The sequence below is a fragment of the Rhizobium sp. SJZ105 genome (genome assembly GCF_007828365.1).
Taxonomy (GTDB): Bacteria; Pseudomonadota; Alphaproteobacteria; order Rhizobiales; family Rhizobiaceae; genus Agrobacterium; species Agrobacterium tumefaciens.
Window position 1 is genome coordinate 224,358 of the sequence record NZ_VIUP01000001.1, and the last position, 57,535, is coordinate 281,892.

At 59.2% G+C, this 57,535-nt stretch carries 53 protein-coding genes and 1 tRNA gene (2 of these 54 only partly in view); 31 read left to right on the forward strand and 23 right to left on the reverse strand.

The window, feature by feature from the left end; genetic code table 11:
* From FB593_RS01190 to exoR, 4 genes are all read left to right on the forward strand, one after another.
* Positions 1-2,298: the 3' portion of a valine--tRNA ligase gene (locus FB593_RS01190; RefSeq protein ID WP_065687297.1), read on the forward strand. Its footprint begins 546 nt before the window's first position; the window shows 2,298 of its 2,844 coding nt (coding positions 547-2,844); its start codon lies beyond the left edge, outside the window; its stop codon occupies positions 2,296-2,298.
* Positions 2,299-2,747: 449 nt separating this feature from the next.
* Entirely contained in the window at positions 2,748-4,040 is a 1,293-nt protein-coding gene (locus FB593_RS01195; RefSeq protein ID WP_145166267.1) for an outer membrane protein transport protein, read from the forward strand.
* Between the two features lie 269 nt (positions 4,041-4,309).
* Complete coding sequence (locus tag FB593_RS01200) at positions 4,310-4,618, forward strand: hypothetical protein (RefSeq protein WP_233283652.1); 309 nt, start codon at positions 4,310-4,312, stop codon at positions 4,616-4,618.
* A complete protein-coding gene (exoR, locus tag FB593_RS01205) occupies positions 4,605-5,399 on the forward strand; it encodes an exopolysaccharide production regulator ExoR (protein ID WP_003515620.1) in 795 nt (264 codons plus the stop codon). Before FB593_RS01200 ends, exoR begins: the two co-directional genes overlap by 14 nt.
* Before the next feature lie 120 nt (positions 5,400-5,519).
* Here exoR and xth read toward each other — a convergent pair whose 3' ends face one another.
* Both xth and erpA read right to left on the reverse strand, forming a co-directional pair.
* Positions 5,520-6,317, reverse strand: a complete 798-nt coding sequence (xth, locus tag FB593_RS01210) for an exodeoxyribonuclease III (protein ID WP_003515617.1) — start codon at positions 6,315-6,317, stop codon at positions 5,520-5,522.
* A gap of 222 nt (positions 6,318-6,539) precedes the next feature.
* Positions 6,540-6,872, reverse strand: coding sequence for an iron-sulfur cluster insertion protein ErpA (gene erpA, locus FB593_RS01215; RefSeq protein ID WP_003515615.1), 333 nt, complete (start codon positions 6,870-6,872; stop codon positions 6,540-6,542).
* A 229-nt stretch (positions 6,873-7,101) separates the two neighbouring features.
* Here erpA and FB593_RS01220 point away from each other — a divergent pair, with 229 nt between their 5' ends.
* The 13 genes from FB593_RS01220 to FB593_RS01280 all read left to right on the forward strand — a co-directional run bounded on the left by FB593_RS01220 (position 7,102) and on the right by FB593_RS01280 (position 22,981).
* The gene (locus tag FB593_RS01220) at positions 7,102-8,319 is read left to right on the forward strand and encodes a deoxyguanosinetriphosphate triphosphohydrolase (RefSeq protein WP_003515612.1); all 1,218 of its coding nucleotides are present in this window, start codon (positions 7,102-7,104) and stop codon (positions 8,317-8,319) included.
* 76 nt (positions 8,320-8,395) lie between these two features.
* Complete coding sequence (argS, locus tag FB593_RS01225; protein WP_003515610.1) at positions 8,396-10,153, forward strand: arginine--tRNA ligase; 1,758 nt, start codon at positions 8,396-8,398, stop codon at positions 10,151-10,153.
* A gap of 66 nt (positions 10,154-10,219) precedes the next feature.
* Positions 10,220-13,228, forward strand: coding sequence for an SPOR domain-containing protein (locus FB593_RS01230; protein ID WP_145166268.1), 3,009 nt, complete (start codon positions 10,220-10,222; stop codon positions 13,226-13,228).
* Positions 13,229-13,470: 242 nt separating this feature from the next.
* Positions 13,471-14,487 carry a beta-N-acetylhexosaminidase gene (gene nagZ / locus FB593_RS01235; RefSeq protein ID WP_003515605.1) on the forward strand — a complete coding sequence of 339 codons (1,017 nt, stop codon included), beginning with the start codon at positions 13,471-13,473 and terminating at the stop codon, positions 14,485-14,487.
* A gap of 58 nt (positions 14,488-14,545) precedes the next feature.
* Entirely contained in the window at positions 14,546-15,394 is an 849-nt protein-coding gene (locus FB593_RS01240) for a segregation and condensation protein A (protein WP_025593638.1), read from the forward strand.
* Positions 15,384-16,130, forward strand: a complete 747-nt coding sequence (gene scpB / locus FB593_RS01245; protein ID WP_019566157.1) for an SMC-Scp complex subunit ScpB — start codon at positions 15,384-15,386, stop codon at positions 16,128-16,130. Before FB593_RS01240 ends, scpB begins: the two co-directional genes overlap by 11 nt.
* Positions 16,131-16,260: 130 nt before the next feature.
* Complete coding sequence (locus FB593_RS01250; RefSeq protein WP_003515599.1) at positions 16,261-16,467, forward strand: twin-arginine translocase TatA/TatE family subunit; 207 nt, start codon at positions 16,261-16,263, stop codon at positions 16,465-16,467.
* 54 nt (positions 16,468-16,521) lie between these two features.
* The gene (tatB, locus tag FB593_RS01255) at positions 16,522-17,250 is read left to right on the forward strand and encodes a Sec-independent protein translocase protein TatB (RefSeq protein ID WP_065687301.1); all 729 of its coding nucleotides are present in this window, start codon (positions 16,522-16,524) and stop codon (positions 17,248-17,250) included.
* Positions 17,247-18,050, forward strand: a complete 804-nt coding sequence (gene tatC, locus FB593_RS01260; RefSeq protein ID WP_003515595.1) for a twin-arginine translocase subunit TatC — start codon at positions 17,247-17,249, stop codon at positions 18,048-18,050. Before tatB ends, tatC begins: the two co-directional genes overlap by 4 nt.
* 104 nt (positions 18,051-18,154) lie before the next feature.
* Positions 18,155-19,438 carry a serine--tRNA ligase gene (serS, locus tag FB593_RS01265; protein WP_025593635.1) on the forward strand — a complete coding sequence of 428 codons (1,284 nt, stop codon included), beginning with the start codon at positions 18,155-18,157 and terminating at the stop codon, positions 19,436-19,438.
* Between the two features lie 211 nt (positions 19,439-19,649).
* Positions 19,650-20,420, forward strand: coding sequence for a 5'/3'-nucleotidase SurE (surE, locus tag FB593_RS01270; protein ID WP_013636276.1), 771 nt, complete (start codon positions 19,650-19,652; stop codon positions 20,418-20,420).
* Between the two features lie 8 nt (positions 20,421-20,428).
* The gene (locus tag FB593_RS01275; RefSeq protein ID WP_029658770.1) at positions 20,429-21,070 is read left to right on the forward strand and encodes a protein-L-isoaspartate(D-aspartate) O-methyltransferase; all 642 of its coding nucleotides are present in this window, start codon (positions 20,429-20,431) and stop codon (positions 21,068-21,070) included.
* Positions 21,071-21,415: 345 nt separating this feature from the next.
* On the forward strand, positions 21,416-22,981 hold the full coding sequence (locus FB593_RS01280) for a LysM peptidoglycan-binding domain-containing M23 family metallopeptidase (RefSeq protein ID WP_019566161.1): 1,566 nt from the start codon (positions 21,416-21,418) through the stop codon (positions 22,979-22,981).
* A gap of 189 nt (positions 22,982-23,170) precedes the next feature.
* Here the strand turns inward: FB593_RS01280 and mobB are convergent, their stop codons facing one another.
* The 5 genes from mobB to moaA form a co-directional block, all read right to left on the reverse strand.
* A complete protein-coding gene (mobB, locus tag FB593_RS01285) occupies positions 23,171-23,686 on the reverse strand; it encodes a molybdopterin-guanine dinucleotide biosynthesis protein B (protein ID WP_019566162.1) in 516 nt (171 codons plus the stop codon).
* On the reverse strand, positions 23,683-24,309 hold the full coding sequence (gene mobA, locus FB593_RS01290) for a molybdenum cofactor guanylyltransferase MobA (protein WP_145166269.1): 627 nt from the start codon (positions 24,307-24,309) through the stop codon (positions 23,683-23,685). The genes mobB and mobA overlap by 4 nt, the downstream gene beginning before the upstream one ends.
* Positions 24,306-25,505 (reverse strand): multidrug effflux MFS transporter, encoded by a 1,200-nt coding sequence (locus tag FB593_RS01295; protein WP_145166270.1) that lies wholly within the window; start codon positions 25,503-25,505, stop codon positions 24,306-24,308. The genes mobA and FB593_RS01295 overlap by 4 nt, the downstream gene beginning before the upstream one ends.
* A gap of 1 nt (position 25,506) precedes the next feature.
* Positions 25,507-26,475, reverse strand: coding sequence for a DMT family transporter (locus FB593_RS01300; RefSeq protein WP_111782470.1), 969 nt, complete (start codon positions 26,473-26,475; stop codon positions 25,507-25,509).
* Positions 26,476-26,628: 153 nt separating this feature from the next.
* Positions 26,629-27,726, reverse strand: coding sequence for a GTP 3',8-cyclase MoaA (gene moaA, locus FB593_RS01305; protein WP_162633747.1), 1,098 nt, complete (start codon positions 27,724-27,726; stop codon positions 26,629-26,631).
* Positions 27,727-27,811: 85 nt separating this feature from the next.
* Here moaA and FB593_RS01310 point away from each other — a divergent pair, with 85 nt between their 5' ends.
* The 3 genes from FB593_RS01310 (at position 27,812) to FB593_RS01320 (ending at position 30,874) form a co-directional block, all read left to right on the forward strand.
* Positions 27,812-28,180, forward strand: a complete 369-nt coding sequence (locus FB593_RS01310; protein ID WP_003515573.1) for a gamma-butyrobetaine hydroxylase-like domain-containing protein — start codon at positions 27,812-27,814, stop codon at positions 28,178-28,180.
* A 222-nt stretch (positions 28,181-28,402) separates the two neighbouring features.
* Positions 28,403-30,214 (forward strand): monovalent cation:proton antiporter-2 (CPA2) family protein, encoded by a 1,812-nt coding sequence (locus FB593_RS01315; RefSeq protein WP_145166271.1) that lies wholly within the window; start codon positions 28,403-28,405, stop codon positions 30,212-30,214.
* 51 nt (positions 30,215-30,265) lie between these two features.
* On the forward strand, positions 30,266-30,874 hold the full coding sequence (locus FB593_RS01320; RefSeq protein WP_003515570.1) for a pyridoxamine 5'-phosphate oxidase family protein: 609 nt from the start codon (positions 30,266-30,268) through the stop codon (positions 30,872-30,874).
* 96 nt (positions 30,875-30,970) lie between these two features.
* On the opposite strand, the gene FB593_RS01325 is transcribed toward FB593_RS01320, so the two are convergent.
* The 8 genes from FB593_RS01325 to FB593_RS01360 all read right to left on the reverse strand — a co-directional run bounded on the left by FB593_RS01325 (position 30,971) and on the right by FB593_RS01360 (position 38,663).
* Entirely contained in the window at positions 30,971-32,041 is a 1,071-nt protein-coding gene (locus tag FB593_RS01325) for a GGDEF domain-containing protein (protein ID WP_065660877.1), read from the reverse strand.
* 500 nt (positions 32,042-32,541) lie between these two features.
* Entirely contained in the window at positions 32,542-33,759 is a 1,218-nt protein-coding gene (gene glp, locus FB593_RS01330; RefSeq protein WP_145166272.1) for a gephyrin-like molybdotransferase Glp, read from the reverse strand.
* Positions 33,760-34,251 carry a cyclic pyranopterin monophosphate synthase MoaC gene (gene moaC / locus FB593_RS01335; RefSeq protein WP_145166273.1) on the reverse strand — a complete coding sequence of 164 codons (492 nt, stop codon included), beginning with the start codon at positions 34,249-34,251 and terminating at the stop codon, positions 33,760-33,762. It lies immediately after the preceding gene.
* A 7-nt stretch (positions 34,252-34,258) separates the two neighbouring features.
* Entirely contained in the window at positions 34,259-35,074 is an 816-nt protein-coding gene (gene trpC, locus FB593_RS01340) for an indole-3-glycerol phosphate synthase TrpC (RefSeq protein WP_003515561.1), read from the reverse strand.
* A 19-nt stretch (positions 35,075-35,093) separates the two neighbouring features.
* A complete protein-coding gene (trpD, locus tag FB593_RS01345) occupies positions 35,094-36,128 on the reverse strand; it encodes an anthranilate phosphoribosyltransferase (RefSeq protein WP_013636264.1) in 1,035 nt (344 codons plus the stop codon).
* Between the two features lie 16 nt (positions 36,129-36,144).
* The gene (locus tag FB593_RS01350; protein ID WP_113473121.1) at positions 36,145-38,037 is read right to left on the reverse strand and encodes a peptidylprolyl isomerase; all 1,893 of its coding nucleotides are present in this window, start codon (positions 38,035-38,037) and stop codon (positions 36,145-36,147) included.
* A 270-nt stretch (positions 38,038-38,307) separates the two neighbouring features.
* Positions 38,308-38,442: a hypothetical protein gene (locus FB593_RS27775; RefSeq protein ID WP_003515556.1), complete on the reverse strand. Its 135-nt coding sequence runs from the start codon at positions 38,440-38,442 to the stop codon at positions 38,308-38,310.
* A 41-nt stretch (positions 38,443-38,483) separates the two neighbouring features.
* Positions 38,484-38,663, reverse strand: coding sequence for a hypothetical protein (locus FB593_RS01360; protein WP_003515553.1), 180 nt, complete (start codon positions 38,661-38,663; stop codon positions 38,484-38,486).
* Between the two features lie 418 nt (positions 38,664-39,081).
* On the opposite strand from FB593_RS01360, the gene coaD reads away from it, so the two are divergent.
* The 6 genes from coaD to FB593_RS01395 all read left to right on the forward strand — a co-directional run bounded on the left by coaD (position 39,082) and on the right by FB593_RS01395 (position 44,322).
* Entirely contained in the window at positions 39,082-39,576 is a 495-nt protein-coding gene (gene coaD / locus FB593_RS01370; protein ID WP_003515552.1) for a pantetheine-phosphate adenylyltransferase, read from the forward strand.
* Positions 39,577-39,605: 29 nt separating this feature from the next.
* The gene (locus tag FB593_RS01375; RefSeq protein WP_019566173.1) at positions 39,606-40,175 is read left to right on the forward strand and encodes a peptidylprolyl isomerase; all 570 of its coding nucleotides are present in this window, start codon (positions 39,606-39,608) and stop codon (positions 40,173-40,175) included.
* 36 nt (positions 40,176-40,211) lie between these two features.
* Positions 40,212-40,721 carry a peptidylprolyl isomerase gene (locus FB593_RS01380; RefSeq protein WP_003515547.1) on the forward strand — a complete coding sequence of 170 codons (510 nt, stop codon included), beginning with the start codon at positions 40,212-40,214 and terminating at the stop codon, positions 40,719-40,721.
* A gap of 194 nt (positions 40,722-40,915) precedes the next feature.
* On the forward strand, positions 40,916-41,998 hold the full coding sequence (gene queA, locus FB593_RS01385) for a tRNA preQ1(34) S-adenosylmethionine ribosyltransferase-isomerase QueA (protein WP_065660882.1): 1,083 nt from the start codon (positions 40,916-40,918) through the stop codon (positions 41,996-41,998).
* Entirely contained in the window at positions 41,998-43,128 is a 1,131-nt protein-coding gene (gene tgt / locus FB593_RS01390; protein ID WP_141193760.1) for a tRNA guanosine(34) transglycosylase Tgt, read from the forward strand. Before queA ends, tgt begins: the two co-directional genes overlap by 1 nt.
* A gap of 36 nt (positions 43,129-43,164) precedes the next feature.
* Positions 43,165-44,322, forward strand: coding sequence for an aminodeoxychorismate synthase component I (locus FB593_RS01395; RefSeq protein ID WP_141193759.1), 1,158 nt, complete (start codon positions 43,165-43,167; stop codon positions 44,320-44,322).
* Positions 44,323-44,435: 113 nt separating this feature from the next.
* Here the strand turns inward: FB593_RS01395 and FB593_RS01400 are convergent, their stop codons facing one another.
* From FB593_RS01400 to FB593_RS01420, 5 genes are all read right to left on the reverse strand, one after another.
* Positions 44,436-45,713 (reverse strand): type III PLP-dependent enzyme, encoded by a 1,278-nt coding sequence (locus tag FB593_RS01400; RefSeq protein ID WP_181408677.1) that lies wholly within the window; start codon positions 45,711-45,713, stop codon positions 44,436-44,438.
* Positions 45,697-47,229 (reverse strand): AMP-binding protein, encoded by a 1,533-nt coding sequence (locus FB593_RS01405; protein WP_112292203.1) that lies wholly within the window; start codon positions 47,227-47,229, stop codon positions 45,697-45,699. The genes FB593_RS01400 and FB593_RS01405 overlap by 17 nt, the downstream gene beginning before the upstream one ends.
* Complete coding sequence (locus tag FB593_RS01410; RefSeq protein ID WP_003515534.1) at positions 47,226-47,489, reverse strand: acyl carrier protein; 264 nt, start codon at positions 47,487-47,489, stop codon at positions 47,226-47,228. Before FB593_RS01410 ends, FB593_RS01405 begins: the two co-directional genes overlap by 4 nt.
* Positions 47,490-47,577: 88 nt before the next feature.
* Entirely contained in the window at positions 47,578-48,336 is a 759-nt protein-coding gene (locus FB593_RS01415; protein ID WP_186447873.1) for a hypothetical protein, read from the reverse strand.
* A 276-nt stretch (positions 48,337-48,612) separates the two neighbouring features.
* Positions 48,613-49,740, reverse strand: coding sequence for an S-(hydroxymethyl)glutathione dehydrogenase/class III alcohol dehydrogenase (locus FB593_RS01420; RefSeq protein WP_013636254.1), 1,128 nt, complete (start codon positions 49,738-49,740; stop codon positions 48,613-48,615).
* 543 nt (positions 49,741-50,283) lie between these two features.
* On the opposite strand from FB593_RS01420, the gene FB593_RS01425 reads away from it, so the two are divergent.
* The 3 genes from FB593_RS01425 to FB593_RS01435 are packed head-to-tail and all read left to right on the forward strand — an operon-like array spanning position 50,284 to position 52,656.
* Complete coding sequence (locus FB593_RS01425; protein WP_321186256.1) at positions 50,284-51,561, forward strand: pilus assembly protein; 1,278 nt, start codon at positions 50,284-50,286, stop codon at positions 51,559-51,561.
* Positions 51,548-52,081, forward strand: coding sequence for a TadE/TadG family type IV pilus assembly protein (locus FB593_RS01430; protein ID WP_003515522.1), 534 nt, complete (start codon positions 51,548-51,550; stop codon positions 52,079-52,081). The genes FB593_RS01425 and FB593_RS01430 overlap by 14 nt, the downstream gene beginning before the upstream one ends.
* On the forward strand, positions 52,078-52,656 hold the full coding sequence (locus tag FB593_RS01435) for a TadE/TadG family type IV pilus assembly protein (protein ID WP_013636251.1): 579 nt from the start codon (positions 52,078-52,080) through the stop codon (positions 52,654-52,656). Before FB593_RS01430 ends, FB593_RS01435 begins: the two co-directional genes overlap by 4 nt.
* 43 nt (positions 52,657-52,699) lie before the next feature.
* On the opposite strand, the gene trmFO is transcribed toward FB593_RS01435, so the two are convergent.
* The 3 genes from trmFO to FB593_RS01450 all read right to left on the reverse strand — a co-directional run bounded on the left by trmFO (position 52,700) and on the right by FB593_RS01450 (position 55,221).
* Positions 52,700-54,157: a methylenetetrahydrofolate--tRNA-(uracil(54)-C(5))-methyltransferase (FADH(2)-oxidizing) TrmFO gene (trmFO, locus tag FB593_RS01440; protein WP_025593591.1), complete on the reverse strand. Its 1,458-nt coding sequence runs from the start codon at positions 54,155-54,157 to the stop codon at positions 52,700-52,702.
* A gap of 295 nt (positions 54,158-54,452) precedes the next feature.
* Positions 54,453-54,596 (reverse strand): DUF1127 domain-containing protein, encoded by a 144-nt coding sequence (locus FB593_RS01445; protein WP_003515516.1) that lies wholly within the window; start codon positions 54,594-54,596, stop codon positions 54,453-54,455.
* Positions 54,597-55,074: 478 nt separating this feature from the next.
* A complete protein-coding gene (locus tag FB593_RS01450; protein ID WP_003502992.1) occupies positions 55,075-55,221 on the reverse strand; it encodes a DUF1127 domain-containing protein in 147 nt (48 codons plus the stop codon).
* Between the two features lie 659 nt (positions 55,222-55,880).
* Between FB593_RS01450 and FB593_RS01460 the strand changes: the two genes are divergently transcribed.
* Both FB593_RS01460 and tig read left to right on the forward strand, forming a co-directional pair.
* Positions 55,881-55,963 (forward strand) — tRNA-Leu (locus tag FB593_RS01460).
* Positions 55,964-56,203: 240 nt separating this feature from the next.
* Positions 56,204-57,535, forward strand: the 5' portion of a protein-coding gene (gene tig, locus FB593_RS01465) for a trigger factor (RefSeq protein WP_112497619.1). The gene runs 147 nt beyond the window's last position; 1,332 of the gene's 1,479 nt are visible here — the first part of the coding sequence; its start codon is at positions 56,204-56,206; its stop codon lies beyond the right edge, outside the window.

The window sequence follows — 57,535 nt, forward strand, 5'->3', positions numbered from 1 at the left end:
CAGACCGCGATTTCCGACATGGAAGTCGAACAGCTGGAAGTGAAGGGCAACCTTTGGCACTTCCGTTATCCGCTGGAAAAGGGTGTGACCTATCAGCACCCGATCGCATTTGACGAGGAAGGCAAGCCTACCGAGTTCGAAACGCGCGATTACATCGTTGTTGCTACCACGCGGCCAGAAACCATGCTCGGCGATACCGGTGTTGCGGTGAACCCGGAAGACGAGCGCTACAAGGGCATCATTGGCAAGCATGTCATCCTGCCGATCGTTGGCCGCAAGATCCCGATCGTTGCCGATGACTATGCCGATCCGACGGCCGGAACGGGCGCCGTGAAGATCACGCCTGCGCACGACTTCAACGATTTCGAGGTCGGCAAGCGTTGCGGTCTGCGCGCCATCAACGTCATGAATATCGATGGGACGATCTCCATCAAGGAGAACGAGGATTTCCTCGAGGGCCTCAATCATCCGGCGGCGCTGCACGGCGCATGGGATCGTCTGGAAGGACAGGATCGTTTCTTCGCCCGCAAGGTCATCGTCGAAATCTTCGAGGAAGCCGGCCTGCTCGACAAGATCGAGCCGCACAAGCACGTCGTGCCGCATGGCGACCGTGGCGGCGTGCCGATCGAGCCGCGCCTCACCGACCAGTGGTGGGTGGACAACAAGACGCTGGCTCAGCCGGCCATTGCCTCGGTTCGCGAAGGCCGCACCAATTTCGTGCCTAAGAACTGGGAAAACACCTATTTTCAGTGGATGGAGAATATCCAGCCCTGGTGTATCTCGCGGCAATTGTGGTGGGGACACCAGATTCCGGCATGGTACGGCCCTGACGGGCAGGTCTTCGTTGAAAAGACCGAGGAAGAGGCGCTTCAGGCCGCTATCCAGCATTATATCGCCCATGAAGGTCCGTGGAAGGCCTGGGTCGAGGAGAAGCTTGAAAACTTCAAGCCGGGTGAAATTCTGACCCGTGACGAAGACGTTCTCGATACTTGGTTCTCATCGGCGCTGTGGCCGTTCTCGACGCTCGGCTGGCCGGAAAAGACACCGGAACTGGCGCGGTATTATCCAACCAATGTGCTTGTCACCGGTTTCGACATCATCCCGTTCTGGGTCGTCCGCATGATGCAGATGGGTCTGCATTTCATGAAGGACGATGCCGGCAATCCGGTCGAGCCGTTCAGCACCGTCTACATCCATGCGCTCGTTCGCGACAAGAACGGCCAGAAGATGTCCAAGTCCAAGGGCAACGTCATCGATCCCCTGGAACTGATCGACGAATACGGTGCGGATGCGCTGCGCTTCACGCTCGCCATCATGGCGGCGCAGGGTCGTGACGTGAAACTCGATCCGGCACGTATCGCCGGTTATCGCAACTTCGGCACGAAGCTATGGAACGCCACGCGTTTTGCCGAAATGAACGGTGTAAAGCGCGATCCACATTTCCTGGCCGAAACCGCATCGCTGACGATCAACCGGTGGATCCTTACCGAGCTTGCCAACACCGCGCGCGATGTGACGGCGGCTCTTGAGAACTTCCGGTTCAACGATGCATCCGGTATCCTCTACCGTTTCGTCTGGAACCAGTTCTGCGACTGGTACCTGGAACTGCTCAAGCCCGTGTTCGGTGGCGAGGATGAGGCGGCAAAGGCGGAATCGCAGGCCTGCGCGGCCTATGTTCTGGATGAGATCTACAAGCTCCTGCATCCCTTCATGCCTTTCATGACGGAAGAGCTGTGGGCGCATACGGCGGGCGAGGGCGAGGAGCGGGCTGATCTTCTCTGCCTTACCGACTGGCCGACTCCGGAATTCCGCGACGATGCCGCGGCTGCGGAAATCAACTGGCTGATCGATCTGGTTTCGGGCATCCGCTCTACGCGTGCCGAGATGAACGTGCCGCCGGGCGCCACCGCATCGCTGGTGGTGGTCGGTGCCAATACCTCGACAGAAGCGCGGCTGGACCGCCATGCCGCCGCCATCCGGCGCCTGGCGCGTGCCGATGAAATCCGTGGTGCCGATGTGGCGCCCAAGGGCTCCGCGCAGATCATCATCGGTGAGGCCACGGTCTGCCTGCCGCTCGGCAACCTCGTCGATCTCGCGGCCGAAAAGGCCCGTCTCGAAAAGGCGATCGGCAAGGTGGACGCGGAGATGGAACGCATCGACAAGAAGCTTTCGAACGAAAAATTCGTGGCCAATGCCGATCCGGAGGTTGTGGCCGCCGAGCGCGAGCGTAAGGCGGAACTGGAAGTTCAGCTGACAAGTCTTCGAACCGCCCTGCAGAGGGTCAGCGAAGCAGGATAAGGTTCCAGTTGTGTGTAAAATCAAAACGCCCCGTGAAAACGGGGCGTTTTGCGTTCTGTCAGGGCCGGCTCAATTCATTGCTGCGTTGCAACGGCGAATCATGCACTGCGTGACAGCGCGATTATTTCTGCCGCGAGGCGCACAAAACCGCGCGGGAAGACGAAAAAGATCAATAAAAACGGCCTGATAAGCGATTTTCTTCGGAAACGTCCAACTGTGGTTATTTGGCGACATTTCCGGTGCGGATTGGGAGTTTGTTTCGTTTTGTGTCGTTTTTTCTAATTGGATTAGAATAATAGCCTAAAATGATTATGTAAGATGCCAAACATCAAAAACTTACGTAAAAAAATGGCCATCCGGTGGCAACCGCGCCGCGCCACGGCAGATTGTCATTTGCCGCAAAGCATTTCACTCTCTCAATGATCACATTGCCTTGATTGGGGAGAGAGATGGCAAAAACTGCATTTTTTCGCGGCGCAGTATGTTTCGTAGCCAGCATCGCGGCGGTCACGCCTTCACTGGCGGGCGGCCTCGAGCGCGGTGGCTACAATATCGACCTGCTGTTCGACCCGTCCGACTATGTTCTCGACAGTTCCGCTACATTCGTTGCGCCACAGCGCAAGGTTGAGAATGCGCGTGACAATCCCAACAAGAGCCCGACCAGCGCCACCCCCATTCCTCTGCCATCTTCGTGGTCGAAGTCTGCTGACGATGGGGAAAATTACTGGTCGCCGCGTGTCGGAGCCAAGGCCGCTATCGGCGATTTTGGCGACTGCATGTTCGATTATTCGCAGCCGTGGGGGGCTGATCTTAATCCCGGCATCTGGCAGGGTTCCAGCTACAATATCGAAACCAAGGTCAAGTCGCACAACTACGCCACGACCTGCCGCGTGAAGTTCGATCTCGGCAAGGGTGATTTCTCGATCATCGGCGGTGGTTTCTATCAGGAACTCAGCGGTTATAAATATCGTCAGGTCGTCTCTCCGATTGCCCTGGCGGCAGGCGGTATCCCGACCTCGATCTATAATGGTATCGGCAAGCTGGACATGGAAGGCGATGGCTGGGGCTGGCGCGCCGGTGTGGCTTACGAAATTCCTGAAATCGCTTTCCGCACCAGCCTTGTTTACAACAGCGCGGTTGATGTCGATCTGACGGGTAACGTCAGCCTCACCAACCTGCCGGTGGGCCTGAACGCCATTTCCGGAAAGATCACGCCTGTCTACGGCGCCGTTTCAATGCCAGACAGCCTTGAATGGAAGGTGCAGTCCGGCATCGCTCCCGACTGGCTTGCCTTCGGTTCGGTGAAGTGGACCGATTGGAGCCAGATCCAGACAATTCCGTTCTGCGCCGTTGGTTCACCGACCTGCGTTGCGGGCACCGCCAGCGCCATCAACACGCTCGACCTTTTCTACCGTGACGGCTGGACGGTTTCCGGCGGCATCGGTCACAAGTTCAACGAACAGTGGAGCGGTGCGGTCAGCCTGACCTGGGATCGCGGCACATCGACGGTCATCGGTACGCAAACCGATACCTGGATGGTCGGTACACAGCTGATCTATTCGCCCAACAAGAACATCGAGTTCAAGATTGCCGGCGCGCTTGGCCTGCTGACATCGGGCAGTTCTTCCATCGGTGGCGCACCCTGCGGCCCCCTGGGCGCAAGATGCGGCGACGAAGCGGGCTACGACTTCGGCAACGATCTCGTGGCTGCGATCTCTACTGGCGTCAAGGTCAAGTTCTGACACCATTCGCCACACCTGAACGAAAAGAAAGGTCCGGTTTACCAACCGGACCTTTTTTCATTCCCGACTATGATTCCTGCTCGATAAAAATTTCTAGCCCGAAAGTTTTGTGACGATTTGGCAACACTTTTCTGCAAGCGTGGTGCCGCGTTGGAATGTGGGCATATCTGTCCATTTCCCGCCACAAACAAGGTGCTTGGCTTCTGTTTATGGACGCGGGGATGGAAGAACATGCAGGCGTTTGATGTGGGCCTGCGGAGTTGCGAAGAGTGAAAACGGGTTTGGATTCAGGGTTTAAGCAAGTAATACGGGAATTTGATCCGGGTTTCTTGTTTGGCGCTGACCGGCAGGCGGTCAAACGCCGTTATATTGCCGGAAATTATGCCTATATCTGTCTCACTGAAAATTTGGAGCAATTACCGCATATGACCACCGGCAGTGCGCTGGAAAGTGCTGCCGGAAAGACGCAGTGTGTTCGAAAAATCGCGACCCGGCGGGGTTCAGCTTTGCAGTATTCCGCAAGTATTGGCTATATGCCGGGAAGAGTGAGAGAAGTTCGCCTAAATGCTGAAATGTGAAGCACATGTTCTAAAGCCGCTCATCATGAGCCTTTTGCTTGCGTCGCTCGCAATGCCGGTGCTGGCTTTTGACATCAACGCAGGCGTTACCAAGGAATCCGGGCCCTTCGACCTGTTCAAGTTCGGCTTCAAGGCCTACAAGAACGGTAACAAGGACGAAGCCGTCGAGGCCTATCGCTATGCGGCCGAAAAGGGCCATACCGGCTCGCGCTGGGCGCTTGCCAATATGTATGCCTTCGGCGATGGCGTTGCCAAGAACGACTTCGAAGCTTTCAAGATTTACAGCGAAATTGCCAGCCAGGGCGTCGAGCCGGGCTCCGAGGATACCGGCTTCTTCGTCAACGCGCTGCTTTCTCTTGCCGATTATTACCGCCACGGCATTCCCGGCACTCCGGTAAAGATGGACCTGTCGCAGGCCCGCCAGCTCTATTTTCAGGTGGCTTCCACCTTTGGCGTGGCTGAGGCCCAGTTCCGTCTGGCGGAAATGATCCTTGCGGGTGAGGGCGGCCGGGCGGATGTGCAGCAGGCCAAGAAGTGGCTCAATCAGGCACGCAAGCACGGCCATGCCGGCGCCATGTCGATTTTCGGTAATCTGCTTTTCCAGGAAGGCCAGACGACGCAGGGGCTCGCCTTCATGACGGCCGCGCTCGACAAGTGCACGGCGGTGGATTGCACCTGGATACAGACCCTTCAGGAACAAGCTTTTTCGCTCGCGGGTGAAAACGATCGCCGCGCGGCCATCGCGCTGGCGCAGAACATGCAGATCGACGATCCGAACTGACAATCGTGGCTGAGGAGACTTAGAGCACGTCCTGTTTAAACGGAATCGTTTGACGTGCTCTAACTCTTTGTTTCGGCGCACTTTTACCGGAAATTCTCTAACTCGCCCGGCGAGCGCCGTTCAATTGATCGGCGTAAAATTGAAATAACCGCAGACCGGTACGTGGTCGGACGGTTTTTCCCAGGCCCGCACATGTTTTTCGATGCTCACCGATTCCAGCCTGTCGGCCGCTTCCGCCGACAGCATCAGGTGATCGATGCGGATGCCGTTATTCTTAGGCCATGCGCCAGCCTGATAATCCCAGAAGGAATAAAGTCCGGGTTCATCCGTCGTCGCGCGTGCGGCATCGGTAAAGCCGAGATTTTCCAGCCTGCGGAATGCCGAGCGCGTCTTGGGCAGGAACAGCGCATCGCCAGCCCAGACCCGCGGATCGTGGCAATCGAAGGGTTCGGGGATGACGTTGTAGTCACCCGCCAGAATAAGCGGCTCCTCAAGCGCAAGGCGATCTTCGGCAAAGCGGCGTAGCCGCTCCATCCATGCGAGCTTGTAGGGATATTTGACCGGATCGTCAGGCGGATTGCCGTTCGGCAGGTAGAGCGAGCAGACCCGGATCGCACCGCCATCAACGGAAAACACGCCCTCGATGAAGCGGGCCTGTTCATCGGCATCGTCGCCCGGCAGGCCGCGATTGATCTCGTCGGGCTTCATCTTCGACAGAAGGGCGACGCCGTTGAAGCCCTTCTGGCCATGGGTCTCGACGTGATAGCCGAGCGCTTCCAGCTCAAGGCGGGGAAAGCCTTCGTCAACCGACTTGATTTCCTGAAGGCAAACGATGTCGGGCGATGAATCCTTCAACCACTGGCAGAGGTTTTCGATACGCGCCTTGACGCCGTTGATGTTCCAGGTGGCAATCTTCATCGGAGTTTCCCTTTTGTGAGGTTACTTTTACCCGATGCAAAAGCGATTGCCACCGTTTTTGGAAACGGCGGGTGAGGATGTGGTGGATAGAAGCCGGGGCAGGGTAGATCAACAGCTATGGATGCACCGCAGCTCCCCAAACCCTCATTCCTGTGACGAGCACAGGAACGAGGGCGGAGAGAAAGGCGTGAATGATCTCAAGCTTGGCGCTTGATATCACCATCAAATAGAAAAGCTGGTGCCGCAGCCGCAGCTTGCGACCGCGTTCGGGTTCTTGATCTGGAAGGACTGGCCGAGCAGATTGTCGACGAAGTCGATTTCAGAGCCGGCCATATAGACAACCGACAGGCTGTCGATCAGCACCTTGGCGTCGCCACGCGCAATCACGATGTCGTCATCGGCGGGGTCTTCCGCCAGATCGAACTTGTAGGAGAAGCCCGAGCAGCCGCCGCCTTCCACCGAAACGCGCAGAGCCTGCTTGCCCGCATCCGCTGCGACGATCTGGGCGATTCGCTTCGCTGCGGCTTCCGAAAGTGTAATGTCGCTGTTTTCCATGTCGTTCCTCGTGCCGGGGTCAAGAACCGGAGAGCAATAGATTTGTCGCCACCATTATAAACCAGTCAAATAAACGGTCTATAGCGATGTCCGCAACGGCCTTTGCAGCCATGATGCTTTGCGCCGACCTTTGCGATAGGTATGAAGGGTGGATGAAAAGGTCAATGGTCAAAGGCCATGGACTTCGGGTCAAAGGAAGTCCCGGCCAGAGAACAGTACAGGTGGATGAATGATTATAGACCAGCGCGCATTGGGTTTCGGAAGTGGCGAGAGGGCGGTTTTCGCCTCTGATCCATGGACCACGCGCGGGCGTCTTTTTGCCGAGGAGGGTAGCCTGACGCGCTCGGAGTTCCAGCGCGACCGGGACCGCATCGTCCACACCACTGCCTTTCGCCGGCTTAAACACAAGACGCAGGTTTTCATCAGCCCTGACGGTGACCATTACCGCACGCGGCTCACCCACACGATTGAGGTTGCGCAGATTGCCCGCGCACTCGCACGTGCTTTAAAGCTGGACGAGGATCTGGCCGAGGGCGTGGCTCTGGTGCATGATTTCGGCCACACGCCGTTCGGCCATACTGGTGAGGATGCGCTGGATGCGGTGTTGTTGCCCTATGGCGGCTTCGATCACAACGCGCAGTCGCTGCGCATCGTCACCAAGCTGGAGCGCCGCTACGCCGAATATGACGGCATCAACCTGACATGGGAGACGCTGGAGGGGCTGGTGAAGCACAATGGCCCGCTGGTCAATGCCGAGGGCGAGGGCGTGAAGGGCCCGGTTCCGCTGCCCATCCTCGAATATTGCGAGCTGCAGGATCTGGAAATCGGCAGCTATGCCAGCCTTGAGGCACAGATGGCGGCTATTGCCGACGACATCGCCTACAATACCCATGATATCGATGACGGCCTGCGTGCCGGTTATCTGAGCTTCGAGATGCTGGAAGAGGTGCCTTTCCTCAGCAAGCTGATGGCCGAGGTACGTGCGAAATATCCCGTGCTCGACAAGGAACGCTTCGCCAACGAAATCATGCGCCGGCAGATCACCCATATGGTCGAGGATGTAATCGGGGTCGCGCAGCAGAATCTTTCCCGGCTGAAACCGAAGAGTGCGGCCGATATCCGCGCCGCTGATTTTACCGTCGCGACTTTCTCGCCGGAAATGGCTGAAACCGACAGGCAGATCAAGAAACTGCTGTTTGCCCATATCTACCGGCATCCGGAAATCATGCGCATCCGCGCCGGCGCTACGCAGATCGTTACCGACCTTTTCCACCGTTATATGGAAGTGCCGGCAGAGATGCAGAGTCACTACTGGGTGGACAGCATTTCCGGTATGAGCAAGGCCGCAAAAGCCCGCCATGTGGGGGATTATCTGGCTGGTATGACCGACAGTTATGCACTGCGCGCCCACCAGCGGCTGTTTGACCACACCCCCGATTTGCGATAGGGCAGCGGGCGATCGCGAAGCCAACCCGGTTATGATGGCCGGACATGAACAGAAGCCCTTCGCGCAGGTTGGAACGATGAACATTTTTGCCGATTTCGATACCAGGATCAAAAACGCGCTCGAGACTCTCGATCTCGTGAAAGAGAACCGCGAAAAGGTCGATTTCAGTCGAATTACGGTCGAATCCCCGCGCGATCTGAGCCATGGCGATGTCGCAACCAATGCCGCTATGGTGTTGGCGAAGCCGCTCGGCACCAATCCCCGGGCGCTGGCCGAACTCATCGTGCCAGCACTTCAGGCCGATGGCGATGTCGATAGCGTCAACGTCGCTGGTCCCGGCTTCATCAATCTCAAGGTCTCTGTCGGTTACTGGCAGCGTCTTCTTGCCGACATGATCGGGCAGGGCATCGATTTCGGCCGCTCGAAGATCGGCACGGGTCAGAAGATCAACGTCGAATATGTCTCCGCCAACCCCACCGGTCCGATGCATGTCGGCCATTGCCGTGGTGCTGTCGTGGGTGACACGCTGGCGAACCTGCTCGCCTTCGCCGGTTATGGCGTGACCAAGGAATATTACATCAACGACGCCGGCTCGCAGATCGACGTGCTCGCGCGTTCGGTCTTCCTGCGTTACCGCGAGGCGCTTGGCGAAGATATCGGCGCCATTCCGTCGGGCTTCTACCCCGGTGACTATCTCGTTCCAGTCGGCCAGGCGCTGGCGGATGAATATGGCATCAAGCTGCGCGCCATGCCCGAGGAAAAGTGGCTACCTATCGTCAAGGACAAGGCGATTGCCGCAATGATGGTGATGATCCGTGAGGATCTGGAGACGCTGAACGTCAAGCACGACGTGTTCTTCTCGGAGCGCACGCTGCATGAGGGCAATGGCGGACCCATTCTCTCGGCCATCAACGATCTCACCTTCAAGGGCCACGTCTACAAGGGCACCCTGCCGCCGCCGAAGGGCGAGTTGCCGGAAGACTGGGAAGACCGCGAGCAGACGCTGTTCCGGTCCACCGAGGTGGGCGACGACATGGACCGCGCGCTGATGAAGTCGGACGGTTCCTACACCTATTTCGCCGCCGACGTCGCCTATTTCAAGAACAAGTTCGATCGCGGTTTTTCCGAGATGATCTATGTGCTCGGCGCCGACCACGGCGGCTATGTGAAGCGGCTTGAAGCGGTTGCGCGCGCCGTCTCGGAAGGCAAGTCGAAGCTGACGGTTCTTCTGTGCCAGCTCGTGAAGCTGTATCGCGATGGCGAGCCGGTGAAGATGTCGAAACGCTCAGGCGATTTCGTCACGCTGCGCGATGTGGTGGACGAAGTAGGTCGCGATCCCGTGCGATTCATGATGCTCTATCGGAAGAATTCCGAGCCGCTGGACTTCGATTTTGCGAAAGTGACCGAACAATCGAAGGATAATCCGGTCTTTTACGTGCAATATGCGCATGCCCGTTGCATGTCCATCTTCCGCCAGGCGCAGGAAGCGTTTCCGGGTCTTGCGCTCTCGCAGGACGATATGTCGTCTTCCGTTGCTTTGATTAGCGATATCAACGAGTTGCAGCTGGTTGCAAAGCTTGCTGAGTACCCGCGCCTGATCGAATCCGCAGCCCTTGCGCACGAGCCGCACAGGCTTGCTTTTTACCTCTACGATCTCGCCAGTTCCTTCCATGGACACTGGAACAAAGGTAAAGACCATCAGGAATTACGTTTTATTAACGATAAAAACCGAGAATTGAGCATTGCCAGACTCGGGCTGGTGAATGCTGTCGCGAATGTTTTGAAGTCTGGTCTTACGCTTTTAGGAGCGGACGCGCCTGACGAGATGCGATAACATATCACCATTATTTGCTCACAATACGCTGGCAAGAGCTGCAATGCGTAGATGGTGGAACACGTAATGGTCGAAAAAAATGTCGCGTATAACCGGGACGCCCGGTCTGAAGGGTTCGCTGACAACGATCCTCTGGCAGAACTGGCGCGCATCGTCGGTTTCGATGAGCGTCCTTCGCATGCGGGTTCCGAAGCTGCGCCACGCGCCGGCTCTGCGGCAACCCGCCGCGAACCCGAATTCAATCTCGAAGACGAGTTGCTTCGAGAGTTCGAGGTTTACGATGCGCCGCATGCCGATCCGGTCGTTCTTGACCCGGCAAACGATGTGCGTGCGGGCATCCACCCCAGCGACTTCATGCAGCGCGTCGAATCGGTTTTCGCCCGGCGCGAGCCTGAGCTTGCGCCAGCGGACGAACCCGTGTTCGAGGCAAGCCCCGCACCCGAAGTGAGCCAGGAGCCGCTTCCCGAGGCCGATCAGGCCTACATTCACAATTACGTCGAGACGTCGACGCAGGACATCCGCGCGGATTTCCGTGATGATGCCGGTGCGGTTGCCGAGGTTTTCGATGTGCATTCGCGCCAGTCGCGCCCTGCCGAGCCGGTGGTTTACCAGCAGGCTGCATGGGAAGAGCCGCAGGCTGTCGAGCCGGCTCAAAGCACCTGGCACGCTATGCCTGAGCTTCCGGCCGATGTTTCGAGCAATATTGCGCATTCCGATCAGAGCCATGCGCCTGAGCCGCAGGCTTTCGATCTTGCCGATGAGGTAGAGATCGCCGTCGCCGAAGCGCCTGCACCGATTTCCGTGCGTCCGCCTTCGCATGGTGGCCGTTCTTCGCTGGAATTTTCCAGCCTGCGTCTGCCGCTTGCCAATTTCGGCGCGCGCCGCGATGTTGCGGCAGGTGATCCCAAGCGGATCGAGCCGAGGGCCGAAGCGCTGCCTGCAGCCCGGATCGAGCCACAGGCCGAACCAGTTCCGGTGCCTGAGCCCGTCTTCGTTCAGGCGGAAGAAACTGCACCCACCTTTGCTCCTTCGGTTGCAGAAAAGCCGGTTGAAACAAATCTTTCGCCGATGGACGAGCTGATCTACGGCGTTGCGAAATATTCCATTCCCGGACGCGGCGAAGAGCCTGTCGTTCAGGATGCCCCCATCGCACAGGCTGCGCCGATCGTTCCGGCTGCAAGAGTGGAGCCGCCTTTGGTTGCCACGGCGCCGGTTGCCGCAGCCCCTGTAAAGGCAGCCCCGGCCGTAACAGCGCCGCCCGTTCAGGAGCCGGACTTTGGGGATTTCGCAGGTTTCAACGACGATGATTTCGAGCTTGCGCTTGATGATCTCGATCTTGACCTCGACCTGTCCGAAATCGCTGCAGCGGAAGTCGCACCTGCGCCTGTGCCGCAGCCCGTTCGCCAGCAGCCGGTCGCTCCGGTAGCGGTTGCTGCCGCCGCGCCGCAGCCGGTGCGGGAACAGCCAGCACCTCAGCCGCGCCCGGCCCCGGTTGCTGCAATTCCGGTAGCCGCGCCTCCGGTTCAGCCGCGTCCGGTCGCAGCCGCACCGCAGCCGGTTGCACCACAAACGCTTGAAAGCCTGCCTTTCGATCCCTCGCAGATCGGTGAGACGGAAGAACATCCGGAAAATATTACCGAGATGGACGTGCCGGAACTGCCGGTCGGCGTTTTCGAACCCAAGCCTGTCGCCCGTCGTCACGAAGAAGACCTCGATATCGACACCGAGCTCGCAACGCTGTTTGCCCCGGCGGTTGCCGGTGGTCTCGACCGTCACAAACATGCGGAAAACCGGGCTGCTGCCCCGCAGGCGCGTCCTCAGGCACAGGGTCCGGAGGAGGTCGACGAATTTGAGCGGGCGCTGGAAGAAGATTTCCGCCGCTCCATGCAGGAGGCTGCTGCCTCGCGTGGCAATGCGCCGCGCGATGCCGAGAATACTTATGTCGACCATCAGCCGGCCTATCGCGAAGAAGAAGAACGCGGCGGTCGCCGCTGGATCATGCCGGTTGCCGCAGCAATCGGTCTGGTGCTTGTCGGTGGTGGTGTTTACGCGCTGATGTCGGGCGGTTCGTCCGGTGCGGGCTCCAATGGCGCGCCGGTCATCATTTCCGCCGATAACGACCCGATGAAGGTGGTGCCGGAAAATCCGGGTGGCCGCGTCGTGCCCAATCAGGACAAGGCGGTTTACGATCGCGTGGCCGGTGGTAGCGCTGCCGATCCGAAGCAACCGGCGCTGATCTCCAGCAACGAAAAGCCTGTCGATGTGGTCCAGCGTACGCTGATACCCGAACAGCTGCCGCTGGAAGGTGAAAACGACGCGGACATGGAAGCCACCGGAACGCCGGTTGGCGAGACTGAAGATCCGCGCCTGCTTTCTCCGGAAGAAAAGGCCAGCCAGAACGAAGGTGCCGGTGCGACGGGCGTTTCGCCGCGCAAGGTCCGCACCATGATCGTCAAGCCTGATGGTACGCTGGTTGCACAGGAAGTCGATGCGCCTGCTGCCCAGCCACCGAAGGCCGACAAGGTCGCGGAGCTTGCTGCACCGCAGGCAGCCAAACCGGGTGAGGGTGCTCCCGCCGTCATCGCCGCTTCGCGTGTTCCGGTTGCGCCTGAACATCCGCAGGCCAATACGCCAGCCGCTTCCTCCACACCGGCCTCGCAGTCGGCTGCGCCCGTTCCTTCGGCGCGTCCGTCCGCACAGCCTTCCAATGTGGTGGCAACGGTGACCAATCAGGGCAACGTCCGTCCTGCTGCAACTGCTCCGGCCCAGCCGCAGGCTGCACAGCAGCAGACAGCAGCCGCCATGCCCGCAGCAACGAGCGCGCCGTCTTCGGGTGGTTATTACATCCAGATTGCGTCCCTGCCGAGCCAGGCGGAGGCCCAGAAGTCCTACCAGAACATGTCGGCCAAGTTCGGTTCGGTCATTTCTGATCGGGGCGTCGACATCAAGGCCGCTGAGATCGCGGGCAAGGGCACGTTCTACCGCGTCCGCATCCCGGCGGGGGATAAGAACGAAGCCGTGGCGCTGTGCGAAAAGTTCCGCGCAGCTGGCGGCAGCTGCCTGGTGGCGCGCTGATAGCGGCTGATCCGGTTGAGTGAAGATTGGGGCTGCCGTCTAAGGCAGCCCTCGCAGTGGGGAAAGGCTTTCCTCACATTCGACGTCATCCTCGGCCCCGTGGCGAGGATCTGCCAAGGTTTCGCCAACCGGTCGGTTGCAGATGCTCGGGAAAGGCCCAAGCATGACGGCGGAGAGGTTGTCGACTTATCCCCGACGCCTTGCGGTATAAGGCCATTTCCCCATTCTGTGAGCGTGACATCATGACCGATTGCAAAGCTATGATCCTCGGATGCGGCGGGCTTACGCTTTCCGCTGACGAGATTGCCCTTTACCGCAATGAGCGGCCTTGGGGTTTCATCCTGTTCGGGCGCAATATCGGTGATGCGCAACAGATTACCGATCTCGTCGCCTCGATGCGCGATGCCGTCGCGCGGCCGGATGCCCCGGTTCTGATCGATCAGGAAGGCGGGCGCGTTCAGCGCATCAAGCCTCCGCTTTTGCAAGCCTATCCGAATGCCCGCATTCTTGGCGAGATATACGAGCGTGACCGGGAGGAAGGCCTGCGCGCGGCGTGGTTGATGTCGCGTCTGCATGCCTTCGATCTCATGAAATTCGGCATCAATATCGATTGCCTGCCGGTGCTCGACGTGCCGGTGGAAGGCGCCAGCAACGTCATTGGCAACCGGGCCTATGGCTACAGCCCGACCATGGTGGCGGAGATGGGGCAGGCGGCGGCTGACGGTCTCAAGGCGGGCGGCATGTTGCCTGTCATGAAACACATGCCGGGCCACGGTCGCGGCATGGTGGATTCGCACCATGAATTGCCTGTTGTCGATGTGCCGCTGGACGAGCTGGACGCCCATGATTTTGTGCCATTCCGCGCGCTGAACCGTGAATTGATGGCGATGAGCGCGCATCTGGTGTTCAACGCCGTCGATCGGGAGCGTCCGGCAACGACCTCGCCAAAGGTGATCGAGGAGATCATTCGTGGGCGAATCGGCTTTGACGGTCTGTTGATGTCCGACGACAGTTCCATGAATGCGCTGAAGGGCACGCTTGGCCAGCGTGCCGCGAATATTGTTGCGGGTGGCTGCGATATAGTCTTGCATTGCAACGGCGTGATGGGTGAAATGCTTGAGGTCGTGAAGGAGGTTCCCGTTCTTTCCGGCCGTTCGCTGGAGCGGGTGCGGGCCGTGGAAGCGGGTTTTCCCGCCACTGATGCCTCCGACGAAGCTGAACTGAGAGCCGAATTCAACGCCATGTGGGCCGTTTCCTGACAATCGGGCGGCGGCCCGGTACTCGGGACGACAGGCCGGACGCCCGGCGGATGGAACAATGGCAGCAGACAAGTCTCGTACTTCAACGCCTATGGACAAGCTCTGGCAGGATGTGACGCCGGAGCGGCTGACGGGCGAGGCCGGGCTGGTGATCGATGTCGCGGGTTTCGAAGGCCCGCTCGATCTGTTGCTACACCTTGCCCGCACGCAGAAGGTCGATCTGTCGCGCATTTCGGTGCTGGCGCTTGCCGAGCAATATCTGCAATTCGTGGAAACAGCCCGCCGCGTGCGCATCGAGCTTGCTGCCGACTATCTAGTGATGGCGGCCTGGCTTGCCTTCCTCAAGTCCAAGCTTCTCATTCCGCAGCAGGCGAAGGATGACGGCCCCTCCGGCGAAGAAATGGCCGCGACGCTGGCCTTCCGGCTGAAACGTCTGGAGGCGATGCGGGAGGCGGCCGAACGCCTCGTCAACCGCGCCCAGCTTGGCCGCGATATCTTCGCCCGTGGCGCGCCGGAGCATATTCCGCATATCAACCGCTCGGCTTACGAGGCGAACCTCTACGATCTCCTGAGCGCCTATGCCAATCTGCGGCAAAGGCAGGCCATCACCCAGGTCACGATTGAAAAGCGGCAGGTCTGGTCGCTTGTGGAAGCCCGGGAACTCCTGAACAGTCTGCTCGGGGATGTCGGCGAGTGGACGGTGCTCGACCAATATCTGCTGCAATATGTGCCTGACCCCGCGATGCGCGTGACGGCAATCGCCAGCGCTTTCGCCGCCTCGCTGGAGCTCGTGCGCGAGGGATCGCTGCAAATCCGGCAGGAGGGCGCGTTCCAGCCCATCTATATGCGCAGGAGCGAGCGAGATGACCGCGCGCCGAATGCGGAAAGGACTGATAATGACGCATGACGACGAGACCGGCGAAGCCGCCATCGTAGCAGATGGGGCGGCGGATGTGGTTGGGGCCGAACCTGCGGTATTTTCCGAGCGTCAGCTGAAGGAAGCCGAGCGCATTGCCGAGGCGCTGGTCTTTGCCTCGGCCGAACCGGTTTCAGTTGCCTTCATTGCCGAGCGGCTGCCGCGCGGCATGGATGTCGTTGCCATACTCCATGGGCTGAAGGCCGCTTATGGCGAGCGGGGCGTCAATCTGGTGCAGGTGGGGGGGCAATGGGCGTTCCGCACGGCCGGCGATCTCTCCTTCGTCGTCCATTCTGAGGAAAAGGAACCTAAGAAGCTTTCGCGTGCGGCGCTGGAGGTTCTGGCGATTGTGGCGTATCATCAGCCGGTGACACGCGCCGAAATCGAGGAAATCCGTGGCGTGCAAACCTCACGCGGTACCCTCGATGTGCTGATGGAAGCGGGTTGGGTGCGTTTCAGGGGCCGCAGGCGCACGCCGGGCAGGCCGGTGACGATCGGCACCACGGTGGAGTTTCTCGACCATTTCGGCCTTGAGGAATTGCGGGACTTGCCGGGCCTTGAGGAACTGAAGGGTGCGGGCCTGCTTTCGGGCCGTATTCCTTCCAATTTCGGCGTGCCTTTGCCGATGATGAGCGACGAATTGCGCGAAGACGAAGACCCGATCACGCAGCTCGATCTGGAAGAGTTGGGCCTGCTTGCACCTGGTGGCGGCGATGGTGACGATTGATATCGTCTTCATGCGGATGACAAGGCACGAAAACTTTATGCCCACAGCCTGTTGAAGCAACGATTTGTTGTTTGAAAAAGCCTTTCAAACGTCTTACATCGTCTGAAAGCGAAATTCAGGAGTTTCAGTTATGGGTTCTTTTAGTGTGTGGCATTGGCTGATCGTGCTGGTGATCGTTCTCGTTCTCTTCGGACGCGGAAAGATCCCGGAACTGATGGGCGATGTCGCCAAGGGCATCAAGAGCTTCAAGAAGGGCATGGCTGACGAAGATCAGACTCCGCCGCCGGCCGATGTCAACGCGAAGACTGTTGACCACAAGGCTGACGAGATCAAGTAAGCGGCTTGAACCTGCTTGTTTTGAGACTGGCGCTAGGGTCTCGGGAGCGTTTTGATGTTTGATATCGGTTGGAGCGAGCTTCTGGTGATCGCGGTCGTTTTGATCGTGGTCGTCGGTCCTAAGGACTTGCCGCCCATGATCCGCGCCTTCGGTAAGACGATGGCCGGCCTTCGCAAGATGGCGGGGGATTTCCGCACGCAGTTCGACGAGGCCTTGAAAGAGGCAGACATGGACGATGTGCGGCAGACGATCTCCGATGTGCGCAATCTCAACCCGACGAATTCCCTGCGCGATGCTATGAACCCGCTTCGCCAGCTCGGCAACGAAATCAAGTCTGATCTCCAGAAGGCGACAGCTGCTCCCGATGCGATGTCGTCGACAGCAGCACCTGCAACAAGTGAGCCGGTGGCTCCTCTTGTCAGCGTGCCGGAGCCCGAGATGAAGCTTCCGGATGTAGCGCCTGCGGTGGTTCCCACGCCTTCTGCATCTGGGCCGGTTACTGCGGTTGCTGCTGCGGAAGAAAAGCCGAAGCGTGCGCGTGCGAAATCTGTTGCGACCGTTGAAGCCGAAGCGGTTGCCGCCAAGCCGAAACGCACCACCCGCAGCAAGCCTGCCGCAGCGCCTGTTGAAGAAGCTGCTGTCTTGAAGCCGACCGTGAAGGCTGTCGCCAAAAAGGTTGCTGTCAGGAAAGCGGCAGCGGAGAAGGCGGTTGCCGTTGCGGATGCCAAACCGGCCAAACCGGCAAGAACCAAGGCTGCAAAGCCCAAAAAGGATGAAGCATGAGCGGGGACATCGAGGACAAGCCGCAGCCGCTTATCGAACATCTCATGGAGTTGCGCACGCGGCTGATCTGGTCGCTCGGCGCGTTCTTCGTCGCCTTCATCGCCTGTTTCGCCGTTGCCAAGCATCTCTTCAACCTGCTCGTCATTCCCTATAAGTGGGCGGTCATCTGGGCGGGGCTGGATGTGGCGAAATCATCGCTGATCTATACGGCGCCGCAGGAATTCTTCTTCACGCAGATCAAGGTTGCCATGTTCGGTGCCATGGTGATCTCCTTTCCGGTGATTGCCTCGCAGCTCTATAAATTCGTGGCGCCGGGCCTCTACAAGAACGAGCGCGCGGCCTTCCTGCCGTTCCTGATCGCATCGCCGATCCTTTTCCTCATCGGCGCGGCGCTCGTCTATTTCTTCTTCACGCCCATGGTCATGTGGTTCTTCCTCGCCATGCAGCAATTGCCAGTAGATGGCGAGGTGGCGATTTCCCTGATGCCGAAGGTGTCGGAATATCTCAGCCTCATCATGACGCTGGTTTTGTCCTTCGGCCTGGTATTCCAGCTGCCTGTCGTCACCACGCTTCTGGCGCGGGTCGGGATTCTGACCAGCGACTGGCTGCGGGAAAAGCGTAAGTTCGCCATTGTCATGGCCTTCGTGGTTGCGGCCGTGCTGACGCCGCCAGACCCCATGTCCCAGATCGGTCTTGCGCTACCTGCGATCATTCTCTACGAGATTTCCATCTACATGGCTCGACTCGTGGAGAGGAAACGTGCTGCGGAATCCAAAAGCACGGAGCTGGAAGAGACCTGACGCTTCGCCACGGTCTTCCTGCTCATCAAATCTCCTCGCGCCGGGCCTTTCGCCCGGCGTTTTGCTGATAAAACGCGAGCGACCAACAATAGTCTGGAACGACGATGCACGACATTAAATGGATACGCGAAAACCCCGAAGCCTTTGATGCAGCACTTGCACGGCGCGGCGCAGAGCCTGCCGCAAGCAGCCTGATCGCTCTCGACGAAAAGCGCCGGTCCGTCATCCAGTCCCTGCAGGACATGCAGTCGCGTCGCAATGCCGCTTCCAAGGACATCGGCGCCGCCATGGCGCAGAAGAACATGGAGCTGGCGGAAAAGCTGAAAGCGGAAGTCGCCGACATCAAGGAGAACATGCCGCGCGCCGAGGAGGAGGACCGCCAGGTCACCGCCGAGCTTAACGACGCCCTGTCGCGCCTGCCAAATATACCTTTCGACGATGTTCCTGACGGCAAGGACGAACACGACAATGTGGTGACCCGCGTGGTCGGCCAGAAGCCCGGCTGGAACCATGAAGCAAAGGAGCACTTCGAGATTGGCGAAGCGCTCGGCTACATGGATTTCGAGCGGGCGGCCAAGCTTTCCGGCTCGCGCTTCACCGTGCTGACCAGCCAGCTGGCGCGTCTGGAACGGGCGCTCGGCCAGTTCATGATCGACCTGCACACCTCGGAACATGGCTACACGGAAGTCTCTTCGCCGCTGATGGTGCGCGATGAGGCGATGTTCGGCACCGGCCAATTGCCGAAGTTTTCCGAGGATCTGTTCAAGACTACCGATGGCCGCTGGTTGATCCCGACGGCGGAAGTGACGCTGACCAACCTTGTCTCCGGCGAAATTCTCGAGCAGGAAAAGCTGCCGCTGCGCTTCACGGCACTTACGCCGTCCTTCCGTTCGGAAGCGGGCTCTGCTGGCCGCGACACACGCGGCATGCTGCGCCAGCACCAGTTCTGGAAATGCGAACTCGTCTCCATCACCGACGCGGAAAGTGCTGTTGCCGAGCATGAGCGCATGACGGCCTGCGCCGAAGAAGTGCTGAAGCGTCTTGGCCTGCATTTCCGCACCATGACGCTGTGCACCGGCGATATGGGTTTCAGCGCGCGCAAGACCTACGATCTGGAAGTTTGGTTGCCGGGCCAGAACACCTACCGCGAAATTTCGTCCTGCTCCGTCTGCGGCGATTTCCAGGCGCGGCGCATGAATGCGCGTTATCGCGGCAAGGACGACAAGGCGACGAAGTTCGTGCACACGCTGAACGGCTCCGGCACCGCCGTCGGCCGCTGCCTCATCGCGGTCCTCGAAAATTACCTGAACGACGACGGTTCCGTCACAATTCCAGACGTGCTGCTGCCCTATATGGGCGGTCTGACACGGATTGAGAAGGCGGCCTGAGGGAGAGCAGCGTCGTGCTATTGGAAGGAGAATCTTCCAATTACGCCGACGTCATCCTCGGGCCTGTCCCAGGATCTGCAACCTGTCGATTGATTTAGACGTGATTAGTTCCTCGGGACAGGCCCGAGGATGACGTTGAGAGAACTGCACACCTCACTGCCGGTGGGGAGGATGCTCCGTCCCGGAAGATATGAAAAGCGGAGAGAGAAACATGCGGATTTTGCTGACCAATGACGACGGTATCCATGCCGAAGGGCTGGCGGTGCTGGAACGTATCGCCCGCACGCTGTCCGATGACGTCTGGATCGTGGCGCCCGAGACCGACCAGAGCGGTCTTGCTCACTCCCTGACTCTCTCCGAGCCGCTGCGGCTGCGCAAGGTTTCCGACAAGCATTTCGCGCTGCGCGGTACGCCGACCGATTGCGTCATCATGGGCATCCGCGAAGTTCTGCCGGAAAAGCCCGATCTCGTACTCTCAGGTGTCAATGCCGGCGCCAATATGGCTGACGATGTCACCTATTCCGGCACGATTGCCGGCGCCATTGAAGGTACGCTGCAAGGGGTACGCTCCTTCGCACTCAGCCAGGCTTTCAGCCATTCCGAAGGCCGCGTCGTGCCGTGGGAGGTGACCGAGACCCATGCGCCGGATCTGCTGCGCAAGCTGATGAATGTGGAATTGCCTGATGGCACCTTCCTCAATCTCAATTTCCCCAATTGCGCACCTGATGATGTGCAGGGTGTATCCGTCACCGGGCAGGGCAAGCTCGATTTCGGCCTGACGGTAGAAGAACGCCAGGATGGCCGCGGTCTTCCTTATTACTGGCTGCGCTTTGGCGAACGCCTCGGCACCTTCCTCGAGGGCACGGATATCCACGCTTTGAAGCACGGCAAGATTTCGGTCACGCCGCTAAAGCTTGACCTTACGGATTACACGGTCAAGGATCGGGTTGCGCAAGCACTTGGATTCGGAGTCGCCGATTGAAATCCGCAATGGTTGAAAAGGAAGGTTTTGCCGCTCTCGTTCTCCGCTTGCGGGGCGAGGGGATTTCCGATCTCGACCTTTTGACGGCGGTCGAACAGACGCCGCGCTCCAGATTCGTGCCGCCGCAATTCGCCGCTGATGCCTATTCCAGCCGCACAATCCCGATCGACTGCGGCGCCTTCATGGAAGGCGCTGACATGGCGGTGAAAATCCTGGCCCGCCTGCAATTGAAGCCGGGCCAGCGCGTGCTGGAAATCGGTACCGGCAGCGGTTTCATGACGGCGATCATCGCGCGCCGGGTGGAGCGGGTCTTTTCGCTGGAGCGCTACAAGACGCTGGTGCAGCAGGCGCAGAACTGTCTGGACGATCTTTCCATCCGCAATGTCGTCATCCGCCAGGCGGATGGCAGCAACGGTCTGGTCGGCGAGGGCACCTTCGACCGAATCGTCGCCACCGCCGCCTTTACCACCATGCCCCGCTTTTTCGCCGAGCAGATCGTCTCCGGCGGCATGATGATCGCGCCGATCATTCTGGAAGACGGGCGCTGCGTGATGACGCGCTTCTCCAAGACCGGCAGCCGCTTCGAGAAGGAAGAGCTGTTCGAGACGCCCTATCTGCCGCTTGGCAGCCATATTGCCCGGCATTTGTGACAAAATGAAAATATCGAAGGCAATTAATTTTCGTCTTAGAATATTCTAAATCATCACAACCAACTGATTTTCCATCATAATATTGTTCCGACATGACACATGCCGTTTTCGTCATGGTTATCGAAGTGTCAAAAAAGCGCCGAGCGGCTTAACGTTTTAACGGCGTGGTAACACTAACGCGCTTTAATCATAAACATCGACGCATGGTTTTCCCGGGATCGGGAAATGGGCCTTGCAAGAAGTGAAATTTGTGCCGGATCGACCTCGATGCGGCGGGTTGGCGTCAGTGTAGATCGAGTTATGCGTATGAGACATTCGTCTAAAATCGGAAAATCAGTCGCAAAAATGTTCGCAGCGGCATTGCTGGCAAGCGTCGCAACGGGCTGTAGCTCGGATGCAACGCGGTTCAGCGGCCTCTTTTCCAGTGGACCGGATCGGATGACGACAGCGTCAATTCCAGCCCGCCAAGGCGGCGGTGCTTATGGGCAGGCCCCGGTCCCGCAAGGCGACATGAACGGTGGTTATGCCTCTGCGGCACCCCAGGGCGGCTACGCCAATCAGAACATGGCGGCCAACTCCTATCCGTCTTCCGGCGGTTACGGCGGTGGCGTTCAGCCTTCGACGGCCCGTTCGGCTTCGGCCTCTCCGGTGCAGCGCTCCGAGCTGTCGGCTCCGCCGGCGGTAGCAAGCCGCGACCCGTCGACCCGCAACGAAGCCATGGCCCAGCCTTTCCCGTCCGCACAACGACCAGCCGCTCCGTCTCTCGCAGCACCTGCACAGCAGGCTGCCGCTCCCGTCGCCGACAATCTCACCACCGCAACCGTCCGTTCCGACAAGAACGGCTGGCATACGGATGGCGCCTCTTCGGTAACGCTGCGTCCGGGTGAAAGCATCGCGACGATCTCCAACCGCTACGGCGTTCCCGAAAAGGAACTGCTGCGGGTCAACGGTCTGAAGACCGCGGCGTCCGCGCAGGCTGGCCAGTCGATCCTTATTCCGAAATTCGGTCAGGTCCGCAATGCCGCCAAGGCTGCGGCTGGTGACATTGCGCTCAACCGCAACGGCGACGAGCCGAACCCGCTGCGTGGTCCAGACCAGAAGGTCGCCGTGCTGCCCTCGCAGAGTGTTGCCCGCGACAAGGTTTCGGCTGAAAACGGCAAGCTCACACCTCCCGGTGGCAAGCCTATGCCGCCAGCCGGTGGTTACAAGGTTCAGCCGGGCGACAGCCTGGCGAAGATCGCTCGTGAAAACGGCGTTTCGGTTGCAGCCCTCAAGGCCGCGAACGGCATTTCCACCGAAAGCATCCGTGTCGGCCAGACACTCGCCATGCCGGGTGCTTCGACCGACGCCATCAAGACAGCCTCCGTACCCGCAAAGGAAGCGGCCAAGGCAGTGGAAACTGCATCCGCCAAGCCGGAACCCTACAAGGCTCCTGCCGCAGCTGCGACCGTACCTTCCGCTCCTGCCGCAACGGCAAGCGTCGGCGATATCGAGAAGAAGTCCGATATGGCCTCGCTCGCTCCGGAATCCACGGGAATCGGCAAATATCGCTGGCCGGTTCGTGGCGCCGTCATCAACAATTTCGGCGACAACGTCGAAGGCAGCCGCAACGATGGCATCAACATCTCCGTTCCGGAAGGCACGCCAATCAAGGCCGCCGAAAACGGTGTGGTCATCTATGCGGGCAATGGCCTTAAGCAGCTCGGCAATACGGTTCTCGTCCGCCATGACGACGGCAAGGTCACCGTTTACGGCAACGCCGCCAATCTCGACGTGCAGCGCGGCCAGAAGGTTCAGCGCGGCCAGACCATCGCCACGTCAGGCATGACTGGCAGCGCCAAACGTCCTCAGGTTCACTTTGAAGTTCGCAAGGATGCGACGCCGGTGAACCCCTCCGGTTTCCTTGAATAGGTATTGCGTCTCAAGGAATGATGAAGCCGGGCCGAACGCCCGGCTTTTTCATTTTTGGGGTAGGCCAAACGTCCTCACACATTCGACGTCATCCTCGGGCTTGAACCGAGGATCCATGGTGCGGTCGGTTTGCGGGCCCTCGGGTCAAGCCCGAGGATGACGGAGGAGAGGAGGTTGCCGAAGCGGCAGTTACGCCCTCACCAGCCCAACCGTCTTTTCGATGAAGTCCGCAATCGTGGCGGTATCATCGAGGTCGAAGACGGGAAGAGTGGTGTCGGTCACCGCGTGATCGGCGGCAATTGCGATGATGTGCGGATCGCTTCCGGCAAGCGGTTCGGTCTTGGCAGCTTCCAGCCGTCGCGCCTCGATCTTCGGCACCGGCTCGTATTTGTAACCCTCGATCAGTACGAGATCGCAAGGGGCGAGGCGGGAGAGGATTTCCTCGAAAGACGGTTCGGCTTCGCCGCGCAATTCATGCATGATGGCAAAGCGGGTGCCGGAGACGATGGTGACCTCGTGCGCGCCCGCCTGACGGTGACGCCAGCTATCGGCGCCAACCTTGTCGATATCGAAATCATGATGGGCATGCTTGATGGTTGAGACCCGATAGCCGCGCGCCGTCAGCTCGGTGACGATGCGGACCGCAAGGCCGGTCTTGCCCGAGTTTTTCCAGCCGGCAATACCGAAGACCTTTTGGCTCATCATGGTTCCATGCTCTCCAGATAGCTTCGAGCGAGCGCCAGTTCATCCGGCGTGTTGATGTTGAAGAACGGATCGAGGCTGCCTTTGGCCGTTTCCAGCGGCGGGAAGGCGATACCGATCGTGACGTGTCGTGCAAGATAGGCGCGGATGCGCCGGTTTGCATCGTTCTTCAGCCATTCCTCCAGATCGTCCGCGAGCGCCACGGGCCATAGCGCGAAAACCGGGTGCAACTGGCCGCTGGAGGCGGCGATGACGATTGCGTCTTCGGCCATGTGTTCGCAGAGGCGGTCGACGAGATCTTCGGGAAAGAACGGGCTGTCGGCGGGCACTGTCAGGAAGTGGCTTTTCCAGGCGCGATGGTTCTGGAAATGCCGCATGCCGGCGAGAACTCCGGCTAGCGGCCCGGCATGGCCGTTCACGGTGTCAGGCAGCAACGGCAGGCCAAAGCTTTCGGCCCAGCCATTCGCGGCATTGATGGTGACGTCTGACACCTGTGGCGCGATGCGGCGCACGACATGGGAAAGCAGCGGTTCGTCGCCCAGCATCACGGTCGCCTTGTTGGTGCCCATCCGTCGCGACAGGCCACCGGCAAGCACAAGACCGGGTATTTCAAATCGCGCCGTCATTGCCGCTTTTCCTGCAGCCTTACGATATAGGTAGTGAGGAGGGCGACAAGGCCGGTCGCCAGCATCACGAGAAGAAGCGGCCAGGTTCCGTCCTCTTTGGACAGAACCGAGGAGGCAAGCACGGAAAGTGCCGCGCCGCCGCCGATGGTCATGGCGCCGCCGAGACCGGAGGCGGAGCCTGCCAGATGCGGCTGGACGCTGACCATGCCTGCATTGGCACTTGGCAGGGTCACACCGTTTCCGACACCAATGAGCGCAAGCGGCACGAAAAACGCGTAGGGGCTTTCCGCCCCAGTGGAGATCAGCGCTATGGCTGCGACAATGCCGGCGATGGCGACGACATTGCCCGACAGCATCATGCGGGTGATGCCGATCTGGCTCGCATAACGGCCGGAGACGAAGTTGCCGAGCATGTAGCCGCTGGCCATGAAGAAGAATTGCAGGCCGAGCATGGCCGGGGCAAGGCCATAAAGCACGCTGCCGACGAAGGGTGCGCCCCCTAGAAACGAAAAGAACATGCCCGACGAGAAGGTCGAGGTCAGCGCATATCCCCAGAAGAGCGGCGAGCGCAGAAGTTCTGGCCAGGCGTGGAACTGCTGCGAGAAGCTTGCCGATCTGTTGTGATTGGTTTCGCCGAGATCAAACCAGGCGAGCACCAGAATGCCGACCCCGAGCAGGGCAAGAAGCGCAAAGCTGGATTGCCAGCCGGAGATATCGTTGAGCAGACCGCCGACCGTTGGGCCGACCATCGGCACCACCGACATGCCCATGGTCACATAGCCGATCATCGAAGCGGCCTGTTCCATAGGGACCATGTCGCGCACGATGGCGCGCGCCAGCACGAAGCCGGAAACGACGGCCGCCTGCGCCACACGCCCGAACATGAAGACGGTGATATCTGGCGCCAGCAAGCAGACGAGCGTGGCGACGATCATCATCGCGATGCTGGCAAGCATGACGGGCCGGCGTCCGAAAAGATCGGATAGCGGGCCGATGAGGAGTTGCAGGCACGCGGTGGCGGCAAGATAGCCGGACACGGCAAATTGCATCACGGCGTAATCGGTCTCGAAATGGAGCGCCATCGCTGCAAGCGAGGGCAGGAACAGGTTCATGCAAAGCGCCGCGACGCCGGCGATAACGACGAGCGTGATGATGTGGGGCGGGGTGGTGCGATCCAGAAAGCGGGCGTTTTTCATGTCATTCTCCCGCTTTTTCCGTAAAGGCAGCTTTCGTTACGGAAGCTGGCCGCACGGTGGTCGCGGCAGTGGGCGTGGCGGCGGAGCGCTTGGCCATCTGCGAGCGCTTGCGCAGGCTTTCACGGTAGAAGGTGTAGAGGCCCGAGCCGATGACGATCATGGCGCCGACGATCGTGAAACTGTCGATCTTTTCGTTGAAGAAGAACACGCCGATCATGAAACCCCAGAGCAGGCTGGTGTAACGGAACGGCGCGACGAAGGAGATTTCACCGGTTCGCATTGCCAGAATGATTGCCTGGTAACCGACCAGCACCAGAACGGCAGAACCGGCCAGATGCGACAGGATCATGAAGTTCATGGGCTGCCAGCCGCCGAAGGGCTGGATCAGCAGGCCACCCACCGCCATGTTGACGGAGGCGGTAACGAAGGTGACGGCAAGCGAGGGGACATCCGCATACATCTTGCGGGTCAAAAGATCACGCGCAGCGGTGACCGCAAGCGAGGCGACGACCAGCAGCGCGCCTGAGGTGAAGCCTTCCGGGCCGGGCCGGATGATGACGAGCACGCCAATGAAGCCGACGATGATCGCCGCCCAGCGCCGCCAGCCGACGGGCTCGCGCAGGAACAGTGCCGCACCCAGCGTGACGATCAGCGGCAGGGACTGCAATATGGCCGAGGCGTTGGAAAATTCTATGAGTCCGAGCGCCGTCAGATAGAGAACGGCGGCTGTCACTTCGCAGAGACAGCGCAGGATGATGATGGGGCGCATCAGGGTTTTCAGCGGCCGGAGCGCGCCGAAGTGCCGGGCGGCAATATAGATCAGCACCACCGTCATGATGCCGCGCACGAACATGATCTGGCCGGTATTGATGTAGGGGGTGACGGATTTCGTCAGGGCGTCGTTGGCCGTAAAGCTTGCCATGGCGAGCGCCATCAGAAGGGCGCCGCGCGTATTGTCCGTCAATGCCATTTCATACTGTCCCAGACCATGCGCAGCCTAACCCCAAATTCCTCTAAGGGGTCGCCCGCCGGGCGGGACCGCGCATTCCTCCATGCCAAGAGACCTGACACGGCCAAGCCGGCATTTCAACCGCTTAAATGGGTGGGTGGACGAGAAACAGGTTCAGCCGCCGGTCACACTCATATGGCGGGCGACAGCGGGGCGCTTGTGGGTGCGGTCAATGATGAAATCATGCCCTTTCGGCTTACGCAGAATGGCCTCGTCTATGGCGCCCGAGAGATAGGCGTCGCTGTCGGAAGCGCGCAGCGCCGTGCGAAGGTCGGCGGCATCGTCCTGCCCGAGACACATATAGAGCGTACCGGTGCAGGTGAGGCGGACGCGGTTGCAGCTTTCGCAGAAATTATGGGTCATGGGTGTGATGAAACCGAGCCTGCCACCGGTTTCCTTCACCGTCACGTAGCGGGCAGGGCCGCCGGTCTGGTAGTCGTTGTCAACAAGTGTGAAGCTTTGTTCCAGATCGGCGCGCAGCCTGGAAAGCGGCAGGTAGCGATCGGTGCGATCTTCCTCGATCTCGCCCATCGGCATGGTCTCGATGACAGTCAGGTCCATACCGCGACCATGGGCGAAACGCATCAGCTCGGGAATTTCAGTCTCGTTGAAGTCCTTCAGCGCGACGGCATTGAGCTTGATCTTGATGCCGGCGGCCTGCGCGGCATCCAGCCCTTCCATCACACGGTCGATATCGCCCCAGCGGGTGATCTCGCGGAATTTCTGCGGGTCCAGCGTATCGAGCGAGACGTTGATACGCCGCACGCCGCAATCGGCGAGTTCGGCGGCGAATTTCGCAAGCTGCGAACCGTTGGTGGTCAGCGTCAGCTCATCCAGCGCGCCGGTGCCAATATGGCGGCCGAGGTTCCTCACCAGCATCATGATGTTCTTGCGCACCAGCGGCTCGCCGCCGGTCAGCCTCAGCTTGCGCACGCCCCGTTGAATGAAGACGGAACAGAGCCGGTCGAGTTCCTCCAGCGTCAGAAGGTCCTTCTTCGGCAGGAAGGTCATGTGTTCGGACATGCAGTAGGTACAGCGGAAATCGCAGCGGTCTGTCACGGAAACGCGCAGATAGGTTATGGACCGGCCGAAAGGGTCCACCATCGGTGCATTGTTTTCCGTCAGGGACTGCGCTCTTTCGAGCGATCCGGGGAAACTGTTCACGTCTCCGTCCTCACTGCGCGATGCGCCGGGCACAAGATTGCCGGGCATGTGCTTTACAGGTGATGTAGTGACTTGCCTATCGCGAGGCAAGTCCGTAATTCTGACGCATAAGACGAGCTTGCGGAAGTGAAAAATGAGTGATGCCTGGCCGACTGAACTGCTTGTGTCGAAAGACCGGCGGCAACTGACCGTTTCCTTCGATGATGGAAGCGTCTATCGCCTTGGTGCCGAGATGCTGCGCGTGCTTTCACCCTCCGCGGAAGTGCAGGGCCACGGGCCGGGCCAGAAGGTCACTGTTCCCGGCAAGCGCAACGTGACGATCCGCTCCATGATGGCGACGGGCAATTATGCCGTGCGCATCGTCTTCGACGACGGCCATGACAGCGGCATCTTTACCTGGAGATATCTGAAGGAACTGGGAGAGACCGGCGACGCATCGTTTGCCGATTATGAGCGACAGCTCGCCGAAAAGGGCTTGAGCAGGGAACCGCTATCCCGGTAGGCGGGCGCAAGGCCTGCGGATACTCCCCACCCTCATTCCTGTGACAAGCACAGAAATGAGGGGAGGAGAGCAGCGGCATCTGAAGCCCGCATGCCTTATGGACAAATAACCCGTTGAATCTGCGTATCGTCCTTCTGTAAAATCATTTTCGATTTTCATACTGATGCGCTAGGAAGTGAGGGAGGGAACACCCTCGTTCTATCAATTTAAACGGGGTGATGTGTGGCGGTCGAAGCGAACGGAAATGATCTGGCCCAGGTGGTCGTGCTTTTGGCGGCGGGCGTGGTGGCCGCGCCGATTTTCAAGCGCATAGGCCTCGGTTCGGTGCTGGGTTATCTGGCCGCCGGCCTGGTGATCGGGCCATATGGCTTCGGTTTCTTCTCCGATTCGCAGGCGATCCTTCATATCGCCGAACTCGGCGTGGTGATGTTCCTGTTCATCATCGGCCTTGAAATGCAGCCGTCACGGCTGTGGTCCATGCGGCAGGATATTTTCGGGCTTGGCGCGCTGCAGGTGCTGGTCTGTATGGCGGGTCTGACGATGGTTGGCGTCAGTCTCGGCTTTCCGCTCATCATGTCATTTGTCGCCGGTACCGGCTTCGTGCTGACTTCCACGGCAATCGTCATGCAGATGCTGCAGGAACGCAACAGCATGTCCAGCCTCAAGGGCCAGCGCATCATCGCCATCCTGCTGTTTGAGGATCTCGCCATCGTGCCGCTTCTGGCGCTCGTTGCCTTCCTCGGTGCTGGTGGCGAGCACGTCACACCCTCGGAGCGCTGGATTTCCGTCGGCATCGCGCTCGCCGCCGTCGGCGCGCTCATTCTGGCCGGGCGTTATCTTCTCAACCCGTTCTTCCGCCTGCTGGCGGCGTCCGGTGCGCGCGAGGTAATGACGGCCGCGGCCCTGCTGGTGGTGCTCGGTTCGGCGCTGTTGATGCAGGTCAGCGGTCTTTCCATGGCGATGGGCGCGTTTCTGGCTGGTGTGCTGCTGTCCGAATCGTCGTTCCGCCATCAGCTGGAAGCGGATATCGAGCCGTTTCGCGGCATTCTGCTCGGCCTATTCTTTCTTGGCGTCGGCATGGCGATCGATCTTGCCGTCATCGCATCGAACTGGCAGCTCGTGGTCGTCAGCGTCGCAGGTTACATGCTGCTCAAGGCATTGCTGATCTACGGCGTGGCGCGGGCGCTCGGCACCACCAGGCGCGAAAGCCTGGAGCGGGCTGTTTTGATGGCTCAGGGTGGTGAATTCGCCTTCGTGCTCTATTCTGCCGCTGTCAGCGCCGGCATCCTCGACCGCGAAGCCAACGCCATCCTGACGGCGACCATCATCATCTCGATGGTGCTGACGCCGCTGATGGTCATTCTGCACGACCGGCTGGTGCCGGCGGCCGTTCCCAAGACCGATGATCTCGACGTGCCGGAAAATGTCGAGGGCAGCATTCTGCTGATCGGTTTCGGGCGTTTCGGCCAGATTGTCAGCCAGCCGCTTCTCGCGCGTGGCTACACGCTGTCGCTGATCGACAAGGATGCCGACTTTGTGCGCGATGCTGCGGAATTCGGTTTCAAGGTCTATTATGGCGATGGCTCACGCGCGGAAATCCTGCATGCCGCCGGGGCAAGCACCGCGCGTGCGGTGCTGATCTGCGTCGACGACAAGGAAGCCGCTGTGCGGATCGCGGAGATCGTCAAGCACGAGTTTCCGCTGGTTCCCGTTCTTGCCCGTGCCTATGACCGTGGCCACGCAATCGATCTTGTGAAGGCCGGCGTGGATTACCAGATCCGCGAGACGCTGGAATCGGCGATGAATTTCAGCGAGGAAGTGCTTGGCGCCATGGGCGAGGAGCGGGAAGATGCTGCCCGCTTGGTGGAGGAATTCCGCGACCGCGACGAGGAACGTTTCGCGATGGAAGTCGTCGGCGGCATTTATGCGGGCCGGTCGCTGATCCGCGGCAATGCCCAGCCGGCGGACCTCGTTGCTGCACGCACCGCGCGCGAACGGGCGGAGCGGGAAAAAGCGGAAGCGGCAGAGGAATAACGCGCCCTGATTTATGGGGGGGCAGATTGATTGCAGGAGTTGGAGCGGACAATGACGGTCATTCGCACGGTTGAGGAATTGAAGGCCATTTACGATGGCACAAGCGAGGCATCTATCGCGAAGGTGACAGCCACGCTGACCGCCGAATACCGGCAGATGATCGAGGCTTCGCCATTTCTGGCGCTGGCGACTGTCGGGCCGGAAGGCATGGACTGTTCGCCGCGCGGCGACAAGGGCGGTGTGGTAAGGGTGGCCGACGACAGGACGGTGCTTTTGCCCGACTGGCGCGGCAACAACCGCGTCGATTCGCTTTTGAACATCGTCCGCGATCCACGCGTGGCGCTGATGTTCCTGATCCCGGGCTCGAATACAACGATGCGCATCAACGGCCGCGCTGTCGTTTCGGTCGCACCCGATCTGCTGCAAAGCTTCGAAATGGACGGAAAACACCCGCGCACCGTCATTGTGGTCGAAATCGACGAGGTCTATTTCCAGTGCGCGAGGGCCTTGATGCGTTCGGAACTGTGGAACCCCGACAACTTCGTGGAACCCGCGTCACTGCCCACACCCGGCAGCCTGCTCAAAGCCGCCAAGGCGGAGTTCGATCAGGAGACTTATGACCGCGAATGGGCGGTTCGGGCGGCGAAGACCATGTGGTGACATGTGTTTTGCCGCAGCAACAGGTGCGCACGTAACAGCGCGTGGGGGCGGAGGGAGCACTGCATTTAATATGCTCCCTAACCGGCGCTATCCTTCTCACGTCCGATAAATCAGCCAGTTCTTGCCGATATAGTTCTTCTGCATGCCGTCCTCGTAAATGACGGAACGGTTCCTGCCGGTTTCCTTGGCGTGGTAAAGTGCCATATCGGCATGTCCGTAAAGTTCGCCCGGATTGTTTGCCTGCGAGGCGGAGGCGAAGCCGATCGAGATCGTCACCGTACCGTAGTCGGCGCCCGATCGTGAATTGCGGAACGGTGTGCTTTCCAGCGACAGGCGGATGCGCTCACAGATCACCATGACTTCTTCCGGCGTGTTGCCATCAAGAATGATGGCGAATTCCTCGCCGCCGCTTCTGGCGACGAAGCCGTCCTTGCGGACATTGGCGCGGATGACGGAGGCGACGGTGGCCAGTATCTTGTCGCCGACCGGGTGGCCGAACGTATCGTTGATCCGCTTGAAATGGTCGATGTCGAGCAGGATGAGCGTCGTATATTGCAGGCCGATGGAGCTGTTGTAGACGGAGGCCAGCCTGTCATCGAAAGCGCGACGGTTGGAAAGGCGCGTCAGCGAATCGGTATTGGCGATGCGCTTATATTCATCCAGCTCCAGACGCACCTGTTGCATTTCCTCGGCATGGCGGTTGACGTCGTTGAACGCCTTTTCGCCATCGATGATTTTCGAGCCGGTGGCCTCGGCCAGCAGCGCAACCGCATTTTTCAGGATATTGGTGCTCGATACGGTCTTGTCGTCAATGCGCTGACGGGTCTCGCCGAGAATTCTGTTGTAGTTCTCGATGGAGGACTGTTCGCGCCTCAGCGTTCCGAGAAGCGCCTCCAGTTCACGCCGCAGCTTCTCGTGCGCGTCGTCGATCGAGGCGATGGGATTGCCTTCCCCGTACCGCGTGGACAGTTCGTCCAGATCCTCCTGCGTCACCCGGTTTCCCAGTGCCGCCAGATCCCTCGTCAGCGCCGGGTTCGAGCCGATATAGGCTTCGTAAAAAAGGCTATAGTTGCGCGGGATCGGCGACACACCCATGCTCCGCATGGCGTAGGCAATCTGCCCGGCGATGTCGGGCCCCGTGGATTTGGGCGTGGATGCCGTGTTCATCAAGAAACTCCAGTGAGTCTGCTTATCGACTATGATTATTATTATGTAGGCCGTTTTGAAAAGCTTAATTTATGGGAAACTAATTTTTGTTCCCTGAAATTTGATCTTCGGCAATTTTTATCTTATTTAGCTGATAATTATAAGTAATTCTCATTTCGAGGAAGTTCCGGAGTTTTTTGATTTCTACTGCTTGTCTTGGTGCCAGCTTCGTATTTATTCTGTCAATCCCGATAGTGATTTTAGGGTGATTTATTTCGGCACAACAACGTAGGGTGATAATCGGGAGATGGTTGAGGCACGGAGTTTTTCATCTGGCGAGACGCCGCTTATAAGTAACGAACTTCTTCGCGCATGTCCGGATACAGCAACGTTACAGTTTTTATTACGTCGTCTCAACAGGAGTGGCTGCAGCCCGTCTCATTTCTGTGACTACTTGCGGTGGAAATTGCGCAAGATTTTGAAACAATGCGTTGTTTTGTGCGCCGCCGGAATATGTCCCGTCAGGCTCTAAGCCGTATCACCGAGCATTCCGCACCTGCGTCAACTGCCGGCGCATTTGGCGGGCGCACGATCAGGCCGTCTGAATGTGCCAGTATGTTCATCATGGATGAATCCTGTTTGGCATAGGCTTGCGCCACCAGAGCGCCGTTGTCATCGGCGCTGAAACGGGAGCGAAGATAATCCTGCCGGTGATCGTTCGCCTTCAGCGGTGTGGCGGTTCGGGCTGTGGTGACGCGTTGCGGCGGAATGCGGCGGGCGATTCTGTGGAGCAGTGGCTCGAGGAACAGCAGGCCGCAGACGAGGCTCGCGACTGGATTTCCTGGCAGGCCCAGAACCTGCATGGCATCGATGGTGCCCACCATCAGCGGTTTTCCAGGACGCATGGCAATGCGCCAGAAATCGAGCTGCATGCCTTCGGCCTTAAGCGCCGCCTGAACGAGATCATGGTCGCCGACAGAGGCGCCGCCGAGCGTCACGAGCACATCGGCCTTTGCCGCGACAGCCTTGCCGATGGCGGCGCGGATCAGCGTGTCGTTGTCGGGTATAATGCCGAGATCGAGAACCTCGGCACCGGCTGCCCGCGCAAGTGCGGCGACACCGAAGGTGTTCGAGGCGATGATCTGGGCGGGAAGGGGCGTGCTTCCTGGCGGCAGCAATTCGTCGCCGGTGGCAAGGATGGCGACCAGTGGCTTGCGATAGACTGCAAGCGTTGCGTGATTCATCGCCGCCGCAACGGTGAGATCGGTGAAGCCGAGTTCGCGCCCGGACTTCAAAACCGTGTCGCCCTCGGCAAAATCCTGTCCGCGCGGGCGAATGTGGCGCCCGGCCGTTATGTCGAAAGCGGTGCGGATTTTGCCCTCGCCGAGAAGCTCGGCATCTTCCTGAATGAGTATGGCATCCGCACCCGCTGGCACCGGTGCGCCGGTAAAGATACGCACGGCCTCGCCTTTACCCACCGTGCCCGCGAAAGCGTGGCCTGCGGCAGCCTGGCCTATGACGGTGAGGACTGACCCGATTTGTGGCGCATCGGCACTGCGCAGCGCATAGCCGTCCATGGCCGAGGCATCGAAAGGCGGCTGGGTCAGACGCGCCGCAAGGTCAGCCGCAAGGACGCGGCCATCGCATTCGGCGAGCGGAAGGGTTTCGCTGTCAACCACAGGAACCGCCGCATCCAGAAGGCGCGTTACGGCCTCATCCACGGGCAGCAGTGGTTTCATTCAGGTCTCCTGTCGCCGGAAATCGCCCGACTTGCCGCCGCTCTTTTCGAGAAGGCGGATATTGACGATCTCCATCGCCTTGTCGGCGGCTTTGGCCATGTCGTAAATGGTCAGGCAGGCGATGGACACGGCGGTCAGCGCCTCCATCTCCACGCCGGTCTTGCCGGAGAGCTTCACCATGGCCTCCACCCGCAGGCCGGGCAGGGCAGCGTTTTCTGTAATGTCCACCGCAACCTTGGTCAGCATCAGCGGGTGGCAGAGCGGAATGAGGTTTGCCGTCTGCTTGGCTGCCATGATGCCCGCGAGCCGGGCTGTGCCGATGACGTCACCCTTCTTGGCGTCGCCATCGCGGATGAGCGCCAGCGTTTCCGGCTTCATCTTCACGAAGCCTTCGGCAACGGCGACACGGACGGTCTCGGCTTTGTCGCCGACGTCGACCATATGGGCCTCGCCGCTCGCATCGATATGGGTGAGCTTTGTCGCCTCGCTCATCGGCGCATCATTCCGCCGCCAGAACGCCGGATTGGCCGGTTAGCAGGGTTTTGGTAGCTGCTGTCACATCGTCCTTGCGCATCAGGCTTTCGCCGACGAGGAAGGTGCTGATGCCGCTCTTTTCGAGGCGCTGGCAATCCTCATAGGTGAAGATGCCGCTTTCGCCGACCAGCAGCTTGTCGGCGGGCACGAGGCCAGCCAGTTTCTCGCTGGTTTCGAGGCTGACCTCGAAAGTGCGCAGATTGCGGTTATTGATGCCGAGAAGCGGCGAGGCGAGCTTCAGCGCCCGTTCGGTTTCTTCCGCATCATGCACCTCGACCAGTACGTCCATGCCTAGTGAAAAAGCCTCGTCTTCAAGGCGTTTCGCCTCATCGTCGGAAAGAGACGCCATGATGAGCAGGATGCAGTCCGCGCCCCAGGCGCGGGCCTCATGCACCTGATAGGTGTCGAACATGAAATCCTTGCGCAGCGCAGGCAGCGCGCAGGCATTGCGGGCAGCCGTCAGAAATTCCGGCGCACCCTGAAAGCTCGGCGTGTCCGTCAGCACGGAAAGACAGGCGGCGCCACCAGCCTCATAGGCGGCGGCCAGTGCCGGCGGATCGAAATCCGGGCGGATCAGCCCCTTGGAGGGGCTGGCCTTCTTGATTTCGGCAATCAGACCGAATTTGCCCTCAGCCTGCTTTGTCCGCAGCGCTTTGTAAAAACCGCGCGGCGCAGTCTGGCCTGCGGCCATCGCCTTGAGATCGGCAAGTGAAACCCTGGCCTTGGCGGCGGCAATTTCCTCGCGCTTGTAGATCTCGATATTTTTCAGAATGTCGCTCATGGTTTCGCTCTCATTCCTTTTAGTGGTCGGCCTGCCCGGAGACTGTTTCATTGGAGACAGCGACCAGGCGGTCGAGCGCTGCTGCCGCCGCGCCGCTGTCGAGCGCTTGGCTCACGGTCGTCATCGCCTCGCCAAGCGTTTCGGCCTTGCCGGCAATGACGAGGGCTGCCGCGGCGTTGCACAGCGATACGTCGCGATAGGCGTTGCGCTTGCCGGACAGAACCTCGCGAAGTGCCGCTGCATTGGCAATGCCGTCGCCACCCTTGAGGTCTGCCATGGAAGCGGGTTCAACACCGAAATCCTTCGGCGTCAGGTCGAAGGTGCGGATCTTGCCGTTTTCAAGCGCCGCCACATGGGTGACGCCTGTCGTCGTGACTTCATCCATGCCGTCGCCATGTACGACCCAGATGCTTTCCGAGCCCAGATCGCGCAGCACTTCGGCAAGCGGCACCAGCCAGCGCGGCGAAAAGACGCCGAGCAATTGGCGCTTCGCGCCCGCCGGGTTGGAAAGCGGGCCGAGCAGGTTGAAGATGGTGCGCGTGCCAAGTTCGACGCGGCTTGGACCGACATGGCGCATGGCGGAATGGTGCAGCTGCGCGAACATGAAGCCGAGTCCTGCCTCACTGATGCAGCGGGCGATAAGGTCAGGGCCGATATCCAGCTTCACGCCGAGCGCGGACAGCGCATCCGCCGTGCCGGATTTGGAGCTTAGCGCCCGGTTACCGTGCTTGGCAACGGGAAGGCCCGTGCCGGCAACGATGATCGAGGCGAGCGTCGAGATATTGTAGGTGCCGATGCCGTCACCGCCGGTTCCGACGATGTCGATCGCGTTTTCGGGGGCCGAAACCGGCAGCATGCGCGCGCGCATGGAGGAGACGGCGCCGACAATCTCGTCCACCGTCTCGCCGCGCACGCGCAGTGCCATGAGGAAACCGCCGATCTGCGACGGGGTTGCTTCGCCCGACATCAGAATGTCGAAAGCGGCCCGCGATTCCTCACGGTTCAGGCTTTCCCCGTTTGCGACCTTTGCGATCAGCGGTTTCAGTTCGGCCATCGTTTCCGCCCCCCGGTTAGAAGCCGACCATCGCCTGATCGGCGAGGGCCTGATTGATGGTCACACCGTAGTCGTTCTGCAGGCGGTTGACCATCTGGTCGAGCATGTCGTCGCCGGCCGCGCGGGCGATGGCGGCGAACTGCTGATCGTCATTGGCAAGCGCATCGGCAGGCGCGTTGGTGTCGACTGCCGTGACCTTGAAGAGGATGCGGCTGGAACCATCGGCGTCTGCCGCTGTGCCCGTCATGCCTTCAGCGCCGGAGAATACCGCCGTAATCGTCTGGCGACCGAAAATCGCGTCCTCGCTGGTGCGGCGCAGGCCGGATTTCTGCTCGACGGCAAGCCCGAGTTCGCCAGCCACCGCTGCCAGTGTCTCGCCCTTTTCAACGCGTGCCTTCAGCTCGTCGGCCTTGGTGGCAAGCGCCGTGCGCTGCTGCTCTGCCGTCCAGTCGGCCACGACATCGTCGCGCACTTCGGCAAGCGTGCGGTCGCGGGCGGGGATGATCTGATCGACGTCGAACCAGATGTAGCCTTCGCGGCCAAGATTGATCGGCAGGGCTTCGGTGCCGGGTTCGGTCTTGAAGACTTCCTGGGCAAGCTGCGGCGAGGGCAGGTCCTGAATGGCGTCGCCCTTTTCATCAAGACCGGCGGCATCGATGGCGTCGATGGTGACGGGCTTGAGGTTCAGCTGCTTTGCCGCATCGGCAAGCGAGGAGCCACCGGCACGCAGGTCTTCGTAACGGTCATGCACATTGGTGACTTCTTCGGCTGCAGCAGCGGTGGCGAGGTCCTTGCGGATGTCCTCTTTCGCCTCTTCCAGCGTGCGGGTGGTTTCCGGCTTGATGCCGGTGATGCGCAGGATGACCGGGCCGAAGGAGCCTGCCACGACCGGAGACACGCCGCCATCCTTCTGGACGGCGAAAGCAGCATCGGCAATCGACTGGTCGGGGATCGTGTCCTTGGTGAATTCGCCAAGCGTCACGTCGGAGGCGGTCTTGCCCTGATCCTTCACCACCTGATCATAGGTGGTGTTGCCGAGGCGGATCTGCTCCGCGGCGGCTTCTGCCATTTCCTTTTCCGTGAAGGTCAGCTGCTCGACGGTGCGGCGACCGGCGGTGCGGAAGCTGTCCTTGTGGCTGTTGTAATAGTCGGCGATCTGCGCATCCGTCACCGAAGCCTGATCGGCAATGTCCGATGGTTCCAGCTTCACATAGGTGAACTTGCGGAATTCGGGCGCGCGATATTTCGCCTTGTTGGTTTCAAACCAGGGTGCAAGCACGTCGTCGCCCGGTGCCTTGACCGGCGCAATGACGGCGTTGGACAGGATCACGTAATCGACCGAGCGCTGTTCGTTGCGGTATTGCTTGAGTGCGTCCACCAGTACCTGCGGTGCCTTGAAACCATCGGAAACGGCTTCAACGATCTGGCTTCTGACCGCGACCTTGCTGCGTTCCTTGATATAGTCGTCTTCGCGCAGGCCGGAATTGCGCAGCCGTTCGGTGAACAGGGTGCGATCGAACTGGCCATTAACCGATTTGAATGCCGGGTCTTCTGCGATGAGATTGGCGAGGCGGTCTTCCGAAAGGCCGAGATTCATCTTCGACGCCAGTTCGTCCAGCGAGGCACCCGCCGCAAGCTGGCTGAACACCTGACGGTCGATGCCGAAGGCCTTGGCCTGCTCGGTGGTCAGTCTCGCGCCGAACTGGCGGCTGAGATCGGAAACCTGACGCTGATAGGCGAGGCGGAATTCCTGCGGGCTGACCGTCTGGTCGCCGACGGTCATGACCGCATGCGAATTGGAGGTGACGAGTGATGCGGAGACGCCCCAGACGCCAAACGAAACAACAAGCAGGAGAAGCAGCAGCTTGGCTGCCATGGTTCGAGAAGCATTTCTCAGGGAATCGAGCATCGTTATGCAAACCTCACAGGAACGTCATTGCGGTCGCCAGCCGTCCGGCCCGCAACGTATCGGCGTTCCTTAAATCAATCCAATGGGAAATTGAAGGGAATTTGCCTTGGAAAAACGGGGTTTTGAAAACGCTTATGTGATTGGGGCAAGGTTTTTACGCCTTCAACTTCGCCATACTGGCCCTTAAGGCGGCAAAATAAAACCGCCCGGAGCGTCCAGGCGGTTGCGGAGAATCATATTCTGAAAGACGGCTAAGTCTGATGGTTGCGGTCAGAACGCGCGGTTGCGTCTTACCGAGGCCTTGAATTCCTCGTCTTCACGTCGCATCTCGGCGACTGCGGAGATCATTGACGTCACGAACATAATGCTGATCAGGGCAAGAAGCAGAGTCAGGAATGTGAACATGATATCATCTCCGTTGGTAGCGAGGAAATCCTAGTTCCTCATCAGTAATAGGTCATGGACTGGTAGCGGGCGGTCATCTGGGGATAGTCCGGTCCCTGGGCAGCAGGCTTCTGATCATAAAGGCTAAACGTTGTTGCTACCATTGCGATGACCAGTACTGTCCAGGCGGTGCTGATGACGCTGATTTTCGCCGAAGTAGACTGTTTTTCTCTTACAAACATCTGTCTGTTCCTTTGGTTTGATATTAACGCGCCACGTCCAATCATGTTCCGCGTCAACCTTAAAAATCGATTAGCATCGCGCCTGTGAAACTTCCTTGAATGGCTTGTTCATCTGGCGTTCAGGAAACCGGCGACTGGCCTCATTCGAGGAAAAGATACTCGGCTGCGAATGATGCGATGACCGAAAAGACGATCATAAAGGCCAGCATTTTCATTTCTCCGGGGGCTTAACGAGGTGAGGGGCATTTCGGTTTCCCGATGCCGTGTATTTATATAAATGAGCCCTGAAACCGCACTGAACGGCGCATTCATCCGTTGTTCAGACCGCACCGGGAGGGCGTCCGGGTTGTAAAAGTCTTGCGCCGCGCCCATCTCCATGACAAAAGGCGGCACATAACGCCCACCACTTGAGAGCGATATGACGATTGCCTTTTATCCAGGATCCTTCGATCCGATGACCAACGGACATCTGGATGTGCTTATCCAGGCGCTGAACGTGGCGTCCAAAGTCATCGTCGCCGTCGGCATCCATCCCGGAAAAGCACCGCTGTTCAGCTTCGAGGAGCGGGCGACGCTGATAAGCCGGGCGCTTTCTGAAAGCCTGCCCGGTGAGGCGGCGCGCGTCGAGGTCGTTTCCTTCGACAATCTGGTCGTCGATGCAGCCCGCCAGCATGGCGCGCGCCTTCTTCTGCGCGGCCTGCGTGACGGCACCGATCTCGATTATGAAATGCAGATGGCCGGCATGAACCGCCAGATGGCACCTGATATACAGACCGTGTTCCTGCCGGCGGGTACGTCGTCGCGACCCATTACAGCCACATTGGTCCGGCAGATCGCCGCCATGGGCGGCAATGTGGATGCCTTCGTTCCCAAAGCCGTGCTTGAAGCCCTCAACGCCAAGCTGAAGCGCTGACTTCAGCCTCACATTCCGGAGCCAATCCAATGAAACTCGTTCGATTTGCCTTTGCCGGCGCCCTGTTTGCGGGCGCGCTTGCCGCCAGCACCTTCGCTTCGGCTGCCGAATTCCTGACCGTCCAGCTGAAGGACGGCCCCGTCGTCATCGAACTGATGCCGGAAGTCGCGCCCAAGCACGTGGCGCAGATTGAAGCGCTGGCGAAAAAGGGCGCCTATGACAACGTGGCATTCCACCGCGTCATTGACGGTTTCATGGCGCAGACCGGCGACGTGCAGTACGGCAACATGGAGAAGGGCTTCAACGCCCAGCGTGCCGGCACCGGCGGCTCTGACATGGCCGACATTCCGGCTGAGTTCTCCAAGACACCGTTCACGCGCGGCGTTGTCGGCATGGCCCGTTCCAGCGATCCGAATTCCGCCAATTCGCAGTTCTTCATCATGTTTGCCGACGGTCCGTTTCTGAACGGCCAGTACACCGTGGTCGGCAAGGTCGTGTCCGGCATGGAAGCCGTGGACAAGATCAAGCGCGGCGCCGGCGGCAACGGCGAAGTTTCCAACCCCGACCGGATGATCAAGGTCACCGTCGGCAAGAAGTAAGGTAGGGCAATAGAGCCCGAACAGAGGAGAATAATCATGGCCGAGATCAAGGATCCGGAAAACACCATCATCATGGAAACGACGACCGGCAAGGTCGTGATCCAGCTGCTTCCGGAAGTTGCTCCGGGCCACGTTGCCCGTATCAAGGAACTGGTATCGGAAGGCGCTTACGACGGCGTCGTGTTCCACCGTGTCATCGAAGACTTCATGGCCCAGACGGGCGATGTGAAGTTCGGCAAGAAGGGTTCGGAAAGCTTCAACCCGGCCCGCGCCGGCATGGGCGGCTCCGAGAAGCCTGACCTCAAGGCTGAATTCTCGGCTATTTCCCACGTACGCGGCACCTGCTCGATGGCCCGTTCGCAGAGCCCGAACTCCGCCAACTCGCAGTTCTTCATCTGCTTCACCGATTCGCCGTGGCTGAACAAGCAGTACACCGTATGGGGCCAGGTCATCGAAGGCATGGAAGCCATCGACAAGGTCAAGCGCGGCGAGCCTGTGAAGGACCCCGATTCGATCGTTTCGATGAAGCTTGCTTCGGCGGCCTGATAATAGCGTATAAAGTGTTTACCCGCTCCGCAGGAAACTGCGGGGCGTTTCACATTGATGATGGCGCCAACCTCTCGGACGTCATCCTCGGGACAAGCCGAGGATGACTTCGAGTGTAGTCGGAAGCCTTGTCATCACCCACCACCCGCCCCATGCCATGCAGGGCGGGTTTTGATATTTCGAGAGCCATTGCAATGCGCGTAGACCTGTTCGATTTCGATCTCCCCGAGGAGAATATCGCCCTTCGCCCGGCGAACCCGCGCGATAGTGCGCGTCTTCTCGTGGTCGATCCGAATGCGAACCATATGGAAGACCGCATCGTATCCGACCTGACTTCCTTCCTGAAGCCCGGCGACGCGCTGGTATTTAACGACACCCGCGTTATTCCAGCCCAGCTTGAAGGCGTGCGGCTGCGCGAAGGTGCGCCTGAAACGGCAGTTTCAGCCACGCTGCACATGCGCGCCGACCAGTCGCGCTGGAAGGCTTTCGCGCGGCCGGGCAAGCGCATCAAGCAGGGGGACCGCATCCGTTTCGGTTACGAGCGCGACAATGCCTGCGGCCTTGCCCACCTGGAGGCCACCGTCGAGGAAAAGGGTGAGGAGGGCGAGATCACGCTGCTTTTCGACGTTTCCGGCCCTGTTCTGGACGAGGCGATCGCCTCCGTCGGCCATATTCCTTTGCCGCCCTATATCGCCGCGAAGCGCCCGGAAGATGCGCAGGACCAGACCGATTACCAGACAATTTATGCCCGCGAGAAGGGCGCCGTTGCCGCACCCACTGCCGGCCTGCATTTCACGCCCGATCTGTTTGCTGCGCTGGACGAAGCCGGCATCGAGCGACATTTCGTGACACTTCACGTTGGGGCAGGCACCTTCCTTCCAGTTAAGGCCGACGATACCGACGATCACAAGATGCATTTCGAGATCGGCCATGTTTCGCAAGAGACTGCGGCAAAGCTCAATGCCGTCAAGGCGCGCGGCGGGCGGATCGTTTCTGTCGGCACCACCTCGCTGCGGCTTATCGAAAGCGCCACTGATGAGAATGGCGTCATTCAGCCATGGTCGGGCGCGACGGGCATCTTCATCACGCCCGGATACCGTTTCCGCGCGGTCGATATTCTGATGACCAATTTCCACCTGCCGAAATCGACGCTGTTCATGCTCGTTTCGGCTTTTTGCGGTCTCGAGACGATGCGTGCCGCTTATGCGCATGCCATCGAAACCGGATACCGTTTTTATTCCTATGGCGATTCAAGCCTGTTGTTCCGGAAGAACTGATGCACGACAAATTCACCTTTACCCTGAAAGCCACGAGCGGCGGCGCCCGCCTTGGCGAAGTCGCCATGCCGCGCGGCGTCATCCGCACACCTGCCTTCATGCCTGTTGGCACTGTCGGTACTGTCAAGGCCATGTATCTCGACCAGGTGCGCGAGCTCGGGGCCGATATCATTCTCGGCAATACCTATCACCTGATGCTGCGGCCCGGCCCGGAGCGCGTGGCAAGGCTTGGCGGGTTGCATGAGCTTATCCGCTGGCCGCATCCGATCCTCACCGACAGCGGTGGCTTCCAGGTCATGTCGCTTTCCGGCCTACGCAAGCTGGACGAGAAGGGTGTGACCTTCAAGAGCCATGTGGACGGTTCGCTGCACCATATGTCGCCGGAACGCTCGATCGAAATTCAGGGCATGCTTGATTCGGACATCCAGATGCAGCTCGATGAATGCATCGCGCTGCCGGCCGAGCGCAAGGAAATCGAGCGCGCCATGGAAATGTCGCTGCGCTGGGCGGAGCGTTGCCGCGTCGCCTTCGGTGAACAGCCCGGCAAGGCCATGTTCGGCATTGTGCAGGGCGGCGACCAGCCGGATCTGCGCATTCGCTCCGCCGAAGGGCTGAGGCAGCTTGATCTCAAGGGTTACGCTGTCGGCGGTCTTGCGGTCGGCGAGCCGCAGGATGTGATGCTGGGCATGCTCGACATCACGCTGCCGGTGCTGCCCACCGAAAAGCCGCGTTACCTGATGGGCGTCGGTACGCCTGACGATATTCTGAAATCGGTGGCGCGCGGCATCGACATGTTCGACTGCGTGATGCCGACCCGTTCCGGTCGTCACGGGCTTGCCTTCACCCGTCGCGGCAGGGTTAATATCCGCAATGCCCGCCATGCGGAGGATATGCGGCCGCTCGATGAGCAGTCAAACTGCCCGGCCTCGCGTGATTACTCCCGCGCCTATCTGCATCATCTTACGCGCTCCAACGAGGCGCTGGGCGGCATGCTGCTCTCCTGGCACAATCTTGCCTATTATCAGGAGCTGATGCAGGGTATCCGCAAGTCGATCGAGGAAGGCCGTTTCGCTGATTTTTATGCGGAAACCATAGAGATGTGGGCGCGGGGCGACATAGACCCGATCTGATTTTTCCCGACCCTTTCTCCTGTTCGGACGCTTTCCTTGGCACATGCGCCTTACGTTCTTTTCCGGGATGACACGACCGGCACGGTGACAGCCTTCACCGAGCCGGAGGAGATCATCGTCGCGGATGAGCCAGAGGCGTTTTTCGCGGCGCTGAAACGCATGGAGCAGCTGCGCCGCGCCGGGAAATACCTTGCCGGCTATATGTCCTACGAGGCGGGTTTCCTGTTCGAGCCGAAACTTGCGGACTTTGCTGCCGAGCCTCGCAACGTGCCGTTCCTTCGCTTCGGCGTCTTTTCCGGCCCACAGCCGGATGAGGGGCGATTTGCGCGGCCCGAAAGTCTGCCGGATGCCGATGCGTTTCTGTCCGATCCCGCGCCCGCATGGGGCCTTGAAGACTATTGCCAGCGCTTCGAGCGGCTGCACGGGCATCTGCGTCGCGGCGACTGTTATCAGGGCAATCTGACGATGCCCGTTCATGCTCGCTGGAGCGGCGATCCGCTCACGGCTTTCTGGTCATTGGTTGAGCGCCAGCCGGTTAAATATGGCGCGCTGGTCGATCTCGGTGGACCGGTGATCCTGTCGCGCTCACCGGAACTGTTTTTCTCGGTGGACGGGGAAGGTTTCATTGAAACCCATCCGATGAAGGGAACGACGCCGCGCGGTGCTAATGCGCAAGAGGACCGGGCGATCATCGCGGCGATGCTTGAGGATGAAAAGACGCTTGCCGAAAACCGCATGATCGTCGATCTCCTGCGCAACGATATTTCCCGCATCACCGAGGTCGGCAGCCTCCATGTGCCGCGACTGTTCGATATCGAGACCTATCCCACCGTGCACCAGATGGTCAGCCATGTGCGCGCGAAGCTTTTGCCTGATGTGACGGTGGAGGATATTTTCGCGGCGCTTTTTCCCTGCGGTTCGGTGACCGGCGCGCCGAAAATGTGGGCGATGAAGATCCTGCGCGAACTGGAACAGACGCCGCGCGACGCCTATTGCGGCGCAATCGGCTTCATATCTCCAGCTGGTGAAATGCGCTTTTCGGTGGCGATCCGCACGCTGACCCTGTTCGATGGCGGCCGCGCGATCTTCAATGTCGGCGGCGGCATCGTTTTCGATTCGGATGCCGAGGCGGAATATGATGAGTGTCTGCTGAAATCCAAATTTGCGGTTGGGGACAGACTGTTACGGGGGTGATCTCCTTTCCTGTGACTAGCACAGGAATGAGGGAGGTTGGAGGAGGCTCCGAGGTAAGCAGCCAAAAGTGTGCCCTTAGGAAAACCGGGTACGGGTTTCGCGACCACACATCCTCAGCGTCCTATCACCTCAAACGCACCATTCTCCACCAGCACTTCCTTCGCCGCCGGATGGCTGAGAAAACCCGAAGGGCTGGCGGTGGCGCCATAGGCGCCCGATTGCAGGATTGCCAGGAGATCACCAGCCTTCAGCTTCGGCAGGGCCGCATTGCGGGCCAGCGTGTCGAGCGGTGTGCAGAGCGGGCCGACGATGGTTGCCGTTTCCTCATTGTCTGCCTGCATCATGGCCGGTGCGACGATGGGGTAGTTACGCTTGACGATCTGGCCGAGATTGCCGGAGGCTGCCAGATGGTGATGCATGCCGCCATCTGTCACCACGAAGGTGGTGCCACGCGAGATCTTTACCGAATTGACTTCCGCCACATAGATGCCGCCGGAACCGGCGAGGAAGCGGCCGGGTTCGACAATGATATGGGCATCGGCGATCAGCGGATGTGCCTGCACCAAGGCCTTGAGATCGGGAATGGCGGCACTGACCGCTGCAAGATCGAGCGGCGTCTCCCCGGCGAAATAGGGGATGCCGAGACCGCCGCCGAGATCGATGGTTTCAAGTGGCCTGCCGAGCATTTCGGCCATGCGCGCTGCAAGCAAAATGGAGTGTCTCCATTGGGAGACAAGCATGTCGGCATCGAGGATTTGCGTGCCACCGTAAATATGGACACCGACGAGATTGATATGCCTGATGTCCCTGAACAGCGGCAGGACGTTTTCGAGTTCTTCCTCGTCGAAACCGAAGGCGGTGGCCTTGCCACCCATGCGCATGGCGCCTGCCTGCGTATCCGGCACCGGATTGATGCGGATCGAAGCCTTGACCGGCCTGCCGATCGCCTCGATGCGGGCAATTTCCTCGGCGCTCTCGATATGGATTTCGCCGATGCCGCTCTCGATCACCTCAAGCAATTCGGCCTGGCGCTTGCCGGGGCCGGCGAAGATGATATTTTCCGGCGGTATGCCCGCCTTGATGGCGGCGCGATATTCACCGACGGAGGCGATTTCCGCGCCAGCGCCTTCTTCGCGGAAAAGCGAGATGATGGCTGGCAGGGGATTGGCTTTCACCGAATAAAAGATATCGGCAAAACCACTGAGCGCGGTTGCGAGATCGCGATAGGCGCGGCGCATGGCGCTGGCATCATAGAGGAAGCACGGCGTTCCGGTCTCAGCGACGATATCGCGCACGGCACGGCCACCGATGACAAGATCGTTTTCGTCGACTGCGAATTGCGCGGCGGCAAGGGCAGGGCCGTGGCTTTTGGGTTTATCCGTGGGCGCCATTATCCGTCCGTTCGCGCACCAGCGCGCGGTAATCCACCTTGCCATTGGCCGTGACCGGAAGCCGGTCGACCAGTTCGATGGCGCGCGGAATCATGAAGGGGGCAAGCATTTCGGCGGCTTTTTTGAGAGCTGCCGAAACATCGATATTCTCGTTGGCGGCGGTTGCCACGGCATGCACCTTCTCGCCTGCAAAGGGGTCCGGCAGGCCGATGACGGCAACCTGCTGGAAAAGGCCAGTCGACATCAGGCTTTCCTCCACCTCGGTCGGGCTGATGCGATAGCCTGACGATTTGATCATCGCATCGTTGCGGGCAACGAAACTGAAAAAGCCGTCCTCGTCTTCCACCGCCAGATCGCCGGAATAACACACGGTCTCGCCGCCGCGTGCAGCCGGAATGAAAGGGTGAGGGCGCAGCACCTTGGCGGTATCTTCCGGCCGGTTCCAGTAACCCAGCGACACGGTCGGGCCGCGATGGACGAGAATGCCGGGCTCACCCGGTTTTGCCCTTTGTCCCTCGGCGGTGACGATGAAGATTTCACATTCGGGGATAGCCTTGCCGATGGAAGTCGGGCGGCGGTCGATTTCATCAGGCGGCAGGAAGGTGGATCGGAAGGCTTCGGTCAGGCCATACATCAGATAGATTTTGGTGTCCGGCAGCTTTTCGCGCAACGCCCTCACGGTTTCCTGCGGCACGCGTCCGCCGGAGTTGGTGATGTAACGCAACTGCGGCAGCGGCGTTTTTGCGAGCAACGGCGCGGCCCTCGTCAGGATCGCCCAGACAGTTGGTACGCCGGCAAGCCCGGTAATGGCATGGTCGCGCAAGTCCCTGACAATGTCGTCGCCGAGCCTGAAGGTGGAGATAACAGTGGTCGCACCCTGTTCAACCGCTGTCAGCAACTGGTTCAGGCCGTAATCGAAACTGAAGGGCAAAATGGAGAGAAGGCGGTCATTTCCGGTGATCTCCAGATAGGTGCGCACGATGCGCGCTCCGGCCAGAAGATTACGGTGCGACAGCATCACGCCCTTGGGCGAGCCGGTGGAGCCGGATGTGTAGAGGATCGCTGCAAGGTCCTCGCCAATTGACGGGGAGACTTTGGCAGGCACGGGCGGGCGGCGGTCTATTTGTTCCGCCAGCAGTACAGTGACCTCGGGAAGGTCTTCCACAGCCGCGTTCAGCTCATCCATCATCGTAGCACTGCTGATGACGATTTTTGCGCCGCAATCCGCGACGATATGGCGGATTTGCTGCGCCTTCAAAAGCGCATTGACCGGCACGAAGACGCAGGAAGCCATGCTCACGCCGAAGATCGACCAGCATTCCTCGATGCCGCGCGGCAGGAAGATGACGACACGGTCGCCGCGCTCCGTTCCGGCCTCCTGCAATGCCGCCGCACAACGTGCGGCCGCTTCGGAAAATTCGCGATAGCTCAGTGATTTTTCTTTGTAGACAAGCGCCTCATCGCCGCTTTCCGCCCGCGCGGTGAGCAGGTGGTGCAGCAGGATGTGGGTTGTCATCTGCGCCGTTCCTGCGTGACGAAGGCAATCAGATCGGCCGGCGTGCTGAGATTTTCCGGGGTGAAATGTTCATCATTGAGAACGATGCCGAAACCTTCGCCGAGAAAGATCATCAGTTCGAGAAAACCGAGCGAATCGATCACGCCGCCTTCGAGCAATTGCGTATCTGCGGAAAACGGTGCATGAGCCGGGAAACGCTGCGAGAGGTAGGAATAGATGGTCTCGGAGACATCGACTTCCCTGGGTTTCGCTGAAAGCATGCTTATTCTCCGCTCGTTCGCGCAGTCGGGACTAGTCTCGGCCGAAGCGCATTTTCTTCTTTTCAGGCAAGGTTTAAGCGCGCGTCTTTTAAGAGCGTCCCAATACCCAGGGTGGCAATAACACCAATTCTGAATATGTTTCGTTAATAAACCGTGGGTTCCATGCTCCCTTTACTTGTATTGGCGAGGATTTGAGTATGGCAAATCCGCCGGCGTCTCGCTTCTCATCGGAAGCCGCCATGGTCAATGCAAGCCGGCCTTTGCCAAGAAGATGGCGGGCAATTGCCGAAATGTGCCTCTGGGCGACTTGCCTGTCCTCGCAATAGATGAGGCGGGCGGAGGGCAGCCTTTTGGTTATGGTTTTTAAAAACACCAGCGGATAATGGCTGCCATCCGCCTCCATGACCGCAACGATGCAGCCGAAACGCGCATGATCTTCCAGCATGTCGCGCGTGGCGGCAGACAGCGTGCCCTGCGGCACTTCGGCAAGCGGGCGCAGCCGCACCCTGGCCGGGCCGAATGCCTTTAAAGGCAGGGGATAAAAAAGCGTGCAATTCGTTATCGTTGTGAACCCCAGTCTCTCGTTCACCTTGCAGGCTTCTGGAGACGGGGTGAGATCGGTGAAGATGTCTTCTTCGGAGGATGTCGCCATTTGCAGCATACGCGGTGCAAACCAGCGGCTGGAAGGTTCGACATACCAGCTGGACAGGTTGACGACTGTCCTGCCGGTCTCGGCCAGGCGGCTTCGTATCGTCAGAAGAACGCCAACGGCATCGTCGCCCTTCATCAGCAATTGCCCGATGGGGCCGAGATCCTGCCGCTGATGATGGTCGCTTATAAGGGACACGCCGAGCGCCCAGAAAGCCTCGCTCTTTTCCGGAAAACCTTTCGCCAGAAGTGCAACGGCAGCGACGCGGTTTCCGTTGTCGATCGGTACGGTTTTCAGAGGTCGCTCCCGCTATCTGGCGTCGTTTCGGGCAGGGAGGGATTTTTCAACTCCACCGCGCAATATCGGCATACGATGATAGATTTACCGTCCCGTTAATCGGCACGGCTGTAAGCGGAAAGGTCGGTCAATTCATATGGCAGACGCGCGGTGCGCGCCTGCCATTTTGTCAGCCGATCAATAGACCACGACGCCGCGGATGCTCTCGCCCTTGTGCATCAGGTCAAAGCCCTTGTTGATGTCTTCGAGCGGCATCGTGTGGGTGATCATCGGATCGATCTGGATCTTGCCTTCCATGTACCAGTCGACGATCTTCGGCACGTCTGTGCGGCCGCGCGCGCCGCCGAAGGCCGTGCCCATCCAGTTGCGGCCGGTGACCAGCTGGAACGGACGCGTGGAGATTTCCTGGCCCGCACCGGCAACGCCGATGATGACAGACTTGCCCCAGCCGCGATGCGAAGATTCCAGCGCCTGGCGCATGACCTTGGTATTGCCCGTGCAGTCGAACGTATAATCCGCGCCGCCGATCAGGTCGCCATTACGCTTCGTCATGTTGACGAGATAGGGCACGATGTCGTCGCCCACTTCCTTCGGGTTGACGAAGTGGGTCATGCCGAACTTCTCGCCCCAGGCCTTGCGGTCATTGTTGATATCGACACCGATGATCATGTCAGCGCCGGCAAGACGCAGGCCTTGCAGAACGTTGAGACCAATGCCGCCGAGACCGAAGACGATTGCCGTCGAGCCGATCTCCACCTTGGCGGTGTTGATGACGGCGCCGATACCGGTCGTCACACCACAGCCGATGTAGCAGACCTTGTCGAAGGGCGCATCGGGATTGATCTTGGCAAGGGCGATCTCGGGCAGGACGGTGAAGTTCGAGAAAGTCGAGCAGCCCATATAGTGGTGGATCTTGTCCTTGCCGATCGAGAAGCGCGAGGTGCCATCAGGCATCACACCCTGGCCCTGGGTGGCGCGGATGGAGGTGCAGAGATTGGTTTTGCGCGATGTGCAGGAATAGCACTCGCGGCATTCCGGCGTGTAAAGCGGGATGACATGATCGCCCTTCTTGACCGAGGTGACGCCGGGACCGACATCAACGACGATGCCTGCACCCTCATGGCCGAGGATGGCCGGAAACAGACCTTCGGGATCGGCACCGGAGAGGGTGAAATCATCGGTGTGGCAGATACCTGTCGCCTTGACCTCGACCAGCACTTCGCCAGCGCGGGGACCTTCGAGTTGAACGGTCATGACCTCAAGCGGTTTTCCTGCCTGAATGGCAACTGCGGCGCGAACGTCCATATTCTATCTCCTGGCATGGTCTCGTGATTGGAAAGGGCTGTTTTGCCCGAGCTTGGCGGCAGGGGCAAGGTACAAATCCGTCTTGCCGTATTCAAAAGACGGCAATGCCCCTCACACCTGTGAGGAATTTGCGCATCGTCGCGGGCCTGCCATCAGGGCAATGTTTCGCGTTGTCTTTATATGGTTTACTTCAGCTATTCTAAATTATGAATACGTGATTTAAGTGTATGTTTTTACATATATTTTTCGGAATAAAGGTGACTATTAATTTACAAATTTGGTGTTTATACCACACTATAGAATTTCGAATGGAGCATAACCCGCAGTCGGCGCTGTATTTCGGCGGCTGTTATTAGTTTTTGCATCTCTTGCTTGCAAGTGGCTCGGCTCATTTGCCGCGTGCCGCCATGATCGCGGTGCATCAGCCTTTGCTGAGTTTGTTTGCTGCCGCCCCAATATTCCCTCCGGCTGTGGCGTTGTGTCTGTCCGGATGCGTGGAGGGAAACCGGGCGATTTATTTTAAGGCGGGTGATAGCCAATTTCATGAAGCGGCATTTTCAAATGTTGAATTTTAAGACAAAACTTGACGGTCTGGCGGAGATTTTCGGGGCGTTTTTGCACGACCGGAGAGCCAGTTTCGTCATTATGACGGCGTTGCTGTTGCCGGTTTTCCTGCTTTTTTTCGGGTTTCTTTTCGAAGGCGGCCGGGCGTTGGCCTATTATAGCCAGTCGAAGCGGGTGGTTGCACAGGCCTGTGAGCGTTCGACAAAACCGACGCGCACGAACGTACCCCTGGATGAGGTGCGCCGTAAAAACGTGCTCGACACGTTCGACGCACTGATCCGTTCCACCAAACAGGATGTGGTCAGTCGCGATGTTAAAATCGACTGGCTGACGACGGATATAGACGCAAAGTTCAGCTACAAAACCGTGTTCAGTGGCATGTTCGGGGCGGAAAAACTGGACTATCAGCTGTCGTACCGTTGTGGCGGTATACCGCCTTATCCACATGACGGTGAGGTCGTTGTCAACAACACCTTCGAAAAGACGCTGAACGGCACGGAACGTATGCTGAAAAACGGCAGAACCGCCAAAACACCCAACGGCTGCTGGGGTGTTTATACCTATGCCGAACTGGGATGGGATGGCGGTACGGGGCCGGGCATCGAACTTCAGGATTGGAGCAATGCGGATTGCCGGAAGAACCATGGCTGGCAGGGCTACGGGGATCAGGAAAAGGAGAAAGAGACAAGCGCCGGGATGACATGCACCCCAAAGTCACAGGCTACTCTTCCCAAAGAAAACAACGATTCGAAAAACGGCAGCAAGGCGCAAACGGATGGCAAGGACGCCTTGAATTCCGAGCAGGGGCAGCAGTGTACTACAGAAGAGAAGAACAACACGCCCTCGATGCGCAACGGCCAAAATGAGCGAATACCGCCAACCCGCTACGCTGTCGAACTTGACAGTCACTGGGAAGGGCAAAAAAGACGCGACGCCAACAGCTCGATCTTCAAATATGTGGAAATGCATCCCGGCAAATACGAAATCTCGGTCTGGTACAACGGGCGAAACCAAAATTACGAAGGCTCGAACGACATCGATATTTCGCTGCAGGTGTTGCGGCCCCAAATGGGTGTAGAGAAAAAAATTATCCAGATGAGCCAGAAGGCGAATGAAATTCGATGGGAGCGCCGAAGCTACGAGGTCACTGTCGATACTTATTCGCTGTACAAGCTGTCGATCGCCGCCGCTGGAACGAGCGACAGTCTGGGTGGGATCATAACGGCATTCGAGGTCACTTATCTTGACTCGTTTTAAGATATCGCATCGTGACTTCCCCAGTCTCATCCGGTCGCTTGCCACGGATATCCGTGCGGCTACCGCCGTTGAGTTCGGTTTGCTTTTGCCGGTCTATCTCCTGCTGATCTTCGGTATCATCGAAGTTAGTCTCGTGCTTTTCTTCAGCCTCAATATGTCGACGGCGGCAACTGCCGGGACTGAATATCTGCGCAAGGCGGCGGCTGGCCGAACGTCCGTTACCGCGGCGGAGTTCAGGCAGGTTATTGCCTCGAATTTCCTGCTCGCGACAACTGAAGATGACCTGAAAATATCGCTCATTGCCATTGCTGATGCCAACCTTGCTACTACACCGGTGACATTTCCGGTCGAGAACAAATTCGAGGCGCCAAGCAAGGCCGCCGGGCAATATCTTCTGGCGCTGGGGTATGACTGGAAATTCATTCTTCCCACCACCCATCTGCTCGTTCCCAGTTCCGGGGGCAAGCCGCAATTGCAAAATCTCTCTCTGGCGATCACCGCGGTTCGGGTGACGGAATGATTGGTAAGAGATTGAAATATCTATCCATCTCGCTGATAAGTTCGCGCTCTGGCGTTGCCGCGGTGGAATTAGCGCTATTGATGCCTTTGCTCATTCTAGTACTGGCGATGGTGATCGAAATCGGGCGTGGCTGGATGAGCTATGACCGTTTCGTAACAGTAGTGGACAATACGGCCCGTTGGTCGGCCCGATTCCCGGAATTTGAGGAGCGCGTCAGGACTGGCGTCAAATCCTTTGTCATGGCTGCCGGGCGCCCGCTCGAATCTGAAAAGCTTGATCTGACGCTCAGAAGCGCCAAGCTTGTGGGTGGGGTCGCCGTGACCGAGTTCGCCCCATACAATTTTTTTGGCAACGCCGAAAACGTGAAGTGGGACAAGATATTGACGCAAGGAAACTTCAAGACCGAAGAAGCGGTAATCGTAATTTCGGGGCGTTACAAATACCGCCCGCTCATTTCTTTGCTGGGCAATACGGATATCGAGTTCGAATACGTGACGGCGGTAAACCCGTATTTCTCCCGACACTACAAATATCAGAAGGGAAAGTCGGACTGGCTTTTCTGGAATGTTCGCTGACGGCATTGGTCAGGGGCTTCACCCTAGCCAATGCCGTGGCGTTTCAGCGATAATGATCGGTGACGGTTTCTAGGATGACCTCGCCCCCGTTCAACCACGTCGCACAATCCCTCAACGCCCGCGCTGCAACGAGCTGGCGTTTCATGATTGTCTTGTCCTTGCCGCGAAAACGTTTCACGCCTTCCGGCTTGACGATGGAGCCAGGCTCCAGTTCTGGGAAGAGGCCGAAATTGATGTTCATCGGCTGGAAGGAACGTTTGCCCGGCTCATCATTCGAGGAAAGATGCCCGCCGGTGATGTGGTTGAGAAGTGAGCCGAGGGCTGTCGTTGCGGGCGGCAGGCTCGGGGTCTCGCCTTTCCGTTCGGCGGCAGCGAAGCGTCCGGCCAGAAGTCCGACGGAGGCGCTTTCCACATACCCTTCGCAGCCGGTGATCTGGCCTGCAAAACGCAGGTCAGGCCGGGATTTCAGCTTCAGCGATGGATCGAGCAGGATGGGGGAATCGATATAGGTGTTGCGGTGCAGGCCGCCCAAACGGGCGAATTCCGCATTTTCTAGACCCGGGATCATGCGGAATACATCCGCCTGCGCGCCGTATTTCAGTTTGGTCTGGAAACCCACCATGTTGTAAAGCGTGCCGAGCGCATTGTCCTGGCGAAGCTGGACCACGGCATAGGCCTTGACGGTGGGGTTGTGGGCGTTGGTCAGGCCCATCGGTTTCATAGGGCCGTGGCGCAGCGTCTGGCGGCCGCGTTCAGCCATGATCTCGATTGGCAGGCAGCCGTCGAAATAGGGTGTGCCTTCCCATTCCTTGAAACCCACCGTGTCGCCGGCGATCAGCGCGTCGATGAAGGCGTTGTACTGCTCCTCGTTCATCGGGCAGTTGATGTAGTCCTTGCCTGTGCCGCCGGGGCCAACCTTGTCGTAACGCGACTGGTACCAGCAGATATCCATGTTGATGCTGTCGCGGTGCACGATGGGGGCAATGGCGTCAAAGAATGCCAGGGCATCCTCACCCGTCTCGGCCTGAACCGCCGCCGCCAGATCCGGCGAGGTGAGCGGGCCGGTGGCGATGATGCTGCTGCCCCATTCCTTCGGCGGCAGGCCGGAAACCTCTTCGCGCAGGATCGTCACCAGTGGGTGACTTTCGAGCCGGTCTGTTACGGCCTGAGAAAATCCGTCGCGATCGACGGCAAGCGCGCCGCCGGCAGGCACCTGATGCCTGTCGGCGCAGGCCATGATCAACGAGCCGGCAAGCCGCATTTCCGCATGGATGACGCCCACTGCATTGGCGGTCGCATCGTCGGAGCGGAAGGAGTTGGAACAGACCAGTTCCGCCAGAGTATCGCCCTTGTGCGCTTCCGTGCCGCGCACGCCGCGCATTTCGTGCAGGATGACTGGAACGCCGCTTTCAGCGATCTGCCAGGCGGCTTCCGAACCGGCCAGTCCGCCGCCCACGACGTGAATGGGAGAATAGGTCTTGTCTTGCATGCTGGCGCCCATAGGCCGCGTGGGGCAAAAGCTCCCCTCCGGCGGCTGTCTTTCGAGTGATTGTTCCGCGCGGGTCCCGAAGGACGCGTTTTTCAGGGCGATGCACTACCATGCATGGCTGCGACAGCCAAATGTTTTTGCGGGTGGGACGATTGGGGCGGAGGGAATGTGGTCTCTATGCTTGTAAGCCAAAAATCTCCGGCGAATACCGCCAGAATCAAAAACGGCGCCAGAGGCGCCGCTTTCTTTTACCTGTCGCTCAATCGTCGCGCCCTGGAGGTCGGGCAGCGGGACGATCTTTTACGCCTTAGCGGAACGAACGGGAAGCTACGTTACGGATGTCGTAACGTGTCAGGCCGATGTCGCTCAGGGCCTGGTTGGACAGGCTGCCAAGTTCGTTGATCGTGCGACGGTAGGAGATCCAGTTCTTTGCGATGCGGATAGGGTTCATGATCGTTTCCTCAATCTTTCTTTGATTTCGTCGGCCGGCTCAGTGTTTCTGTGCTCTCGGCTGTTGAGGTTTTATATATAGACATTGAGCCATGTTGTGCAGTGCAGAATTTAGGCGACTGCCATGCATTTGTGCACTATGTCGGCTAAATTTGCGGCTTTGACTACCGCATGAGCAAAATATGAGCGGAAATGCCTGTCTTTCGGGCGGTTTTGAAGGGGTTTGCGGCCATTGGCGGTGTTAGACCGGCTTTTTGCTCCCCTCAGCGGTGCTTGAAGGGCGTTCGGGCTCTCCAGACATGCCGGATTCAGCCGCCTAATCGATGCATTTTTCATCTGTTTGTCACGCGCACATGCCGGTGGGGCGGCGCGGCTCGGTTCCGAGAGGGTGCCAGAACGAAAAAAAAAGGCCGGAGGCGGGAGCCTCTGGCCTTTTGGGAGGGTCGTCTCGCATCCGCCGCTTCAAGCGGCGGAGCGTATTAGATGCCGACGGCGGTGCGTGCGACGCGACGGATGTCCTGACGGCCAATGCCGAGGTCATTCAGTTCGCGGTCGGTCATGCGGCCGAGTTCGGTTACGGTCTGACGATACTTGCGCCAGTTGGTGAGCGAGCGTGTAATGTTCATTGTCATCTTCCTCTTCGTGCTGTCCAGCATTTCCGGCCCGTCTTGGGAGGATTAGGCTCGGGGCTGAACTCGATCTCTGTATGACCATGAATATAATCGGTTTAATAAAAACAAAAACAGACAAAGCAAGATGCCACCTATGCATGGAACGCAAAGCAAGCCGATAAATGACCCCAATTGCGGCGGCTACTGCATAATTTGTGACCAATTTGTGTGCTTTTAGTGAACTCGGCGGCATCTGTCGCTGCCAAGCCGTGCGGTCCGGCTGAATACCAGGGGTCGGGCAGGCAGCGGCGAGGATGGGGATGCAAAGGTCGTTCGTATAAGGGCTTCGGCTGGAGGCGCGCGTTCTCGTAAAATGACGGGCGGCATGTCCTATATATAATGTCATGTAGCCGCATAAATGTTGCGCGTTTTTCCTGTCGGGACATGTGAGGCCGGACGGGAAAGAGGGAGACGGCGTGCGCAGTTTTGCGGCCCCTCGTGTCATCGTCTGTGGGCGCGTCGTTCCCTTTCATGCGGGCACGAAACGGCAAGAACGTACCGGCCGGCATTTGCGGCTGGGGGCGGGGACCCAAGAAAAGTCCGGGCGAAACGGGACGCGGCGATAAGGTGTGCTTGACCCTTCCAGAACATTGTGACATACCGCCGCCCAACGTGCGGGTATGGCGGAATTGGTAGACGCATTGGTTTTAGGTACCAACGCTTCGGCGTGGGAGTTCGAGTCTCTCTACCCGCACCACAAGTAAAGCATGGCTGTGCCACGCTTGTGCCAGAGTGCATCCTTAGTGATGCAGGGAGCTTTGGGGTTCATCATCCCCTTCGCGCCCTTGTCTCCGGCGCGAGCGCAATTTTGTCCGGCAGGCGCTTGTGTGAAGAAATAATGGAAGCCACGGCCGGGGAACGACGTTTCCGGCGCAGTGCTCGAAAGTAAACCAACGGCTGTCTGAGCACCGCCGCCATGATGTGAAGGTTTGAGAAAATGCAGGTTATCGAAACGCTGGCTGAAGGCCTGAAGCGCGAACTCAAGGTCGTTATCCCGGCTGCCGACATGAAGGCCCGTCTGGACGAGCGCCTGGTTGACGCCAAGGACAAGGTTCGCATCAACGGTTTCCGTCCCGGCAAGGTGCCGATGGGCCATCTGAAGAAGATGTATGGCAAGTCCATCATGGCCGACCTCGTCAACGAGCTGGTTCGTGAAAAGCCTTCTGAAATCCTTTCCAGCCGCGGTGAGAAGTCTGCAACGCAGCCGGCCATCTCCATGACCGAAGACGAGCAGGAAGCCGAAAAGATCCTTTCGGCTGAAACCGATTTCGAATTCACCGTTGCCTATGAAATCATTCCGGCCATCGAACTGAAGGCCAATGACGGCATCAAGGTTACCCGCGAAGTTGTTGAAGTCTCCGAAGACGAAATCAACGAGCAGATCCTCAAGATCGCTGAGAGCGCCCGTACCTTTGAAGCCAAGAAGGGCAAGGCCGCCGAAGGCGACCGCGTCACTATGAACTATCTCGGCAAGGTTGACGGCGAAGCCTTCGATGGCGGCGCTGCTGAAGACGCTGAGCTGGTTCTCGGTTCGGGCCGCTTCATCCCCGGCTTCGAAGACCAGCTCGTTGGCGTCAAGGCTGGCGACGAAAAGACCATCACCGTGACTTTCCCGGCTGACTACCCGGCTGCGAACCTCGCAGGCAAGGAAGCCAACTTCGACATCACCGTCAAGGAAGTTGCTGCTGCCGCTGCTGTTGAAATCAACGACGAACTGGCGGAAAAGCTCGGTCTCGAATCGGCTGAAAAGCTGAAGGAAATCGTTCGCGGCCAGATCGAAAGCCAGTACGGCAACGTAACCCGCCAGAAGGTCAAGCGTCAGATTCTCGACCAGCTCGACGAAATGTACAAGTTCGACACGCCGGCTGGCCTCGTCGATGCCGAATTCGACAACATCTGGCGCCAGATCAACACCGATCTTGCCCAGTCCGGCAAGACCTTCGCTGACGAAGACACCACGGAAGAAGAAGCCCGCGAAGAATATCGCAAGCTCGCTGAACGCCGCGTTCGTCTCGGTCTCGTTCTCTCCGAAATCGGCGAAAAGGCCGGCGTCGAAGTGACCGAAGAAGAAATGCAGCGCGCGCTGTTCCAGCAGCTGCAGCAGTTCCCCGGCCAGCAGAAGGAAATCCTCGATTTCTTCCGCAACACCCCCGGCGCTTCCGCTTCGCTGCGCGCTCCGATCTTCGAAGAAAAGGTCATCGACAAGCTGCTCACGGAAATCTCGGTAACGGACAAGACCGTTTCCAAGGAAGAGCTTCTGGCTGACGAC

Coding starts and splice junctions, on each gene's coding strand:
- FB593_RS01195 (WP_145166267.1), top strand. CDS start 2,748: ATGGCAAAAACTGCATTTTTTCGCGGCGCAGTATGTTTCGTAGCCAGC.
- exoR (WP_003515620.1), top strand. CDS start 4,605: ATGCTGAAATGTGAAGCACATGTTCTAAAGCCGCTCATCATGAGCCTT.
- xth (WP_003515617.1), bottom strand. CDS start 6,317: ATGAAGATTGCCACCTGGAACATCAACGGCGTCAAGGCGCGTATCGAA.
- erpA (WP_003515615.1), bottom strand. CDS start 6,872: ATGGAAAACAGCGACATTACACTTTCGGAAGCCGCAGCGAAGCGAATC.
- FB593_RS01220 (WP_003515612.1), top strand. CDS start 7,102: ATGATTATAGACCAGCGCGCATTGGGTTTCGGAAGTGGCGAGAGGGCG.
- argS (WP_003515610.1), top strand. CDS start 8,396: ATGAACATTTTTGCCGATTTCGATACCAGGATCAAAAACGCGCTCGAG.
- FB593_RS01230 (WP_145166268.1), top strand. CDS start 10,220: ATGGTCGAAAAAAATGTCGCGTATAACCGGGACGCCCGGTCTGAAGGG.
- nagZ (WP_003515605.1), top strand. CDS start 13,471: ATGACCGATTGCAAAGCTATGATCCTCGGATGCGGCGGGCTTACGCTT.
- FB593_RS01240 (WP_025593638.1), top strand. CDS start 14,546: ATGGCAGCAGACAAGTCTCGTACTTCAACGCCTATGGACAAGCTCTGG.
- scpB (WP_019566157.1), top strand. CDS start 15,384: ATGACGCATGACGACGAGACCGGCGAAGCCGCCATCGTAGCAGATGGG.
- FB593_RS01250 (WP_003515599.1), top strand. CDS start 16,261: ATGGGTTCTTTTAGTGTGTGGCATTGGCTGATCGTGCTGGTGATCGTT.
- tatB (WP_065687301.1), top strand. CDS start 16,522: ATGTTTGATATCGGTTGGAGCGAGCTTCTGGTGATCGCGGTCGTTTTG.
- tatC (WP_003515595.1), top strand. CDS start 17,247: ATGAGCGGGGACATCGAGGACAAGCCGCAGCCGCTTATCGAACATCTC.
- serS (WP_025593635.1), top strand. CDS start 18,155: ATGCACGACATTAAATGGATACGCGAAAACCCCGAAGCCTTTGATGCA.
- surE (WP_013636276.1), top strand. CDS start 19,650: ATGCGGATTTTGCTGACCAATGACGACGGTATCCATGCCGAAGGGCTG.
- FB593_RS01275 (WP_029658770.1), top strand. CDS start 20,429: ATGGTTGAAAAGGAAGGTTTTGCCGCTCTCGTTCTCCGCTTGCGGGGC.
- FB593_RS01280 (WP_019566161.1), top strand. CDS start 21,416: ATGTTCGCAGCGGCATTGCTGGCAAGCGTCGCAACGGGCTGTAGCTCG.
- mobB (WP_019566162.1), bottom strand. CDS start 23,686: ATGATGAGCCAAAAGGTCTTCGGTATTGCCGGCTGGAAAAACTCGGGC.
- mobA (WP_145166269.1), bottom strand. CDS start 24,309: ATGACGGCGCGATTTGAAATACCCGGTCTTGTGCTTGCCGGTGGCCTG.
- FB593_RS01295 (WP_145166270.1), bottom strand. CDS start 25,505: ATGAAAAACGCCCGCTTTCTGGATCGCACCACCCCGCCCCACATCATC.
- FB593_RS01300 (WP_111782470.1), bottom strand. CDS start 26,475: ATGGCATTGACGGACAATACGCGCGGCGCCCTTCTGATGGCGCTCGCC.
- moaA (WP_162633747.1), bottom strand. CDS start 27,726: ATGCCCGGCAATCTTGTGCCCGGCGCATCGCGCAGTGAGGACGGAGAC.
- FB593_RS01310 (WP_003515573.1), top strand. CDS start 27,812: ATGAGTGATGCCTGGCCGACTGAACTGCTTGTGTCGAAAGACCGGCGG.
- FB593_RS01320 (WP_003515570.1), top strand. CDS start 30,266: ATGACGGTCATTCGCACGGTTGAGGAATTGAAGGCCATTTACGATGGC.
- FB593_RS01325 (WP_065660877.1), bottom strand. CDS start 32,041: ATGAACACGGCATCCACGCCCAAATCCACGGGGCCCGACATCGCCGGG.
- glp (WP_145166272.1), bottom strand. CDS start 33,759: ATGAAACCACTGCTGCCCGTGGATGAGGCCGTAACGCGCCTTCTGGAT.
- moaC (WP_145166273.1), bottom strand. CDS start 34,251: ATGAGCGAGGCGACAAAGCTCACCCATATCGATGCGAGCGGCGAGGCC.
- trpC (WP_003515561.1), bottom strand. CDS start 35,074: ATGAGCGACATTCTGAAAAATATCGAGATCTACAAGCGCGAGGAAATT.
- trpD (WP_013636264.1), bottom strand. CDS start 36,128: ATGGCCGAACTGAAACCGCTGATCGCAAAGGTCGCAAACGGGGAAAGC.
- FB593_RS01350 (WP_113473121.1), bottom strand. CDS start 38,037: ATGCTCGATTCCCTGAGAAATGCTTCTCGAACCATGGCAGCCAAGCTG.
- FB593_RS27775 (WP_003515556.1), bottom strand. CDS start 38,442: ATGTTCACATTCCTGACTCTGCTTCTTGCCCTGATCAGCATTATGTTC.
- FB593_RS01360 (WP_003515553.1), bottom strand. CDS start 38,663: ATGTTTGTAAGAGAAAAACAGTCTACTTCGGCGAAAATCAGCGTCATC.
- coaD (WP_003515552.1), top strand. CDS start 39,082: ATGACGATTGCCTTTTATCCAGGATCCTTCGATCCGATGACCAACGGA.
- FB593_RS01375 (WP_019566173.1), top strand. CDS start 39,606: ATGAAACTCGTTCGATTTGCCTTTGCCGGCGCCCTGTTTGCGGGCGCG.
- FB593_RS01380 (WP_003515547.1), top strand. CDS start 40,212: ATGGCCGAGATCAAGGATCCGGAAAACACCATCATCATGGAAACGACG.
- queA (WP_065660882.1), top strand. CDS start 40,916: ATGCGCGTAGACCTGTTCGATTTCGATCTCCCCGAGGAGAATATCGCC.
- tgt (WP_141193760.1), top strand. CDS start 41,998: ATGCACGACAAATTCACCTTTACCCTGAAAGCCACGAGCGGCGGCGCC.
- FB593_RS01400 (WP_181408677.1), bottom strand. CDS start 45,713: ATGGCGCCCACGGATAAACCCAAAAGCCACGGCCCTGCCCTTGCCGCC.
- FB593_RS01405 (WP_112292203.1), bottom strand. CDS start 47,229: ATGACAACCCACATCCTGCTGCACCACCTGCTCACCGCGCGGGCGGAA.
- FB593_RS01410 (WP_003515534.1), bottom strand. CDS start 47,489: ATGCTTTCAGCGAAACCCAGGGAAGTCGATGTCTCCGAGACCATCTAT.
- FB593_RS01420 (WP_013636254.1), bottom strand. CDS start 49,740: ATGGACGTTCGCGCCGCAGTTGCCATTCAGGCAGGAAAACCGCTTGAG.
- FB593_RS01425 (WP_321186256.1), top strand. CDS start 50,284: ATGAAGCGGCATTTTCAAATGTTGAATTTTAAGACAAAACTTGACGGT.
- FB593_RS01435 (WP_013636251.1), top strand. CDS start 52,078: ATGATTGGTAAGAGATTGAAATATCTATCCATCTCGCTGATAAGTTCG.
- trmFO (WP_025593591.1), bottom strand. CDS start 54,157: ATGGGCGCCAGCATGCAAGACAAGACCTATTCTCCCATTCACGTCGTG.
- FB593_RS01445 (WP_003515516.1), bottom strand. CDS start 54,596: ATGAACCCTATCCGCATCGCAAAGAACTGGATCTCCTACCGTCGCACG.
- FB593_RS01450 (WP_003502992.1), bottom strand. CDS start 55,221: ATGAACATTACACGCTCGCTCACCAACTGGCGCAAGTATCGTCAGACC.